51 protein-coding genes and 5 pseudogenes (1 of these 56 cut by a window edge) are annotated in these 56,338 nt (G+C 66.9%); 17 read left to right on the forward strand and 39 right to left on the reverse strand.

Features of this window, described 5'->3' with window-relative positions:
* The first annotated feature begins 827 nt into the window (after window positions 1-827).
* Window positions 828-1,781, forward strand: coding sequence for a hypothetical protein (locus tag OG844_RS00005; protein WP_406387236.1), 954 nt, complete (start codon window positions 828-830; stop codon window positions 1,779-1,781).
* Window positions 1,782-2,041: 260 nt separating this feature from the next.
* On the opposite strand, the gene OG844_RS00010 is transcribed toward OG844_RS00005, so the two are convergent.
* From OG844_RS00010 to OG844_RS00040, 7 genes are all read right to left on the reverse strand, one after another.
* Window positions 2,042-2,446 carry a DUF6527 family protein gene (locus OG844_RS00010; protein ID WP_406387237.1) on the reverse strand — a complete coding sequence of 135 codons (405 nt, stop codon included), beginning with the start codon at window positions 2,444-2,446 and terminating at the stop codon, window positions 2,042-2,044.
* On the reverse strand, window positions 2,443-3,606 hold the full coding sequence (locus OG844_RS00015; RefSeq protein ID WP_406387239.1) for a ThiF family adenylyltransferase: 1,164 nt from the start codon (window positions 3,604-3,606) through the stop codon (window positions 2,443-2,445). Before OG844_RS00015 ends, OG844_RS00010 begins: the two co-directional genes overlap by 4 nt.
* Window positions 3,581-3,841 carry a multiubiquitin domain-containing protein gene (locus OG844_RS00020; protein WP_406387241.1) on the reverse strand — a complete coding sequence of 87 codons (261 nt, stop codon included), beginning with the start codon at window positions 3,839-3,841 and terminating at the stop codon, window positions 3,581-3,583. Before OG844_RS00020 ends, OG844_RS00015 begins: the two co-directional genes overlap by 26 nt.
* 107 nt (window positions 3,842-3,948) lie before the next feature.
* Complete coding sequence (locus OG844_RS00025; RefSeq protein ID WP_406387242.1) at window positions 3,949-4,233, reverse strand: DUF3892 domain-containing protein; 285 nt, start codon at window positions 4,231-4,233, stop codon at window positions 3,949-3,951.
* 156 nt (window positions 4,234-4,389) lie between these two features.
* Window positions 4,390-5,415 (reverse strand): ImmA/IrrE family metallo-endopeptidase, encoded by a 1,026-nt coding sequence (locus tag OG844_RS00030; protein WP_406387244.1) that lies wholly within the window; start codon window positions 5,413-5,415, stop codon window positions 4,390-4,392.
* Between the two features lie 20 nt (window positions 5,416-5,435).
* The gene (locus tag OG844_RS00035; RefSeq protein WP_406387245.1) at window positions 5,436-6,344 is read right to left on the reverse strand and encodes a hypothetical protein; all 909 of its coding nucleotides are present in this window, start codon (window positions 6,342-6,344) and stop codon (window positions 5,436-5,438) included.
* A gap of 80 nt (window positions 6,345-6,424) precedes the next feature.
* Window positions 6,425-7,375: a hypothetical protein gene (locus tag OG844_RS00040; RefSeq protein WP_406387246.1), complete on the reverse strand. Its 951-nt coding sequence runs from the start codon at window positions 7,373-7,375 to the stop codon at window positions 6,425-6,427.
* Window positions 7,376-7,809: 434 nt separating this feature from the next.
* Here OG844_RS00040 and OG844_RS00045 point away from each other — a divergent pair, with 434 nt between their 5' ends.
* The 3 genes and pseudogenes from OG844_RS00045 to OG844_RS00055 all read left to right on the forward strand — a co-directional run.
* Window positions 7,810-12,366, forward strand: a complete 4,557-nt coding sequence (locus OG844_RS00045) for a hypothetical protein (RefSeq protein ID WP_406387247.1) — start codon at window positions 7,810-7,812, stop codon at window positions 12,364-12,366.
* Entirely contained in the window at window positions 12,366-13,220 is an 855-nt protein-coding gene (locus OG844_RS00050; RefSeq protein WP_406387248.1) for a serine peptidase, read from the forward strand. The genes OG844_RS00045 and OG844_RS00050 overlap by 1 nt, the downstream gene beginning before the upstream one ends.
* Window positions 13,221-13,263: 43 nt before the next feature.
* Window positions 13,264-13,712, forward strand: a pseudogene (locus OG844_RS00055) (transposase); the annotation flags it as partial.
* Window positions 13,713-13,754: 42 nt separating this feature from the next.
* Here the strand turns inward: OG844_RS00055 and OG844_RS00060 are convergent.
* The 6 genes from OG844_RS00060 to OG844_RS00085 form a co-directional block, all read right to left on the reverse strand.
* Window positions 13,755-14,273 carry a hypothetical protein gene (locus OG844_RS00060; RefSeq protein WP_406387249.1) on the reverse strand — a complete coding sequence of 173 codons (519 nt, stop codon included), beginning with the start codon at window positions 14,271-14,273 and terminating at the stop codon, window positions 13,755-13,757.
* 348 nt (window positions 14,274-14,621) lie between these two features.
* Window positions 14,622-14,825, reverse strand: coding sequence for a cold-shock protein (locus OG844_RS00065; protein ID WP_406387250.1), 204 nt, complete (start codon window positions 14,823-14,825; stop codon window positions 14,622-14,624).
* Window positions 14,826-15,101: 276 nt separating this feature from the next.
* On the reverse strand, window positions 15,102-15,905 hold the full coding sequence (locus OG844_RS00070; RefSeq protein WP_406395931.1) for an aminoglycoside phosphotransferase: 804 nt from the start codon (window positions 15,903-15,905) through the stop codon (window positions 15,102-15,104).
* Window positions 15,906-16,012: 107 nt separating this feature from the next.
* A complete protein-coding gene (locus tag OG844_RS00075; RefSeq protein ID WP_406387251.1) occupies window positions 16,013-16,222 on the reverse strand; it encodes a hypothetical protein in 210 nt (69 codons plus the stop codon).
* Window positions 16,219-17,364: a radical SAM protein gene (locus OG844_RS00080; protein WP_406395933.1), complete on the reverse strand. Its 1,146-nt coding sequence runs from the start codon at window positions 17,362-17,364 to the stop codon at window positions 16,219-16,221. The genes OG844_RS00075 and OG844_RS00080 overlap by 4 nt, the downstream gene beginning before the upstream one ends.
* A 136-nt stretch (window positions 17,365-17,500) precedes the next feature.
* Complete coding sequence (locus tag OG844_RS00085; RefSeq protein WP_406387252.1) at window positions 17,501-18,112, reverse strand: hypothetical protein; 612 nt, start codon at window positions 18,110-18,112, stop codon at window positions 17,501-17,503.
* A 175-nt stretch (window positions 18,113-18,287) separates the two neighbouring features.
* Here OG844_RS00085 and OG844_RS00090 point away from each other — a divergent pair, with 175 nt between their 5' ends.
* Window positions 18,288-19,598 carry a helix-turn-helix domain-containing protein gene (locus OG844_RS00090; protein WP_406387253.1) on the forward strand — a complete coding sequence of 437 codons (1,311 nt, stop codon included), beginning with the start codon at window positions 18,288-18,290 and terminating at the stop codon, window positions 19,596-19,598.
* Here the strand turns inward: OG844_RS00090 and cutA are convergent.
* Entirely contained in the window at window positions 19,595-19,918 is a 324-nt protein-coding gene (cutA, locus tag OG844_RS00095; protein ID WP_406387254.1) for a divalent-cation tolerance protein CutA, read from the reverse strand. The genes OG844_RS00090 and cutA overlap by 4 nt on opposite strands.
* Window positions 19,919-20,359: 441 nt before the next feature.
* On the opposite strand from cutA, the gene OG844_RS00100 reads away from it, so the two are divergent.
* A complete protein-coding gene (locus OG844_RS00100; protein ID WP_406387255.1) occupies window positions 20,360-22,363 on the forward strand; it encodes a tetratricopeptide repeat protein in 2,004 nt (667 codons plus the stop codon).
* A gap of 119 nt (window positions 22,364-22,482) precedes the next feature.
* Here OG844_RS00100 and OG844_RS00105 read toward each other — a convergent pair whose 3' ends face one another.
* From OG844_RS00105 to OG844_RS00115, 3 genes are all read right to left on the reverse strand, one after another.
* On the reverse strand, window positions 22,483-22,695 hold the full coding sequence (locus tag OG844_RS00105; protein WP_406387256.1) for a hypothetical protein: 213 nt from the start codon (window positions 22,693-22,695) through the stop codon (window positions 22,483-22,485).
* Between the two features lie 215 nt (window positions 22,696-22,910).
* Window positions 22,911-23,642, reverse strand: a complete 732-nt coding sequence (locus OG844_RS00110) for a restriction endonuclease (protein WP_406387257.1) — start codon at window positions 23,640-23,642, stop codon at window positions 22,911-22,913.
* Window positions 23,639-23,848, reverse strand: coding sequence for a hypothetical protein (locus OG844_RS00115; RefSeq protein WP_406395934.1), 210 nt, complete (start codon window positions 23,846-23,848; stop codon window positions 23,639-23,641). The genes OG844_RS00110 and OG844_RS00115 overlap by 4 nt, the downstream gene beginning before the upstream one ends.
* Window positions 23,849-24,266: 418 nt before the next feature.
* Here OG844_RS00115 and OG844_RS00120 point away from each other — a divergent pair, with 418 nt between their 5' ends.
* On the forward strand, window positions 24,267-24,482 hold the full coding sequence (locus tag OG844_RS00120; RefSeq protein WP_406387258.1) for a DUF6207 family protein: 216 nt from the start codon (window positions 24,267-24,269) through the stop codon (window positions 24,480-24,482).
* A 154-nt stretch (window positions 24,483-24,636) separates the two neighbouring features.
* On the opposite strand, the pseudogene OG844_RS00125 reads toward OG844_RS00120, so the two are convergent.
* The 5 genes and pseudogenes from OG844_RS00125 to OG844_RS00145 all read right to left on the reverse strand — a co-directional run.
* Window positions 24,637-24,926 (reverse strand): annotated as a pseudogene (locus OG844_RS00125) (HNH endonuclease); the annotation flags it as partial.
* A 72-nt stretch (window positions 24,927-24,998) separates the two neighbouring features.
* Window positions 24,999-26,261, reverse strand: a complete 1,263-nt coding sequence (locus OG844_RS00130; protein ID WP_406387259.1) for a HEAT repeat domain-containing protein — start codon at window positions 26,259-26,261, stop codon at window positions 24,999-25,001.
* A gap of 116 nt (window positions 26,262-26,377) precedes the next feature.
* Entirely contained in the window at window positions 26,378-26,668 is a 291-nt protein-coding gene (locus OG844_RS00135) for a hypothetical protein (RefSeq protein ID WP_406387260.1), read from the reverse strand.
* A 116-nt stretch (window positions 26,669-26,784) separates the two neighbouring features.
* Window positions 26,785-27,099 carry a hypothetical protein gene (locus OG844_RS00140; protein ID WP_406387261.1) on the reverse strand — a complete coding sequence of 105 codons (315 nt, stop codon included), beginning with the start codon at window positions 27,097-27,099 and terminating at the stop codon, window positions 26,785-26,787.
* Between the two features lie 220 nt (window positions 27,100-27,319).
* Window positions 27,320-27,637, reverse strand: a pseudogene (locus OG844_RS00145) (hypothetical protein); the annotation flags it as partial.
* 270 nt (window positions 27,638-27,907) lie between these two features.
* On the opposite strand from OG844_RS00145, the gene OG844_RS00150 reads away from it, so the two are divergent.
* Both OG844_RS00150 and OG844_RS00155 read left to right on the forward strand, forming a co-directional pair.
* Entirely contained in the window at window positions 27,908-28,762 is an 855-nt protein-coding gene (locus tag OG844_RS00150) for a hypothetical protein (RefSeq protein ID WP_406387262.1), read from the forward strand.
* Window positions 28,759-30,561, forward strand: a complete 1,803-nt coding sequence (locus OG844_RS00155) for a sacsin N-terminal ATP-binding-like domain-containing protein (RefSeq protein WP_406387264.1) — start codon at window positions 28,759-28,761, stop codon at window positions 30,559-30,561. Before OG844_RS00150 ends, OG844_RS00155 begins: the two co-directional genes overlap by 4 nt.
* A 323-nt stretch (window positions 30,562-30,884) precedes the next feature.
* Here the strand turns inward: OG844_RS00155 and OG844_RS00160 are convergent, their stop codons facing one another.
* The 4 genes and pseudogenes from OG844_RS00160 to OG844_RS00175 form a co-directional block, all read right to left on the reverse strand.
* Window positions 30,885-31,133 (reverse strand): hypothetical protein, encoded by a 249-nt coding sequence (locus tag OG844_RS00160; protein ID WP_406387266.1) that lies wholly within the window; start codon window positions 31,131-31,133, stop codon window positions 30,885-30,887.
* 31 nt (window positions 31,134-31,164) lie between these two features.
* Window positions 31,165-32,190 (reverse strand): helicase associated domain-containing protein, encoded by a 1,026-nt coding sequence (locus OG844_RS00165; protein ID WP_406395935.1) that lies wholly within the window; start codon window positions 32,188-32,190, stop codon window positions 31,165-31,167.
* A 161-nt stretch (window positions 32,191-32,351) separates the two neighbouring features.
* Window positions 32,352-33,431, reverse strand: a pseudogene (locus OG844_RS00170) (DEAD/DEAH box helicase family protein); the annotation flags it as partial.
* A gap of 66 nt (window positions 33,432-33,497) precedes the next feature.
* Window positions 33,498-33,995, reverse strand: coding sequence for an SbcC/MukB-like Walker B domain-containing protein (locus OG844_RS00175; protein ID WP_406387268.1), 498 nt, complete (start codon window positions 33,993-33,995; stop codon window positions 33,498-33,500).
* A gap of 39 nt (window positions 33,996-34,034) precedes the next feature.
* Between OG844_RS00175 and OG844_RS00180 the strand changes: the two genes are divergently transcribed.
* Window positions 34,035-34,343: a hypothetical protein gene (locus OG844_RS00180; RefSeq protein WP_406387270.1), complete on the forward strand. Its 309-nt coding sequence runs from the start codon at window positions 34,035-34,037 to the stop codon at window positions 34,341-34,343.
* Here OG844_RS00180 and OG844_RS00185 read toward each other — a convergent pair.
* The 4 genes from OG844_RS00185 to OG844_RS00200 form a co-directional block, all read right to left on the reverse strand.
* Window positions 34,337-36,508, reverse strand: a complete 2,172-nt coding sequence (locus tag OG844_RS00185) for an AAA family ATPase (protein WP_406387271.1) — start codon at window positions 36,506-36,508, stop codon at window positions 34,337-34,339. The two genes, OG844_RS00180 and OG844_RS00185, sit on opposite strands and share 7 nt — an antisense overlap.
* Entirely contained in the window at window positions 36,508-37,680 is a 1,173-nt protein-coding gene (locus OG844_RS00190; RefSeq protein WP_406387273.1) for an exonuclease SbcCD subunit D, read from the reverse strand. Before OG844_RS00190 ends, OG844_RS00185 begins: the two co-directional genes overlap by 1 nt.
* A 599-nt stretch (window positions 37,681-38,279) precedes the next feature.
* Complete coding sequence (locus tag OG844_RS00195; protein ID WP_406387275.1) at window positions 38,280-38,933, reverse strand: hypothetical protein; 654 nt, start codon at window positions 38,931-38,933, stop codon at window positions 38,280-38,282.
* Between the two features lie 15 nt (window positions 38,934-38,948).
* Entirely contained in the window at window positions 38,949-39,926 is a 978-nt protein-coding gene (locus OG844_RS00200) for a hypothetical protein (RefSeq protein WP_406387276.1), read from the reverse strand.
* Window positions 39,927-40,816: 890 nt separating this feature from the next.
* Between OG844_RS00200 and OG844_RS00205 the strand changes: the two are divergent.
* A pseudogene (locus tag OG844_RS00205) lies at window positions 40,817-40,864 on the forward strand (hypothetical protein); the annotation flags it as partial.
* Window positions 40,865-41,013: 149 nt separating this feature from the next.
* Here OG844_RS00205 and OG844_RS00210 read toward each other — a convergent pair.
* From OG844_RS00210 to OG844_RS00225, 4 genes are all read right to left on the reverse strand, one after another.
* Complete coding sequence (locus OG844_RS00210; protein ID WP_406387277.1) at window positions 41,014-41,724, reverse strand: helix-turn-helix domain containing protein; 711 nt, start codon at window positions 41,722-41,724, stop codon at window positions 41,014-41,016.
* Complete coding sequence (locus OG844_RS00215) at window positions 41,724-43,955, reverse strand: hypothetical protein (RefSeq protein WP_406387278.1); 2,232 nt, start codon at window positions 43,953-43,955, stop codon at window positions 41,724-41,726. The genes OG844_RS00210 and OG844_RS00215 overlap by 1 nt, the downstream gene beginning before the upstream one ends.
* A 22-nt stretch (window positions 43,956-43,977) precedes the next feature.
* Window positions 43,978-44,580: a DNA-binding protein gene (locus OG844_RS00220; protein ID WP_406387279.1), complete on the reverse strand. Its 603-nt coding sequence runs from the start codon at window positions 44,578-44,580 to the stop codon at window positions 43,978-43,980.
* A gap of 389 nt (window positions 44,581-44,969) precedes the next feature.
* A complete protein-coding gene (locus OG844_RS00225) occupies window positions 44,970-45,452 on the reverse strand; it encodes an ATP-binding protein (RefSeq protein ID WP_406387280.1) in 483 nt (160 codons plus the stop codon).
* 259 nt (window positions 45,453-45,711) lie between these two features.
* Between OG844_RS00225 and OG844_RS00230 the strand changes: the two genes are divergently transcribed.
* Both OG844_RS00230 and OG844_RS00235 read left to right on the forward strand, forming a co-directional pair.
* Window positions 45,712-45,948, forward strand: coding sequence for a DUF397 domain-containing protein (locus OG844_RS00230; RefSeq protein ID WP_406387281.1), 237 nt, complete (start codon window positions 45,712-45,714; stop codon window positions 45,946-45,948).
* Between the two features lie 86 nt (window positions 45,949-46,034).
* Window positions 46,035-46,934, forward strand: coding sequence for a helix-turn-helix domain-containing protein (locus tag OG844_RS00235; protein ID WP_406387282.1), 900 nt, complete (start codon window positions 46,035-46,037; stop codon window positions 46,932-46,934).
* Here the strand turns inward: OG844_RS00235 and OG844_RS00240 are convergent.
* The 4 genes from OG844_RS00240 to OG844_RS00255 all read right to left on the reverse strand — a co-directional run bounded on the left by OG844_RS00240 (window position 46,931) and on the right by OG844_RS00255 (window position 49,933).
* On the reverse strand, window positions 46,931-47,743 hold the full coding sequence (locus OG844_RS00240) for an SAM-dependent methyltransferase (RefSeq protein ID WP_406387283.1): 813 nt from the start codon (window positions 47,741-47,743) through the stop codon (window positions 46,931-46,933). The genes OG844_RS00235 and OG844_RS00240 overlap by 4 nt on opposite strands.
* 147 nt (window positions 47,744-47,890) lie before the next feature.
* Window positions 47,891-48,334, reverse strand: a complete 444-nt coding sequence (locus tag OG844_RS00245) for a sigma factor-like helix-turn-helix DNA-binding protein (RefSeq protein WP_406387285.1) — start codon at window positions 48,332-48,334, stop codon at window positions 47,891-47,893.
* An 80-nt stretch (window positions 48,335-48,414) separates the two neighbouring features.
* Entirely contained in the window at window positions 48,415-49,512 is a 1,098-nt protein-coding gene (locus OG844_RS00250) for a helix-turn-helix domain-containing protein (protein ID WP_406387286.1), read from the reverse strand.
* A 148-nt stretch (window positions 49,513-49,660) separates the two neighbouring features.
* Window positions 49,661-49,933: a hypothetical protein gene (locus OG844_RS00255; protein WP_406387287.1), complete on the reverse strand. Its 273-nt coding sequence runs from the start codon at window positions 49,931-49,933 to the stop codon at window positions 49,661-49,663.
* Window positions 49,934-50,606: 673 nt separating this feature from the next.
* On the opposite strand from OG844_RS00255, the gene OG844_RS00260 reads away from it, so the two are divergent.
* Entirely contained in the window at window positions 50,607-50,867 is a 261-nt protein-coding gene (locus OG844_RS00260) for a hypothetical protein (protein ID WP_406387288.1), read from the forward strand.
* A gap of 550 nt (window positions 50,868-51,417) precedes the next feature.
* Here the strand turns inward: OG844_RS00260 and OG844_RS00265 are convergent.
* Complete coding sequence (locus OG844_RS00265; protein ID WP_406387289.1) at window positions 51,418-52,491, reverse strand: hypothetical protein; 1,074 nt, start codon at window positions 52,489-52,491, stop codon at window positions 51,418-51,420.
* A 161-nt stretch (window positions 52,492-52,652) separates the two neighbouring features.
* Between OG844_RS00265 and OG844_RS00270 the strand changes: the two genes are divergently transcribed.
* From OG844_RS00270 to OG844_RS00280, 3 genes are all read left to right on the forward strand, one after another.
* Window positions 52,653-53,054, forward strand: coding sequence for a hypothetical protein (locus OG844_RS00270; protein WP_406387290.1), 402 nt, complete (start codon window positions 52,653-52,655; stop codon window positions 53,052-53,054).
* A gap of 442 nt (window positions 53,055-53,496) precedes the next feature.
* A complete protein-coding gene (locus tag OG844_RS00275) occupies window positions 53,497-53,676 on the forward strand; it encodes a hypothetical protein (protein WP_406387291.1) in 180 nt (59 codons plus the stop codon).
* Between the two features lie 853 nt (window positions 53,677-54,529).
* Window positions 54,530-56,338: the 5' portion of a hypothetical protein gene (locus tag OG844_RS00280; RefSeq protein ID WP_406387292.1), read on the forward strand. It continues 66 nt past the right edge of the window; 1,809 of the gene's 1,875 nt are visible here — the first part of the coding sequence; its start codon is at window positions 54,530-54,532; the stop codon falls past the right edge of the window.

Raw genomic sequence — 56,338 nt, forward strand, 5'->3', positions numbered from 1 at the left:
CTGGCGGCTCTTGAGTTGGGCCTGGCGGCCTAACTTCGTCCTGACGGACGGACCGGTTAGGGCGTCAGGCCTGACGGCCTGACTGTGAGTGTGTGCTGGGCCTGACGGCCCGTTGGTTGGTGAGGTGTCAGGCCTGACGGCCTGACTGTGTTTTGGGTGGCGTGGGTTAGGGGTTTGCCCCGTGGCGGGGAAAACTGTCTGCATGTTTAGGCCTGTTCTGGCCTGGTGTTTGTAGGTGGCGGGGTGTCAGGCCTGATGGCCTGACTGGCGGTTGGGTTGGTGGGCTTCATGTTGGCGCCTGCCAGCGCTGCTGATGTCATTTTTGTTTTTGGGCAGGGATTTGATTTGCTCTCCCCTGCCCGGAGGGGGCCTGACGGCCTAATCTTGGTGTGGTGGGGTTGCGGGCGCCACGAGTACCACGGTGTTCCGCGGGGTGTCGTGTCGGGGGGGGGTTCTCTCTTTTTGGGTGGGGTGAGTTGAGCCTGAGGGGGCTACGCCCCCACAGTCCTGGAACGGCCTGTCTGTTGAGCAGTCCTGACGAATGTTCATGAGGATTGAGGAGTTGCATCCAGTCTCCTTGCCCTTCGTTGCTCGTTTCGGCGTGTACTCAGCCGACGAACTCGGTCCGAGAAGGCGGCAGTTGCATGACGGGAAGCCGGCGAACCAAACCAAACAGCCTCTCGCAGGCTCCCTCTTCCCGACCCCCGCGCCGGCTGACGCCAGCGCATGCAGGGCGGCCCACACTCGTTTCTCTACGGCACGTCACAACACAACGAAACAGGCTGATTCGGCACTAAGATCTCCGAACCGAGTACTAGGGGGACAACATGGCCATCGACGTAGTCGACGCTGTCAGGCTCGCAAGGACGAACCGGCGGAGGGACAAACGTCTGCTTGCCTGCGAGGAGGAGCTCGATCAGCGGACCGCGGAGGAGAACGCTGCCCTGCAGAAGGCAAGGCAGCTACTCCACGACGAGGCCATCGTCCCCTTCCGTGATGTTTTTCAGTGTCTCAAGCACGTCGATCTGGTCGAGCTGACCGCAATCGAGAGACCAACTATCGGCGGTGAGGCGGTCATCGAGCCTCGGCAGCCGCTCAGCATTGCCTGGCCGTCTGCTGTCGGCGCGCTGGCAGGCGCCGCGCTCCTAGTGGTTGGCCCGCTTGTCGTTGGTCACGTTGCCAAAGCAGGCCCTTATCACGCGGTGCGAAACCTCGGCTCCGCCTCCACCGGCAGGGCGATAAAGAGGCTGAACGGAGCGGCGGCCCGCAACGCCACGGAAGCCTGGTTTGGCCGTGGCTCTCTCGCCGCGGGCGGTGGCGGGAGGGCGGCCGGGAAGGAGTTGCTGTTCAAGATCGAAACGGCTTCAGCCAGCCTCACGCAGAAAGCCATCGCTCAGGGGCAGATCCAGGCGCTCAGAGACGGCCAGCTGAAAAAAGCCCGGGACCTGGAGCGGTGTGAGAGGAGGATCAGCGAGGTGCAGGACGCTGCGCCCGCCTTGCACGAGCGCAGCAAGGACATGCAGCGCGTCCTGCAGGACCTCCGGTTCATGCTGGTAGGACGGCTGCCGTCATTCACCGCGCTGGTCGAGGCGTGCGACGACTTTGCCCGATACGATCCCCGTCGGCGCGCAGAAGTGGCGGCGATGGTGGAACTCGACGGCCTCGCCCTCATGGTCATGGGCTGCCCGCTCACTGACGCGGAGGAACAGATGACCGAGGAATCGGGGCGGGTCGTCGCCGAAGTCGAGGCTCGACTGTGGGCGATGAAAACCGGGTCGTGAGTTCCGTACCTCGGCTTCGGGACTGGTGAGCTGGCATGTTCAGGTGCCGCCTATTCGGGGCCGATTCCACATGGGTTTCGCGCTGAGTGGTCAGCGTGAGCATCGGCGAACTGCGCAAGCTTGAGCGCGGACCGGCGGCTCCGGCGCCACGCCCTGGAAGACCTCCCACAGCCCATCCGGGACCAAGCGCACAACTATGTCCATGCTCAGAACAACGAGGGATAGCCAATCAAGACACCGTCTAAGGCGCATGGGTCGGCCTACGGGCGCCAGAACCTGAGGAGTCGGCGGAGACTGGCTGCTCGTCCCGGCTGCCGCTCGCCGCTGTCATGGGCGGCCAGCAGGCGGCGGTCCCGGTCCTGGTTCTGATCGATTTCCGACGGCGAGTAGCGGCGGCTCCAGCGGACACGGCCGTCGCGGATCCAGTAGTGCGAACGGCACGGGAGGGACCAGTTGCCGATCGAGGGGGTGAAGGAGACGTTCTCGCCGTTGTAGGTGAGGGACCACTGGGCCGGGGAGAGTGGTGTGACGACTTCGTGGCCGCATCCGCAGCAGCACAGGTGGCCGCAGGTGCGGTAGGGAATCGAGATGTAGAGGACCCCTGCGTCCATGGTCGGGGGGAAGGTCTCGGTGAAAACCGGGCGCAGGGTCTCTTGTGGGGTCACGGGAGGTCCTCGTTGGCGATCTCGTTGGTGATCAGTGAGTACGTGGTGTGGCTTTCGTCGGTGACGTCGGCGTAGATGCCGAGGGAGCGTTTCCAGCGGATGACGGCCAGGATGGCGTTGAGCGCGTTGAGGTCGGCGGTCTGGATGTTGCTTGCGTAGGCGTCGCGTTCAGGTGCTGGCCGGGGGATGCGGTGGCGTGCGGTGTCTCGGCGGCCCGGAAGGCTGGTGGTAACACGGAGCAGTCCGCTGAGGTGGCCGTCGATCTGATCGATGCCCATGCCGACGTCGATGAAGGGCACATCGTGGGCTTCGAGCCAGTCCATGATGGCTGGCTTGGTGGCGGCGTCGTCGGAGGCTAGGAACACGAACGTCGTCCCGTCGAGAAGGTCGAGGCTGTCTTCGTCGAGGTACTGCGTGCAGCTGGCCACTCCGCGGTGCATGTTGGCGTAGATAGAGGCGAAGTAGGCGGCCTTGGGCGGGCGTTCGCGGAGGGCGTCGAGGGTGGGTGCGCCGGGTGCGCGGAAGGCGTTGTGGTTGTCGAAGGTGTCGCCGTCGATCAGGAGGATTGAGTCGACCTCGGTCTTGGCGACCTGGTCGAGGATGTAACTTCCGCTGCCGCCGAGGCCGACGATCACGATGCGCTGCCCGCGGAAGCGGCGGTTGATGGTCGTGATGCCGGCGCGGGAGGTGGCGGTGTCGCGGTAGGCGAAGGGCGTATCCTCCTCGATTTCCTGGTACGCCGCGCCGGGGGTGGGTGTGGCCGAGGGGTCAAGGGCGTGGGCGTGGTCGGCGACGATCCGCACGTACGCGGTGATCTTCGTGTACTGGTCGGGGTAGCCGTCCGGGGGCTTGCTGGAGAGCATGAAGTTCGCCTGCATGTCGTCGGCAATCGCCCTGGGATCAGAGGTGGCAAGAGTCAGGGGGCAACCGTGCTCGTTGCAGGGGGTGGAGCCGCTGAACCAGATGCGGTGGTCGGTGCCGGAGACGAGGCGGTCTCCGGCGACGGTGACGGGGTGGGCGAGGAAGCCGTTGGTGACGGTGCGGTTCTCGGTGACGTACGGGATGCGGATGATGACGTGGCCGGCGACGAAGGTGACGTCGTGGCCGTCGTCGAGGAGGCGGGAGAGGTCGGGGTCACGAGCGAGAAGTGCGGTAGACATCGAAGACCATCTCCTTCTTCACTCGGACGCTGTGGCTGGCGGTGAGGCTGCCGGTGCCGTGGCCGTCGTGGCCGCGGCTGTAGCGGACCGTGTAGGTGTCCTGGTCATTCGGCTGCTGGCCCGGGTAGGCGAGGTCGACAACCTGTTCGTAGGTGATCTCCTTCGCCTCCCAGGTGTGGGGGCGGGCGTTGACGATGATCGTGACGGGCTTCGGCTTGTGGCTGTCCTGGGACATGAGGTTCTCCTGAAGTGGGGAGCGCGTGCTCGGACCGGTGTGCGCCGGGAACGCCTGGCGCGCCGCCGCGTGGGCGGCGCGTTCAACGGCCGGTTGATGGCGGCGGGTCAGCGCCGCGGGAGGGCGAGGAGGTTGTTGGTCCACACGCCGTCGGCGTGGGTCCGCAAGTACTTCTCGCCCCTGGAGGGCGTGACGACGCCGACTTCCGTGCGGTGTCCGGCCGCGTCGCTGGTGTAGGCCTTGCCGGACTTGTTCTCGATCCAGTCGACGATCTGTGCCCGGGTGCTGTTGCCGGTGTCGCCGGAGGTCTGGTTGGTCCACCACAGGTGCGTGATGTGCTCGTGCGTGGTGCCGCCGGCCGTCAGGCGCACCGCGGTGATCTGGATAGCCATGTTGTTGTTCCTGCTGTTCCTGCCGGCAGCGTTCCGATGAGTTCCCGCGGCCGGCGCCCGGGTCCCTTGAGCACCCTGGGTGGGGTGCTTCGCCTGGGACGGACGACGTAACTCGCGGGTAGGCAGGAGTGTGTGGCGGACGGGCCTTACGGGGTGTCAGGAGCAGTCGAGGCAGCGGTCGCTGTCCGCGGGGAACATGGCGGGCGGGTGCACGATGAAGCAGCCGGGGCAGGTGCGGCCGGGGTTGCGGGGCGGGCAGGCGCAGCGGCCGCAGTCGGGGCATACGGGGGTGCGGCAGCGCTGGCAGGCAGGATCGAAGGAGCGGTAGTGCTCGTCGCAGTTCGCGCAGATGTAGCTGCGTGAGCGGGGGCCGGTGTCGGCGGTGGGCGGGGTGAAGGGGCGCCAGGGGGCGGAGTCGGCGACGAGGACGGCGACGAGGTAGCCGTCCATGGGGGCGGTGTCGGTGTGCAGTTCGCGTCCGAGGATGCCGTCGCGGTAGCGGACCTGGGTTCGTCCTTGCGCACGGCCGGGGCCGGTCAGGGCACGTTCGATGACGGGGATGTCGCCTTGGAAGCCGCCGCGCCGCAGGGGTGGCAGGCCGTGGGAGGCGGCGAAGGCGAGGTGTCCGGTGGTCTTGAGGAGGAGGACGTGGCCGGGCGCGGGAAGGTGCTGGGCTGCTCGCACACAGACGGCCATCCGGGAGGCGTTGCTCGCCGCCCACAGGCGGGTGATCGCGGAGGCGGTGGGCCCTTTGGCGTCCAGGTGCTGGTCGACGAGATGTGCAGGAAGCAGGATCTCGGCGGCGAATGCGTCGCAGGCGGCGTCTTCAAGGAGGAGTCCACCGTCCGGTTCCCGGCTGAAGGGCTCTATGAGGTCGAAGCTGGTCCTCTGCAGGTGGTGACCGAGTTCGTGCAGGGCGGTGAAGTCCCGCCGTGCGTGGCTTGCGGATGCTGCGACGGACAGCCGGGGCGGGGGGCCGTAGTCGTACGCTCCGGCGACGCTGCATCCTTGACCCGTCTCGTTCTCGGGAACGTCTTTGACGGTGAGCTCGGGCCAGGTCCGCAGTTCCGCGAGGGCGCCCTGCGTGAGGCGTTCGACGGCGCCGGAACGTATCGCCTCGAGCTCTGTGATCATGGCGACAGCCTGGGTGCGGGCGGCGCCGGCGAGCACGTAGTTGACCACCTCAGGGTGCCCCCTTTTCTCTATGCGTCCAGGAGGAGTTCGAAGTAGCGGTCGGTGCGTGCGGTCCAGTTCGGCTGGGTCCGGTCGCGGTCGCGTGCGGCCAGGGTGTAGATGCCATAGACGGCACGTAGCCGCGCGTCGTGTTCCGTCTCGTCATGCTGGGCGGCGAGCTTCTTTACCTGGCTGCGGCGCAAGGGGCGGTTGAGCTCGTGCACGACGGCGGGCGGCACTGCGGGGTTGGCATCCAGGAGGCGTCCGGCCGGCTGTCCGAGGAGTGCGGCGAGCCTGGCGGCCTGTTCGGCGGTGAGAGGCTGCTGTCCCCTCCACACGTCCAGCGCCAAGGGCACCGGAAGTTTCAGCTCGGCCGCGATCTGCTGGGTGGTGATGCCGTGGTCACGAAACATCTGGGAGAGGCCTCCCGACCCTTGCGGCGCCCACCGTGCCGAGGCGAGGACCTCCACGTGGTCGGTGAGGACGGCACGGTATTCGCTGACCGCCGCGGACAAGACGGTACCGCTCCCCCATCGGGCGCCGGTCACAGTGTCGGCGATCGTCTGGGAAGTGAGGGTGTCAGGGCGGCTGGTCAGCTCGCTGACCTGCCGGTCCAACACACACCACGGCACGGTGGTCTCCAGGCCCCACCACAGTCCAAGCGGCTGCTCCAGCGTGGTCGCTTGGGCGGGCAGGAGCAACGTGTCGGCGTCGGCGTACCGTTCGAAGGAAGCAGGAACGGCTCGCACGGTGTCGTCGTCACCGGTCAGGGTGATCAGGAGCAGCTGGATGGTGTCTTCCCACACCGCGCGCCAGATCTGGCCGGGGCGGGGGTCCTGGGGTGGTGTGGTGGCCACGCGGTGGACGGCGTCGGGCACCTTCAGGCCCGCCGCGGCGGCTACCAACCTCTGGTAGGCAGTGGTGTGGACAGAGCTCATGCCGTCTCCCCCGTCTCCTCGGCTGCGGTCCATCAGCGCATTCTCTTCTCACTGGGTCCAGACGACGTAACTGGGGCCGTTCACGACGCAGCCTCACCGCAGCGCCGCAGCAGCGCGGCCATCACTGCCTCCGGGTCACTGTCCAACGACAGGGCATCGCGGAGCATGATCTTGAGGTTGGACAGGACAAGAACTGCGTGGCCCTGCCGGATCTCCAGCAGCTGCGCCGCGTGATGCGCGTCCTTGTCGAGGTAGGGAAGCAGCAGGCGCTCGTTGAGTGAGAGGCGCCGCCAAATATCCTCGGCCACCCCCTCCGTCCCGGTCGGGTCCGGCGCGGTAGTGGCCGCATGCTGCTCGACAATGGCGGCGACGGTCCCCTCATCGGCGAACAGCCTGGTCACTCGGGCCGGTGCCAGGAGCTCGAAGCGGGCCTCGAGAACCTTGGCGAGGTCTTCCTCCCGTACCGCTCCCTGGGCGTGCTGCAGCACGCCCAGCAGGATGGTTTTGAGGGCGTGGACGGTCTGCTTGGGCGTTGGGCCGGAATGGTTCCAGCGGGTGATGCCGACGCCTCTGACGCGCGCGGCATGGCCAATGAGATCATCGAGGTCCCCCTGCCACAGAGCTTCTTCGGAGTGGTCGGCCAGCGCCCAGCGCGGCGGGGAGCCGTTGCTCTTGCGGTAGTCCGCGTCCCCGCCCATCAGCCGGGCGATACGGCGCCGGAGTTTGCCTCGCGGTGTCTTCTTCGCCTCGTCGATGAGGAAGTTCTTGATCGACGTCAGAAACAGTCTTTCCAAGGAGGCTTCGTCGGCGGCCTGGGTGAAACAGACGGTCACGAACCGTTGTCCCGCTCCTTCCTGGGACAACATCGCGCTGATCACGTCGTAAGCCGCGTCATCGCTCCACACCGTGTGCCCCTCGGGGGGTGGAAAACCGGTGCCACGGCGCACCTGGTGAACCAGCCTCCGCAGCAGTTCGAACGTGGCCGGCCCCAACCCGCCGGTCTGCAGCTCCTCGTACGCGCTTTCTGTCACGAGCCCCACCCCGATCCCTGCTCCCCACCAGACGTCTGCGGCCGTGGGGTTTCGAGCCTGCTTACATCAGCATCCGTCTCCGGTGCATGCGACACGCGCATATTTCCCTACCGTGACGAGGGACCCGATCTGAGCAGGGAGCGGGGTTGATCCCACTACTCAACCCGGGATGGGTGCGTGACGCTCAGGCCCATCGCCTCGACCGCCAGCAGCTCGCACCACGCACCGGTGTCACCCGGATCCGGCGCGTCAAGCACGCCAACCTCTTCTGAAGGTATCCACGTACGCATGCCTTTGATTCGGAGACGTGGGGCCGCACTCACAGCTTCGATTGCCATAGCGAGAGGTGCACGGTACTCATCGTCTGGTTCGGCTGAGGGACGTGCGCCTCGACCCTAGGATGAGACTGGGGTTTGAGAAGGCGGAGGTAGCAAGTGACGCAGGTCCTTGTTGTCGGAGTGGGTGACTTCAACGAGGATGACGAGCTCGACGACGAAGATCCTCTGGCTCCCCCCAGCACACTGGAGGCACTGCCCTCCGTGGCACCGGCCGTCGGCGCCCTGACCGCGCAACTGGCCAAGACTCCCGGACTGAACGTGCTGGGCGGCACGGCCTCGCTCGATCCCGACTACAAGACGCTCACGCGTCTGTGGCGGGAGGCGCTGCGGCAGGCGCAGGCCAGCGCTGGTGCCGAAGCCCTCATCGTGCACTTTGCGGGGCACGGGGTCGCCGGTCCTGGGAAGGGGCTCTTCCTGGCATCACGGGAGACGACCCGGAAGGATCTGTCGTGGACGGCTGCCCAGGTCGGTACCTGGCTGGGTGAAGCTGAGGCGATGGTGGGCGGGCCGCCGGTGCTGCTGCTGCTGGACGTATGCGGGGCCGGCAGAGCCGTGGTGGAGCAGCTCCTGGACGGCATCAGGGCGGAGGACCGGCGGGTCTGGGTCATCGCGGCGTGCGCTGCGGACGAGAAGACGTACCAGGCCCGGTTCACCGTGGCGACCGGAAGAATCCTGGAGCGGCTGCGTGAGGGGCAGCTCGACATCTCCCCCGCGGTCGCGCACGTGCCGGTGGACACGCTTGCACGGGAGATCGACCGTGAGCTCGCCCGGTCAGCGGCGGATGAAAACCGGCCGTCGCAGAGTGTGCTGCGGACGACTCATCCGGAAGCCCGCGCCCTGGTGCCGTCGTTCCTGCTCAACCCTTCCTACCGGGAGACAGCCGGCGGCCAGTTCCGGCAGACGATCGACGTGGGGCTGTGGCAGTTCGCGACCGCAGTGGATCCCGCGCTCGACCCGTTGCACTTCATCTCGCGCGCTTCGGGAACGCCGCAGCAGCAGGACATCGGCCAGGGCTGCTTCTTCACCGGGCGCAGCGAACAGCTGGAGGTGATCAAGCGGTGGCTGGAAGGCCCTGGCGAGCAGACGATGATGATCGTGACCGGCAGCCCCGGTTCGGGAAAGTCCGCACTGCTCGGGGTGGTGGTCTGTCTGGCTCATTCGCAGCTGCGGGAGGTGTCCCGGCAGGTCGCCAACGCAGTCCACAGGGATGTGCGACCTGAGCCGGACCCCTATCTGGTGGCGGTTCACGCCCGGCAGCGGGGCCCCGCCGAGGTTCTGGCATCGATTGCCGCGCAGCTCAGCCTGGATGCCGAGCCAGGCCGCGGCTGGAGCACTACGGTTCTGCTGAACCGGATCGGTGAGAAGTGCGACCGCCCGGTGACCATCGTGGTCGACGCCCTGGACGAGGCGTCTTTGGACATGGCGCTGATCAATGTGCTGAGGCAGCTGGCTCAGGGACGGCGTCGGTTCGATGCAAAGGCTGCTGACAGGGACCTCGTGCTGTGCCGGGTGCTGGTGGGGACACGGCCGTGGTGGGACAGGTACGCGGCACTTCTCGAAGACTTGGCTGACGGGGCACAAATCACCCGCCCGACCGACAGCCGCCCGTGGTGGACGAAGTATGCGTCTTTGCTCAAGGAGTTGGAGGACCGCGGGCTGCTCGTCAATCTGGACGGCATCTCGGCGGATCAGCGGACGACGGAGCTGACCGACTACCTCTGTGACGTTCTGGAGACGTCTCGGGCATACAGCGGGCGGGGAACTGCCGAGGTCCGCAAGACCACCGCTCGTGCCGTGGCACAGCAGCTGGGGTTGCGCCACAAGTCCGGCGCGTTCCTGCTCGCTTCCCTGTTCGCGCACTATCTCGTCCACCGGGAAACTCCACCGAGCGTTGAGGAGGTGGTCGAGAAGGTTCCGGCAGATCTGCCGACCATGCTTGACCTGCATCTGGACGTGCTGCAGCGGGAGCACCCGGCCATGTCCGCCGTGCTGGCGGCAGTGGCCCACGGATACGGGCAGGGCATGCCGCTCGAGGTCGTGCACAGCGTCGCGCAGGCATTCGTCGTGGCATCCGGCGGCAAGGCGCCGGATCTGGATGATGTGCGCAAGGCTCTGTCGGCGGCATCGTTCTACCTGCGGTTCAGCACCGACACCGACGGGCAGCAGCTGTACCGCTTCTACCACCAGAGTCTTGTCGACCATCTGCGCGCCACGTACGCCCGGGTCAGACGGGTGGAGATCTTCAGGCGTGTTCTAGATACGGTTCCCGGTCCTGCCGAGTTGACTGCGCGCCGGTTCGGGCTGGCCCTCCCTTACGTGCTGCGGCATGCCGCTCAGCATGCCGCTGATGCCCGGACCGTCGATGAACTGCTGTTGTCCGCTTCCTTCCTCGTGTACTGCGATCCACTGCTGCTCCACGAGCACACCCGCGGCCGCACGGTGCGAGGGCGGATCGCAGCGCTGATGAGCCATGCCGCGCTGTCGGCTGCACACGAACCGTGGCAGCGCCGTGAGTGGCTGAGGAACACGGCTGCGGTGTGGGACGAGTTGTGGCTCGTGGAAGCGCTTGACGCGCTAGAGGAACCCACTGCGCAGCGTCCCCGGCAGGCGATGCTCGACTTCGTCTGGGGCACGTCGGCAACACTCGTCGAGGACGGGCCAGTTTCTTGGGGAGACTTCAACCTCATCCTTGTGCAGTGCTCGCAGCGCTGGCTGGCAGTCGGTGAGGCCTTCACCGGACAGCTACAGGTGTGGGACGTCCATCTGCATCGCCTGCTCTTCCCTCTCGAGACGCCCGACACGGCTCCTCCGGAACTGTTGTGCGCCAGGTACGGGGCTTTCGGCACGCTCATCGCAGGGGGGATGTCCGACGGCCAGGTCGTGGTGTGGAACGCTGACACGGGCCTGGTCAAGACCACGGTTCAGACGGATGCGATTCCCTTGACCGCCCTCGGCCTTGTCGAGCAGCACGGCCAGGCGTTCGTCGTGGCCTGCGGTGGTGGGGAGGTCATCGCATACGACCTGAGGGGGAACAGAGTCGCTTCCCTGAATGTGATCGACGCCTGGCTGTCGCGGATGGAGGCCGACGGGGACGTGGAAGACCTCCTCGAACCCGACATGGACATCGAAGGCTACGACTGCACCGCAGTCGATATCACCGAGCTGGACGGGAACGCGGTATACGTGGCCGGCGCTGTCGACGGCGCCGTGCACGTATGGAATGCGAACGGCAGGGACCACGTGGTGTGGCCAGGGGGCCAGAAGCCCATCTTCAGCCTGCAGATCCTTCGCGGTCCCCGGGGACCGATCGCGGTGACGGACGCTATGGACGGCACCCGGGCGTGGGATCTGAAGACTGGGGCGTCACGGCTGCTGAGCAGCATCAGGAGGGCCGATGCTGGAGCAGTCGTACTGCACAACGGCGTACCGTGCTTCGCGTACTTCGAGCCGGGCACCGGCATCTGTGCGCAGCCGCTGGACGGTGGCCCGGTGGTGCGCGGTGGTGTGTGTGAGCTGCCGCAGCGGCTTGCAAGCGTCAGCGTTTTGGCGACGGATGGAACACGGTGGGCGGCGATAGGCCAGATGGTGAGCGAGACGTCCACATGGAACCAGCCGATGGCGTTGCTCGCCCAGAGCGCGCGCGACGGCAAAGCATCGCTGAGGGTGGCAACCGGACACGACTCCCTGTTGGAATACGTCGCTGTGGCCAAGGTGGTCAGTAATGGGCGGCTTCCCGCTGTCAGCGTGGACGAAGAGGGATCGTTCCTCGTCTGGGACGCCCTGACGAGCGCGGCGCTGTGGGGCGGCATGAGAGGCGCCATCAACGCCGTGAAGGTGGGGGGCCTGGCTGGGAAGAACGTCGTATTCCTGAGCCACGGCTTTGGCGGCAGCAGCAGGATCGAGTTCCTGGATGCCGGCAGCGGGCGGGCGGTCCGCGCGCCCTATACGCCGCCGGACACCGTCGAGGAGCTGTCCGTCGACGACTCAGGTGAAGTCACCAGAGTCTTCGTACGTACGAGTTCTGGTGTCTGCATGTTCGCGCTCCATGAAGGCAAGCCGAAACTGACGCTTTATGAGGAATACGAGGAAGATGACCTTGAGTCGCCAGTAGCGGACTGCTTTGCCTGGCAGCGGTACGGCGCCGACGACACGATGGTCATCGCTCACACGACACACACGTTCGTTGACTCGAGGTGGAAGGCGGCCCGGAGCCTGACTGTGCGTCACGCGTCTGGTGTCAGCCGCCTACTGGACACGGAGACACCAGCGGTGGATGCCTTGGCGATCGGCCGGTGGGACGAGCACGACGCTGTCGTTTGCGGTGAGGAAGCCGGCTTCATCAGGGTGCTGAGTCTGAAAACCGGCCTGGAGCTGTCGCGCTTTCCTGCTCATACGGGGGGCGTATGGTCTGTGGCGTTTGTCAGAGTCGCCATGGAAGAGTTGTTGGTGACCTCGGGGCAGGACCATCGTGTCCGTGTCTGGGATCCTCGTGATCCGGGCGTAGCGCGGGAAGAGGTCGTCTTTCCCGACAGCCTGGGCAACATCGCTGTCAGTGACGCGGGCATCTTCGTAGGGTTCGGCACCCGGGTGGCGTTCTTCGCCTGGTCGAACCGCGCCGACGAGACGGACACAACACGGGAATCGGGGAGCTGATGGGGCGCATTGTGGTGGTCCATGGGGTGGGCAACTTCCAGAAGAGGCTGGAGCCTGGGGCTGCGGCGCGTAAGCTCGCCGACGGCTGGCAGGGCTATCTGGCGCATGGATACAAGGAGGCCGGCCTGGACCACCTCACGGTTCCCGGCATCACGGTCGCTTATTACGCATATCTCCTGCGTGACGCCGAGGGGCAGGGAGCAGGCGACGAGCTCGACCAGCTCTCTCCGGCCCAACAGCAGGCGGTTCTGGGGTGGCTGCGTGTGGTGGGCATGCCGGATGAGCCTGCGGAGAGCCAGTCGTGGGGCGGGATGCCGGTACGGCAGGCTATCGATCTCGTCGCGCGCAGGCGGGGTCTGACCGCACGGGTGCTGGGACGGATCGTGGTGGCGTTCATGCCGGAGGTCTACAGCTACCTCGCCTCCCCCGAGCGCAGGCGCCGGGCGCGGGACGAGGTTGCCAGGACGATCGAGCACAGTGGGGCGAAGGTCGTCGTCGCGCACTCTCTCGGGTCGATCGTCACCTACGAAGCCCTGCACGCTTATCCCGATCTCGGTGTGGAGGTCTTGATCACGGTCGGTTCCCCGCTGGGGGTACCCGGGGCTGTGTTCGACATGCTGGATCCGGCGCCCGATGCGTCCGGCCGCGGCACGCGACCCCCGGGTCTCCGCCACTGGGCCAACATCGCCGAGGCCGGTGACCTGGTAGCGCTCCCCCGCCGCCTGGGCGACCGCTTCCCTGTCGACTCACACCACGAGGCCCACATGTCGCCTGTCGACTTTCATACCCTTAACACCTATTTCGCCAGCGGTCTGACAGCGTCCGCGCTCGCCCCCTATTGCGTGGCGCCGTAAATGGTCCTAACAGAAGCCTCTGATGATGTGACTGTCGGCTTGATTGTTCGTGGGGAAGAGAGAGTCGCGTCCGTGGATCGTCTCGGATGAACTGTGGTCGCTGAGCGAGCCGTTGTTGCCTGTTCCAGTCCCAAAGCTGGTGGCCGGTCGGCTGAGGGTGCCTGACCGGCAGGCGCTGTGCGGGATCTTGTTTATGCTGCGTGGTCCCAGCCCGGTTATCCGCGCACGGCCGGGCAGCAAGCACCACATCCTTGTGGACCGTCAGGGCATCCCGCTCGCGGTGCCCCTGACCGGAGGAAACCGTAACGACGTCACCCAGCTGATGTCCCGGGACTCGTCGGACGACCACGTCGACGGCCTGACATCCTCCTCGGCGACTGCGGCTATGACCACGACAAGTACCGCCGCCTGGTCTGGGCTCGGGGCATCAAACCGGTCATCGCTCGCCGCGGAGTACCGCACGGTTCCGGCCTCGGTGTTCACCGATGGGTTCGAGCGCACGAGGCGCGTAGCCCCCTGGTCTGTTGAAGTCGGTCAGGGGCCTGGGCGGCGACGAAAGCGGAAGTAGGCGTGGGAACGGCCTACGAGCAGCGGCTGACCGAGTTTCGGCCGCACCCCGTCCCGGCGGGGGCGCAGCCGGGTCGCGGTGAGGATCAGTCGCAGCGAGCGGGCGGGGCGCCAGCCGGGGTCGGGGGGCTGTGCGAGGTGGTCATCGAGTGCGGCGCGCAGCTGGCCGTAGAACACCTTGTCGCCCCGCATCAGGGAGCTGGGCGGCGTGTGGAAGGGGGTCGAGTGGTTGAGTAGCCGTTCGAGGTCGCCGAGCTCCAGCCACAGCCGGCGTACATCGGGGCCGAAGGGCATGCCGTAGACGAGGTGGCAGGCGAGCAGCACTCCGTTGAGGCCGCTGGCGCTGGTCCCGGGGACGTCGATGTCGACGTCCTCGTACTTGCACTGTTCGAGGACGGCGCGGTAGACGGCGGTGGTGGTGTCGGGCGGCCGGTCCTCCTGGGGCTGCCGGGGGACGCAGCGCGTAGGCGGGCTAGTTCGCAGCATGCTCCGCCCATTCAGACGGCCAGGCTGACCCCGCCGCGCATGGCGACGGCCAGCCGCAGTTCCTTGTTGCGGCGGCCTTCCGAGGGAGTGCTCATGCCTCATCGTGAATCGGCTCTCCGTCCTCCGCACTTCGGTCGCAACGGAGGGCGAGGTCGGTAGGCAACGGCTCGGACAGCTTCATCACCTGCACAGGCTTCACCTCGCACTGACAACGAGGCTGCGGCTGCTGTGCGTGAATCGGCCTTCGCTGTCCGAGGTCGCTGGCGTAGCACGAGTGGTCACGACATGCCGACGGCGCCCGTGCACGGTGCGGGCGCCGAGGGAATGGGGATGAGCGGGGCTGGGGGCTCAGCTGCGGACGATGTTCTCCGCTTGCGGCCCCTTCTGGCCCTGCGTGATGTCGAACGTCACGGCTTCGCCCTCGGTCAGCTCGCGGTATCCGTTGCCGGAGATGTTGGAGTAGTGCGCGAAGACGTCCGGTCCGCCTCCGTCCTGGGCGATGAAGCCAAAGCCCTTTTCGGAGTTGAACCACTTCACGGTGCCGCTGGCCATGCTGGTCCCCCTGGTCAAATTCAGCAGCGGCCCTGGGACGGGCCGTTGCGGCGCCCTTTCTTCGGGCGGCCACTCCCGTCCTCCCCCAGCCCGTCCACACCTACACTCACCAGTCCGATCTTGTTACCCAGAACGCGACGATGGCCATGCCATCCGTCTCAGGCCAGCCGGGCGACGCCACCGAGCGATGGGCCCGATCGGAGAGTGAAAAGGACTGATCGTCCGTCGTGGAGACGAAAGCACTGCTTGACCAGGCTGCCTGCCCAGAGCATGTGCCTACAGGTCCGCGCCGAGCGCTCGCTCCAGCTCCACCGCGTGCTCAGCCATGCCCTGTTTCCATTCGTCGCTGTCCTGCTCGGCGATCTCCCGCCACAGCGTCGCTGTCGCGGCGCCGAACGCGGCCAGCACTTCAGGCGCAGCGTTACACCACGACGGAAAGCGGTCGGCGAAGGCGATGGCCTGCTCGGCTGAGTGGCCTGCGTCCATGAGGCGCAGCACCAGGGCGCCGGGGTCGATCCACGCGGCTCCCCGGGTGGGCCACGCCCAGTCGACGAGTCGAGCTCGTCCCTGCGTGATCAGGACGTTGTCCGGAGCGAAGTCGGTGTGCAGCAACGTTTTGCCCTCGAAGTGGTGGAGTGTGCCCGGTGGTGCGTAGTCGGCCCATCGGTCGGCTGCATCCTTGATGTCGACGTCTGCCGGGGCGGCGATCCCTTGCAGCTCCGCCAGGGCTGCCGCGACGAGCGACAGGTCGGCCGAGCCCGGCGAGTAGTCGGCGTGCCGGCCGTCGATTACCTCGTAGCCGAGGATGCTCCAGCCGTCGACCGCCAGGTGCCAGTACAGGTGCGGGCAGGACGGTGGCAGGTGTGGTGCCACGGCGGCCTCACGGCGCTGGGCAGCGGCCTGCGGGTGGTCGGCGGGGATGCCTTTGACGAAGATGCTGCCGTTTTCGGTACGGAGGACGGAAGCGATGCCGGAATTCATGCCACCGCTCACGGTCGTCGCTTGGTGCACTGCGCCGGTCTTGTCGGCGACGGCCTGGCGGACGTCGGCGGGAAGCTGATCGAAGGGGATGCGGGACATGGACACGCGCACTGTTCCTTGGCTGCCGGGATGAGGGATGCCGCCCCAGCCAGGGTACGGCTTGGGGCGGCATCCGAGGGGAGAAGGCGGGGTGGGCCCGAAAAGGGTTAGTAGGGCTGGTCGTCGCCGGCGGAGCAGCTGCACTCAGCCGCTTCGGCTGCCTCGTCGAGGTCGGCGATGATCCGGATCTCGTCGTCCCCGATCGGGGAGACGTTCAGCGGCACAGGGAGGGCGCCGGCCGCCCCTGCGCGCGGGCGCAGACCGATAATGACCGGCACTGGTCCCGGGCGGGTGAGCAGCGTGGTGGGTGGTGTCATGATCCGTAACCTCCGTGTTGGCAGTAGAGCTCTCGTTGGTCTCCCGCCTCCTGGTAGAGCTTGGCCAGTGGTCGGCATGTGCGGCATGTGCCGACCTTCGTGCAGCCGGAGCATCCACCGGTGCGGAGTTGTAGGGACTCGGCGATCGCGCCGAGTCGGGTGAGGCCTTCGACGCCTTCGGCGATGAGGTTCACGCTGGGGTCGCGGCCGACTTTGCAGATCGAGGCGATGCCGTGCGGGTTGGCATGGAAGAACGTGTGGCCCGCGTTGCAGCCGGTGAAGACGCTGCGGGGCGTGAGGTGGCTCTGGGACTGCGTGGCCAGAGGGTTCGCCTCGCCGTCGATCGTCGGGGACATGTTCGTGAACACCTGGTGCGGGAAGCCGTACCTCTCGCACATGGCCACCATCGCGTCGACCTCATGCGCGTTGTCGTCGGACACGATCACGTTGAGCCGGACCGGGAGTCGGTCCTCGCGGGCGGCGTCCAGGCCCTGTGTGAACCGGTCGAAGGCGCCGCGATTCCTCGTGACCTTGTCGTACGTGTCGGCGGTTGCTCCGTAGACGCTCAGTGTCAGCCGGTAGGGGCGGTGCCGGGCGAACAGGTCCCGGATCGGACGCTTGCGCAAGCTGGAGCCGTTCGAGGAGACCTGCACCATCATCCCGAGCTGGTGCGCGTACTCGTATGCCGCGCCGAACTCTCGGTCGATCAGCGCCTCGCCGCCGGTGATCTGTAACCACAGCACCCCTGCATCCCGCATCACCTCCAGGAGCCGCCGCTTGCCATCCCAGTCCAGGCCCTCGAACCGCTTCTCGCCGAGGTAGCAGAACTCGCAGTCGTAGTCACAGCCGAGGTTGATCTCCCACGACGCTTTGGCATACCCGTACTGCGACCGCTCGCGAACGAGGACGACGTCACCGAGGGCGGCTTCAGGGAGCTCAGCACTCCAGGCCCTGGCTGCCGCGTCGGCCAACCAGGCTGGAACGGGCCGGTCACTGCCTGCCAACAGTTCCTCGTAGCGGGCTTCGGGGATGCGGACGCCTGCCGCCTGGCCCGGCTGGACGAGCAGGTACTGCCCGAGGAAGGGGCTGGCGACGAGCCGCGGTGGAGCACTGCGGGGCGCGGGCTCTGCTTCGCTGACAATCACGCGGGCAGTCACATGAGCCTCCACGGGTAGCAGGGTCTGTCCTGGATTTGGCCCACCCAGTGGCGAGGTGTGCGGGGCACGTGCCAGCCGGGGTGGGGGTCGTTGGTCGCTGGCTCGTTTCCAGGCCGGGCGTTCATTTATGTCGCTGGGCCCGCGTTCCCTTGGTCAGTCCAGTTGGCCGAGGACCGGGTTGGGCGAGACTCCAACGGCTGGCCGCGACCAGCTGGGCGACCGCCTGCGGCAAGCACAGCATCGCGGGCGAGTCCATGGGCACCGACCAGTACACCCGGACGCCGTCGGCCCCGGTACGGCCCGGACGGGGCACCCCGAGGCTGGACTGACGCCCCAGGCACACCGTGCTTGAGACATCCCACCGCGCAGCCGTGCTCGCCGGCACGAGAGCGTAGTACCAGTCGGCGTACCGGTCGCAGATGACCGGGCCCTCCAACAGGGCAGCGACGAGGTAGGCGTCGATGACCACAGGTTCGGTGCTCCGGGCTGCGGCCTGGACCACGGAAGCCGGGATGCGTACGGCGGAGAAGATCGTGCCGCAGGACAGCAGGGCAACATGCCGGTCGTCCCACTCCGTGCGCGCCTGGACGCGGTTGGGTGCCGCCGCCAGCAACCAGTGCTCGACAGCGAGTTGCCGCTCCGCCGCAGTGGTCACATGGGGACAGGCGCGGGCGGCAACCCGAATCCCTCTGGGCGCCACCGTCACGGATGGGGTCCGGGTACGCTCGTGCACGATGACTCCTCGTCAGTCGTCACCCCGGGCAAACGGTCAGCACCGCCCCCGGGGGCTAGGCGTTTGAGAGTGGACTTCCTGCGAAGCCGCCGCTTCCCAGCCCGGGGTATCCCCATGATGGGTAGACGCCGTGGACGACCGGCGCGCAGACTCGCGTCAGCAGGAAGAGTGCCGCATGACCTACCAACCACCCACGGCCTTACCGCGTGACCTCCTCCACGAAGACGACGTGCAACGCGCCCTGGCCGACCATGACTTCGGTGTGATCTTCCGGATTGCGCGGGACCGGGCCGGCATCAGCTACTCGAAGATCGCAGCCGAGTGCGACATCAAGCCAGAGCGGGTCGGAACGCTCGCCCGGGGCCGGGGGCGCATCACAAGCTTCGAGAAGGTCATGCAGATCGCGGACGCCTTACGCATCCCCGGGCACCTGGTCGGTCTCGCGCCCCGCCCATGGGAGGCGGACGGCGCTCCTGCTGGAACGTCCCGCGCAGAGAACGGACCGCACGTGCGCCGCCGAACCATCCTCCAAGCAGCAACCAGCACCAGCCTGGCCGCCGCCCTGCCCGCCCTCCACCGGCCTGACACGCCCCGCCGCATCACGCACGCCTACGTCGACCGGCTCCGCGAACGCACGGCCCGCCTCCGACGCCTGGACGATGTCCTGGGCGGCGGCGACACCTACCGCGTATACCTCGGCGAAGTGCAGTTCACAAAGGGCCTCCTACGGCAGGGCTCGTTCACCGACGACGCACGCCGCCGACTCACCGCGCTCCTCGCCGAACAGGCGCAGCAAGCCGGATGGGCAGCGTTCGACGCAGGCCGCACACGCGACGCCACCACGCTCTACGAGGAGAGCCGCAGCTACGCGAAAGACGCACGCGACCAGAACCTCTACGGCAACAGCCTGGCCTTCCTCGCCTACCGCACTATCCCTGACGACCGGAGCACCGCCGTTACGTTCGCCCAGGACTCTTGCGCCACCATCACCGCCCACACGCCGTCCACCGTCCGTGCCCTCCTGTACGAACGCCTCGCGTGGGCCTGCGCCGTTGACGGTCAGCCGACAGGAACGCAGAGCGCCCTCGACGCCGCACGCGAGGCCCTGGACAACGGGCAGGACAGCGAGCCTCAACCCGATTGGTCCGTCTGGGTCGACCGCACGGAGCTGGACATCATGACCGGCCGCTGCTGGACCGAACTTGGCCGCCCCTTGCGTGCTGTCCCCGTCCTGACCGATGCCCTGGGCCGGTACTCCGACGACCACGCGCGCGACAAGGCCTTGTACCTCTCCTGGCTCGCTGACGCCTACCTCAGCGCCGGTGAGGTCGAGCAGGCAGCCGAGACCGTAGGCCGCGCGCTCGAACTCGCCACCGGCGTGGCCTCCATCCGGCCTCGGCAGCGCATTACTCCCCTGCTCGACCGGCTACGGCCTCACGCGGACATCGGCCCGGTCCGGGACGTCCTGGAGCACGCTGCCGGTTAGGCCCCGTCCACGGAGTCACTGATCCACTTCAAACACCGGTCGGCACCTGCAGCGATCGGCACGGCACACACCTCCGGATTGTCCCAGGGATGGTGCTCCAAGAGGTAGGACTCCAGCTCTGGATACCGGTCGACCGTCGTCTTGAGGAGGAGTTGCCACTCTTCACCGGTGCCGTACTCCCCCAGGTGCCAGAACACGCTCGTGACCGGCCCGATGATCTGAGCACCAGCAGCAAGCCGCTGCTGAACTGCCGGGCCCGCAAGCGCTACCGCCTGATCTTTCGTCTCCGTGGCCGTGGACACCTGCACGTAGTCAGTCATGCCGAGGAGCCTAACCAGCCAGGCACGAGGCAATGCCTCCGCTCGAACGCCGATGCACTACGCCCGCAGCGGTACAGCAGCGCACGCCGACACTTGCCCCGGACGGGCCCATGGACAAGGGCGTTGCGGTGTATTCAGGGTTTCTGGACAGGGTCGTGAGGTGCCGGTGGGCTTGCTTACACGGGTCTTCCGCGAGGGTTGGCTGGTGCGGTCGTGCTGGTTGTTGCCTCGCGTTGGTGGGGCCGCGATCGCGGCGGTTGGGCGGTGCGGGATCCCGGTGCAGCTGTGTCTGGACGTTCCCTCGACAGGGGCGGCGTGGTGGTGAGAATGGAAGACCACGTCACGCAAGGGGGCAGCGTGTCTACGTATCTGCGGCATGGTCGCGGGCGGTCGCGAGGCTGGCTGGGGTACCTGACGGCGGTGGGGGCTGGTGGGGCTGCTGTGGCGCTGTCGGCGATGTGGGCGTCCGGTCCGCTGGCCGCGGGTATCGGGGCTGCTGTTACGGCTGTCTACACCCTTGTCACCGATCGTGTGCGGCCGCAGCGTAGCGAGCCGAGTGAGGCTGCACTCTTGCTGACTGCGTCGGGCCGGATTCCTCGATTCGATCAGGTGGACCGTCCTGGGCTGGCCGGTGTTCATCCCGCTGACAGGCACCCTGATCACCAGCTGGCGCCGTCCTACGTGGAACGTGATGTCGGGCCTGAGCTGCGGCAAGCTTTGCTGGAGGGCGGCTTTGTCCTCATCGTGGGTGAGTCGACCGCGGGCAAGACCCGGCTCGCGTATGAGGTTGCGCGCTTATGTTTCCCTCGTCATGCCTTTGTGTGCCCCCTGACCAGGCCGGCGCTCGCGCATGCCCTCAAGGTCGCTCGGCGTCGTCGCCGGACTGTTCTATGGCTGGACAATCTCGAGAACTATCTGGGTGCTGACGGGGTGACCGCATCCGCGCTCACCGGACTGCTTCAGGGCCGGCCCGGGCGGGTGGTGGTCCTGGCGACAATACGGTCGCAGGAGTTCCGACGTTACGACGCCCGGGAAGAGAGCCGGCTCACGGGGTCGGACCGGGACGCTTGGCGGGCGCAGCGCGAGGTGCTCCACATGGCCGTGAAGGTCCGGTTGGAACGCCGCTGGTCCACGGCAGAGCAGGAGCGTGCTGCCGCACACCGAGATCCACGGATCCAACTGGCTCTGGGCAGTTGCGACCGTTTCGGGCTCGCGGAAGTCCTGGCGGCAGGGCCGGAGTTGTTGGCGGCGTGGGAGAACGCCTGGGCGCCGGAAGCCAATCCGCGGGGCGCGGCGATCGTCGCCGCAGCGGTCGACTGTCGGCGGTCGGGATTACGGCGGCCGGCGAGCAGGCAGTGGCTTCAGGACTTTCATCTGCCCTATCTCGCCGAGCGTGGTGGGCCGGACCTGCAGCCCGAGCCGTTTGCCGAGGCGATGCAGTGGGCGTGCAAGCCCGCGTACGCCACCAGCGGACTCCTGGTCGGGAATTACAGCCAGGGCTACACCGCCTTCGACTACCTGCTGAGCGCCCCACGGCTGTCTCCGGTGCCGGATCATCTGTGGGAGGCGCTCTTATCCCGTGTGGAGGCGGCGGACGCGTACGACATGGGGCTTCTCGCCCATCAGGCAAGTCAGCTGTCGCGGGCGACCGCAGCCCTGGAGCGGGCTCGGGCGGGAGGTGTGGCGGGAGCAGATTTCCTGCTGGCGATAGCGGTCGGCGACCGTGGGCGACCGCGCGAGGCGGTCAGAAGTCTTGAGGGCATCGTGCGGCACAGGCGGGCCCAGCTGGGCCCGCGTCACCCCGACACGCTTGCTTTCTTACACCAGTGGGCGTTCTTCACCGGGGAGGCCGGCGAGGGGCAGGCAGCCGCAGATGCGTTCGGGGAACTGGTCGCCGAGACGACCGCGGCTCTGGGCCCCGAGCACACCGATACGCTCGCCGCACGGCACCAACGGGCCTACTTCACCGGGGAAGCCGGGGACACGCAATCCGCTGTTCAGCAGCTCAGGGACCTCTTGGAGGACAGGACACGGCTGGAGGGGCCCGGCCACCCGCAAGTTCTTGCGGGTCGGCGCAGTCTTATCTGGTTCTCCGGCCTGAACGGAAACCTCGTGGACGCCGAACAGCAGTTGCGGCAGTTGATGGAGGACGCCCTGCGAACGCTCGGCCCGGATGACCCTCACATGCTTGCCATACGCAGTACCCAGGCGGACTTCGCCGCCCGGGCAGGCAGGGTCCGCGAAGCAACCTCAATCTTCACGCAGCTGATTGCCGAACGCAGCAGGGTCCTCGGCCACGACCACCCCCATGCCCTCCATACCCGCCTGCAACGAGCTCAAGGGCTGATGAGCTCGGGCCACAGCGAGCAGGCGCAGCAGGAGCTGATGCAGATCGTCGACGACGCGCAGCGCGTCCTGGAGCCGGGCACCGCCATCTCGCCCTAGCGCACCGCATGCTCAACCAGCTGCAGCTGCCCTGATTCGCTGGATGTCCCGGTTGATCCGCGGCCGGTGCGGCCGGAGCAGAAGCTGCTGCCGCATGTGGCGCAGGGCTGGGGGCGGTGTCAGGGCAGGTCGTCGTCGGTGAGGCAACCACTGCGCAGAAGGTCTTGTGCGTTGATGCCGCGCCGCTCAGCAAGCCTGGTGAACGCGTCGTGTTCTCGCTGCCAGGACAGCGCTCGTTCGGCCGCCGCCTGCCGGACGTATTCGTCGTGGCCGATGCCCAGGCTGGCGGCGTGCGCCGTGATCGCAGTTTGCTCAGCCTGAGTGAACTGCATCCTGCTACCTCTCGAAAGGTGGCCTGCTCCAGCAGCAGGCGAGGCTCTTCCATCATCGCGCAGACGACCATCTGGGCAAGCGGTGTCCGGGCTGGGATCCGCCCGGCACGTCTTCGAAGGCCGACGTGAATCCTGATCCTGTGGCGCCGGGCATTTACCAAGCGCCGCTTGGAGCGGTATGGGTCCGTTGCTGAGGCAGCCCCCTACCGCGTCCGTCAGGGGTGGGCGGTCGGTTTCCGGGGTGGCGGCACGGCCTGCAGCAGTTCCCACAGCGGACGCGAGCCGGACGCCCATGCTGCAAGCGTGTGGCGGTCAGTGACGTGGAGGCGCTGCTGCTTGGCGAAGGCCACGGCGGGCGCGGTGACCCGCCCGTTCGTGACGATCACAGCGATGTCGGCGCCGTGGACCGGGCGGGCTGTGCCGTTGAGGACCTGGAGGTCCGGTGTGCCTACCGCGGAGCCGGCCAGGCCGTTGCGGCGGTGTTTGCACTGGATCACCCAGCGGCGTCCGTAGGGGTCAGTGGCCTTCACGTCAGCACCCAGGTCCCCACCGCCGCCCACCCGGACGGCGTCCCAGCATCCGTCACGGCGCATCAGGTCCCGCACCGCGTCTTCGAACTGGGAGTGGTGCAGGGCGTCCAGATGAGACAGCCCGTACCGCAGGCCCTGTGCGCGGACCGTCTCCCACCGCGCCCTGTGCTGCTTCTGGTAGAGCCAGCCTCCGCTGGCCAGCACCGCGAGTACGCCGATGACGATCAGCATCCACCAGTGGGCAAGCAGCCAGTTGACGACAGCCACCACCAGAGCCATGGCCAAGGCCGCACTCACGAGGAACCCGATCAGCCGGTCATCTGCTCGCTGCCGCCGTTTGCCCGGCCTCCGGGTCCGCCGTCGTGCTGGCGGCCGTCTGATCGCTGCTGCCCGGGCCTTGCGTGAGCGGGGACTCATCGGCTGGCCTGCGTGACACCGCTGGCGAGCTCGCCTAGGAAGTCCATAATTTCGTGACCCACCGGTGTCGGTGCGATGAGTACCCCCAGGGCCAGAACGATGACGACGGTGAACTTCTCATCCAGTCGGCTTCGGGCCTCCGTACGCCGTCGCAGCCGGAAGATGACGATGACCGCGAGCAGCACAGCCACATTGATCGTCAGCAACTGCAGGACCTCCCCCAGGACCACACGACGCCGCGGGGCAGCAGCCACCGCCCAGCACTCTTGTGTAGCCGCGCCACCGTGATGTTGGAGGCACGTTGCTGACGGATGGCACAAAAGCCATCGGACCTGGCTGGATCAGACTTGTACGTCACCGTGCACGGTCACGTGCATCGGGGTCACCGGGCGGTCGAGCCCGCCGGTACATCCCCGCCCCCTGATGCCGCGCGTGACGGTCAAACACTGGCAAGGGCCGGAAAGCGGTCCCCGTCCACAGCCGAGGAAGGAGGGTTCTGGGAAGGCCTGTCTGCTCTCCTCTTGAGAGGGCCCCTGGCCTGAGGGGCGGAGCCGCTGTCGCTCGTACGAACGACAGGGGCCTCTTCAGCAGAACTCCGTGGGTACCGCAGTCGTCGTTACGGGCATGGAACCGATCGACGCACAGCACATCAGTGAGCCCGGCCTCATCGTTGTCGACATCACCGCGGCCGATGAACCGACCGCCCGGGCGGCGATGGCCGCACTCGAACAGCACTGGGTCACCTCAGGGATTGGGCCCGTTCGGCGCGAACCCGGAGCACCTGGTGTCAAGGCACGGATCTACGCGGACACCCGACGCCGACCAGGGGCGTCCGCGTGATCCAAGCTCTCCTGGAGCCCGGGTCGTACCGGCCGGGGCTCCAGGAATATTGGCGCAGTGCGCACCGGCACAGACGGGGAGATGTCTGCTGGGGGCACGTGCTGCGGTCCGGGGATGCTGGCCGCTGGCGCCAGCACCATCCCGGGGCGGGTTGTTACGGGGCGGGGGTGTAGGAGAGGACGGTTTCCTCGCAGGGGCCGTCGGCGAATGCCTTCAGCGCCTCGAGTTCGGCTGCGTCCGCAGCCAACTGCCAGCGAAGCTTGGTGGCCACCCACTCCCCCACGTACCGGCACTGCACCTCCGGGGCCGGCGGCAGCCACTCGGCGGGTCCTGATCCGACTTCTGCCTGTTGGTACGAGCGGTCACCGCGACCAGCGACGTCGCGGCGCCCTGGTCGTTCGCGTAGGCCTCGCGCCGGGCGGCCGTCCAGGCGGAAGCACCAGCTGGCGGGGAGCGTCATTCGAACCGTGCGGTATTCCCGGCTCCGGAGCAGCTGACAGGCACAGACGGGGACGTTCAGCGGCCGTCGCGGCGCCATTGGTAACGCCACGCCGCGTCGAGGTAGCCCTCCTCTTCCAGGGAACCGCGCTGCGGCGGGCCGAGAAGGCGTGCTGCCTCCACGCACCTTTCGTCGTCGTGGAGGGCGAGCCCGTAGACGGCAGCCAGCTGGACCAGACGGTCCGTATCGTCCAGCACAGCTGCCATGGCGTCCGCGAACACGGGATCGTGGTCCCTCCCCTCGGCAACCACGCGGCAGGCGATCTTTCGTACCACCGCGTCCGGATCGGCCATCAGCCCCAGCAACGCCGTGCGAGCATCGCCGGAAAAGGCCGGCGGCGAGGACAAGGCACCCAGCCCTTGCGCCACCGCACGCCGTACCCGGGCATCGGGATGGCCGGCGTGGGGCAGAAGGGCCGCCTCCGCGCGGGGGTCGCTGTGTTCTCCAAGAGCGACCAGCACCTCGGTGAGGACGGCGACATCCGTCTCGGCGGCCGCCCAGCCGGTGAACAGGTCCAGAGCGGGACCAGCGAACGCGTCCTCGTCGCTGTCGTCGAACAGATGAATAAGGCGGAGTACCTCGGCACCGAACAATCGGTGGGATGGGTCCGGGCTCGTACGCAGTACCGCCGCAGCGGCCCAGGTCGCCTCCTCTCGCCGTCCACTCAACTGGAGGCTGGCACGGCACCACGTTGCATGGTCCTGCTGATCGACCTGGGCCAACGCGCGGTCCATCAGCTCCTCGAACGAGGTTCGTACCCCGAGCAGTTCCTCGACGTACGTGAGGATCGCCCCATGGCCGTCCCGCGCAGTCATGCCACCAAGGGTGAACTCGACGACGCTGGCGAACTCGCCGTCTTGAACCCGCTTACGGCCGACAGCGTCCCGGGATCCGGTACGGCGTCGCAGCTCGGCCTCGACCCCCGTCTCGTGCCAGCGGCGCGCGAGGTCCCGGGCCTTCAGGAGTTCGATTTCGGGATACCTGCCGCGGATCTCGTGGTCCAGGAGCGCCTCGAACAGAGCGGGCGAACCCGAGTCGACCGCCTCACTCAAGGGAATGAGGTCATCGGGGCGGCTCTGGCCCGAATCCGCACCGTACTGGAGCAGCAGTTGGGCGATGCGCCCGGCGTGCATCCGGACGGCCAGGCAGAACGCGGCGTCCAGGTAGTCGGAGTCGCTGTGCTCGTGGAGAAGGATCCTCACCAGATCCGTGTCTCCAGCCTGGACCGCGGAGATCAGGGAGGACTGGCCGTCCACCGCATTGCTCGTACCCGTACCCACGCCCATGATCCTGTTCCCCCGTAGCGTTCTCGCAGCTCAGTGTAGATCTGCCGAAATCGGCCCGACGGGGCGGATAACAGGCTGGCACGGCTTGGCGGACTTGCATGACGATCGAATCAGGGCCCGGGGTATGGAGGCCCGTCGGTAAGGGCACACTGGCGTGCTTGAAGGTAGGCGGTCCAGTCGGTGGCGGCGCGGCGACGCCACTGGACGGCTGTGATCGGGTGGAGGCCGAGCATCGGGCCGAGGACCGCGGGCGGCAGGTCGCAAGCGAGGGCCACCAGGGCGGTGGTCCGGGCGGGCCGGTTGGGGATGTGACAGGCGGCCAGGCGTCGACTGAGGGCCGCGGCGGAGATGTGGGCACCGGGCAGGTGGCCGGGGAACAGCCAGCCAGCACTCGTGTTCACGGCTCAGCCCTGGGGAGCGGGGCGGTCGGCGAGGGTGGTCAACAGGTCGGCCAGGGTGGTGGGGAGCGGGATCGGGGTCCTGCCCAAAGTGAGGAACGTCGTCCCGTCTCCGGCGGTCAGGGCGGTGGTGGGCAGTGCAGCGATCCGGGTGAGGTGTTGGCCGAACAGCAGGAGGATCGCGCCGGGTCGCCCTGCTGCCCCCGCACCGTCGACCACACCAGCTCGCCGCGTGAGAGCCTGGCGGAGAAGTACGCCTCAACGTCCTCGGGGGCCCAGTCCCAGGGGTAGGTGCCGGTGAACTCGGCGAACCGACGCACCAGACTGACCCGGTCGCTGATTGTCTTCTTTGTCAGCAGCCGACTGCGCTGCTGCTGTTCCCACCCGGTCAGCATCGCGGCGAACATCGCCGCCTCCGGATCCAACGCGGCCACATTCGCCGCCCGCACAAGCCGGACCGCCCCAGGCAAACTCGCCCTGCTCAATGCCGCCTCCGAGAGTTGCATCAGATGCAACATCGTGGCGTTGAACGCCCCTCCGCAGGTCAGAACGCACCTACCGTCACCTCTACGGGTGACAACCCCATCCCCGACCTACCCCTCGCCGTCAGCGTGCGGGAGCAGAATGATGCGTCGAGCCCAGCTCCGCCTACTTCGAGTCCCAGGCTTCGGCGAGAGGGACCATGTGGTCGATGTCCAGGGCACCGGGGTCAGTGACCTCCTGGCCGTCGTAGTACGACAGCCACACTCCCCCGGTCAGCTTGCAGCCGGCACCCACCACCGGGGCCGTGACCGCCTCGGCGAGCAGCACCTCGTTGCGGGTGTTGCAGCCGTCGGTGGCGATGTCGCCGGAATTCCAGTGCCGGAAGGACGAGCGGGCGTAGCCGGTGCGGTCCTCGTCATCGATCCGGACCAGACCGATGGCTTCAGCGAACGTCGTCCGACGGACGCCGCCTTGATGGCGGTGAGGCAGGTGTTCTCGCCAGTGCCCGACGGCTGGACGCTCGCGCGGATGTGTACTGCCCTGGTGGCCAGACCGGCGCGAAGGGATGGTCGCGCGGCAGACCCACGTGCCTGCGGGCGGGCCCACCATCACGGTCCAAGCCTCCGGAGGAACGTCGGGGAAGTCGCAGTCGCACCAAGGGGTATGGTCCGGTATCCGGCCAGGTCCGGTACAAACCGGCAGGCATCGCGGGGAGGGTAAGGAAGAACAGTGGGCGACAAGACTGTGCAGCCTCTTGATGTGGCGGTCGACGAACTGTCCCTGTCCCTTTTGGGGTGGCAGATCGATGGGATCGAGGCCCGTCTGGTAACTACGACCTTCGGGAAGAAGGAACACTTCCAGGAGATCGCGGTGTCCGGAACAGCTCGCTTCCTCGGCGAGGACTGGTCCGACCGTTTCGGCGCGGGCGACTACGCGCCTACGCTTCTTCTTGCTCTGAGCCGCACCGGCTCCCCCGCTGCCCCCAGCTACCAGCGGGTTGTCGTCGAGACGGTCAAGAAGGTGAGCAAGCGCCCTCAACGATTCTCGGAGAAGAGCGATTCATGGGAGTGCAAGAAGCCGCTCCTGCCCAACGAGATCACTCTTCGAGTCACTGCTCTCGATGTTGAGGAGATCGATTCCGGCTTCGTCCTCCCGCCCAAGAAGTCCTCCGCCCTCCCGGTCGAGGTCATCGACGAAACAACGCATAAGTCGGTACGCCTTCGTGTCGCTTCCAGCGACGCCCACATCCTTCGTACGGAGTACGACTCGGGATTGCGCGTGCATATGGCCGGCAGTGCGGAGTTCAGCACGGCAAACGCGCTGCTGGCCGACCATCTGACGTCCGATGACTGGTACGACCAGGACGCAACTCTCGAGGACACCTGCCCCTTCGAGGTCGCCTTGCCCGGACTGGTCGTCGAAGTCCTGGACGAAGGAGGCTTCCTTCTGCAGAAGAAGGAGATCAATCTTTTTGGTCATGTTCCCGTAGGAGAATCGGGCAAGCTGCCCGGCCGTCAGCCGCGCTGGATCGCGGATGCGGGCGACGATCTCGACGAGTACGCCGGGCAGCCGGCACGTGTCATCGTCCGCATCATGGATGCGGAAGACCTGTGAGCGATCTGGCCCGGCATCTTCTCGCTCTGCAGGACACGCTCGTTCGCGAACACGCCCAGGCACCTGGGCTCTTCGGTGAAATCGCTCGGATGGAAGACCTGCTCGCAGACACCTACCGCAACCGGGTGCCCTACGAGTTGCTCCAGAACTCCGACGACGCCGACTCGACCGCCGTCATCGTGGAAACGCTTGGCGATGGCCGCTTCTCGTGGAGCAACGACGGAAGAGTTCTCGATGAGCGTGATGTCGAAGCACTGTGCCGCAGCGCCAGCTCGACCAAGCTCCGCGGCGGCGACTCGATCGGCTACCGGGGAATCGGGTTCAAATCGCTGGCAGCGATAGCCTCACGCATCGAGGTGCGTTCGGCCGACGTCGTCTTCACTTTCGACAAGACGACGGCGGCGGCGCTGCTCGGCGAGCCGAGTGGCGCGTCTCTGCCTCTGATCCGCATCCCCGCCAATGTCCGTGTCGCAGAGCGGGTGGGTGGAACCAGTTTCACGATCAGCTGCCGGCCCAGCGTCAACGGCGGGCTGGACGCCATCGACCCCATCAGTGCCCTGTTCCTCAGGAACATCACCCACGTGGAAATCCGATCGAAGGGGAGCACCCGATCTATTCGGATCGACCGCGGACAGTCGGAAGTCAGTCTTTGCCTCGACGAGGGCGACGCACGGTTCGGTGTACTCAGATACGGCACCGCGACCGTGGCTGTGCCACTCAACGCACGCGCCTCGGCGCTGACGGGTGTTCGCGGCAGGCTTGCCTGCTTCCTCCCCCTCGACGACGAGGTCGGTCTGCCCATCGTGGTATCGGGCGATCTCCTTACAGACCCGTCGCGAACGCACGCCGTGGTGGCGGACGACTCCACACAGCGAGTCCTGGCCGACGCAGCCAAGGCTGTCGCCGACCGTCTCCGTGCGCCGGGCGACCCGGTGTCAGAGCGGCTGTGGCAACTGATCCTGGAAGGGGAAGACATTCGTAGCCTCCTGGTATCGATGGGCACATCGGCCAGCAAGGTCCTTCTGACGTCGCTGCGGGAGGAAATGACGGCAGTTCGTCCGTCCTTCGCGTACTCGAGCCTGCCCCTCGAAGCCGAAGACGTGGCCGCGGTGTTCCCCGATGGAGCGCCCGCCGCACTCTACGATCAGCGTAATCAGATGGCGGCCAGGTCCATGAAGGCCGTGCTCGGACTGAAGAGTCTCGACTTTTCCAGCGTGCTGAGCAAGCCCGAACCACCGAAGCTGTCCGGCACCCTGCAGAGCCGGCTGGGCCAGCACTTCCAGGAACTGGCACGCACCCATGGCCGCACCCTCACCGCTGCCGAGCGAAAGCTCGCACAAGCAGTGGAGGACTCCTCCTCACCCACACCAGCACCCTCAGCTGTTTCCGTGTCCCCGTCCCAACCGGCGGGTTCTCTCCCCGCGGTTATCGCCCGGTGGCGCACTGCAGAAGTCGCCACCATGGAATTCCTCAACGGTCGAGGCTGGAACCTGCGCGATGTCAGCGGTCAGAACGTCGGCTACGACCTGGAGGGAACGGACCCGGACGCGCGGCAAGTGCGGGTCGAGGTGAAAAAGGTCGATCATCCAGACGCCCGATTCGCCATGACGAACAATGAGATGTCACTGATGCTGACAGCTCCAGGCGGCTACCTGCTCGCTGTAATCGTGGGCGATGGACGTCACGTCAAACTCTTGCTCCTCGACCCCTCTAGCGAGGACCTGCCCCGCGAACGTGTGTGCCGTCGCTGGGACTGGGAATTCACGGACTGGGCCCGCTTCGCCAGGGCGATTGACTAAGGACAGTCCCTAACGATCTCTGCGATCAAGACTTCGTCCTTCGCCTGCGGGTCATGTCAGCTGAAACGAGGGGTACAGCCGAGGCACCACAGAACATGGCGCGCTGAAAGCCGTGTCCCTGCCAGCCGGTTCGTCGGCGCGCTCGCCACCACGCCCCGGCTCACTGCGGTGCTGGCGAAACGAAGTTGCCGTCACCGCCTGGCGTGCAGGTCGGTCAGGGCGGCGACGTACCTGTGGTCGTCGGGGCAGGCGTGTCTGGCGGAGCGCAGGCCCGCCTCTCCGCCCTCCGGCCGGCAAATCGGTCTGAGGTTGGCATGTGTTCCCTAGTCGGGCAGGGCGATGCGCCGCTCGTCGAGATACTGCGCTGCCTTGATCTGGGTCGTGAGCCAGTGACGGCAAACCCTCCTGTACCGCACGAGGGTGCCCGAAGGTTCACGTAGTACGGCTTCGGCAACCAGAGGTCGCTGGCATGCCTTCCAGCCGTGGGCGCTGCAGGCGGTGTCGGGCGTCGGTGCGAGGGCGGAGGAGAACGGCTGGATGGACTCGATGTCGGAAAGCATGGGTGCCGTCATGCCCCGCAGCCTGCGAAAGCATGGCCCAGGGTTACCAGCGCATCTTCAGAGCATCAAGCGCGCGAATCCGCTCTGCAGGAAGACGTTCCTTACGGCGACGAGCGTTACTGATCCACTGCCCGAGCCGTACGGGTTGACCGTTGAGGTGTTCGACGTGGCGCTGGGGAACATCGAGATGCCCCTCCCGGTCGTGGAAGGCGCGGGCGGCAGCAAGGCCTTGATCCCGCTTCCGGGCAGTCTGTTGCCGCTTCTGCGGGGATGGCTCGGTGTTCTGGATCAGGCCGAGATCGGCCAGGAGCTGCTGCTGGGCGGGGTGCAGGCGTTCGGGGTGGAGGCGCTGGTTGTACAGCCACTCCCCCAGGTGATGTCCGTCATCGGTGTTGTAGTCCCGGGGGACGTCGGTCAGGTGGTGGCCGGCCGTGTGGTGTCTGCGGGCAGCGTGATAGGCGCGGTGCCAGGTCAGGGGCCAGGGTGGATTCCAGTGCGGATCGAGGTCTTGGAGTGCCTGGGTGCGGGCGGGAGCGAGGTCATCGGCTCGTTTGCGTTGGGTGGCGAGCCAGCGGCCGAGGGCGAATCCGTCCTGGTGGTGGTCGACGGGAGCGGCGAGGTGGCCGTGCAGGGCTGCGTAGGCGGTGGCGTGGGTGAGGCCGCGGTCGAAGGCTTGCTGGCGGGGGTCCCAGATGATGCCGAGGCGTTCGAGGGCTTGGGTTCGGGCGGGGTCGAGGGCGCCGGTGGTGTGGAGGTGGCGTTGCCAGGTGAGCCAGCGGCCGAGGGGGTAGTCGTCGTTGTCTTCGTAGGTCTGGGGGGCGTCGAGGTGGTGGTGGGTGCGGTGGTAGCGGCGGGCGGCGGTGAGGCCGCGGCGCCATTCGGCGCTTTTGGGGTTGAGGACGCGCAGTGTGAGGGCGAGTGCGACTTCTTCTTGTTGGGTGGGGCGTGCGAAGTGGAGCCAGGCGCCTGGGTCTTCGGATCCGAGGGTGGGGCGGTGGGTGCGGGGGTCGGCGAGGCGTGCGGTGAGGCGTTCGTCGTGGGCGCGCAGGGCTTGGACGGTGCGCCACAGGGGGTGTAGGCGTCGGCGCCGAGGAGGTCGTCGGGGTCTTCGTCGGGGGTGAGGTAGACGGGGACGATGAGGGTGGCTCTTTTGCCGGCGCCGGGGGTTTGCCGCAGGGCGCGGCCGACGGCTTGGACGGTGTCGACGGGGCTGTTTTTGGGGTCTGCGAAGACGACGGCGTCGATGGTGGGGACGTCGATGCCTTCGCCGAGGACGCGGGCGTTGGACAGGACGGCGGGTTGTTCGGGGTGGGTGTGGGTGGCGAAGTCGAGGAGGATGCGGCGGCGGGTGCGGGGCGGATGGCTGCCGCTGATCCATTGCGACCAGAGGCCTTCTGGTTGCAGGTGTGTGGGGAGGGCGGCTGCGGTGTCGGGGAGGGTGGTGGCGAACGCTCTGGCGTCGGAGACGCGGTGGTGGAAGGTCAGGACGCGGCGGAGTTGGTGGTCGTGGATGGCTCTGAGGACGGCGACTTGGTGGCCGGCGAGGCGGAGGCCGTCGGCGCCTGCGCCGGGGCTGGTGGCGAGCCAGTCGCGCAGGTCGGTGTCCTGGATGACGGGGACGAGGATCTGGTAGTCGGCGAGGAGGCCGAGGTCGATGGCGTCGGAGAGGGTGAGGCGCCAGGCGACGGGGCCGAAGAGGGTTTCGTCGTCCATGGAAGCGACGGGGGTGTCGCTGTGGTCGGTGTCGGGGTCCCAGATACGGGGGGTCGCGGTGAGGTAGAGGCGGCGGGTGGCGGGGACCTGGTCGTCGTGGTGGATTCCGGCCCAGGCTTTGCCGAGGCGGCCGGCGGTGCGGTGGGCTTCGTCGACGATCACAAGGTCCCAGGGCGGCAGGTGGTGGTCGCGGTGGGCGTTGATGACGGTGGGCAGGGAGGCGTAGGTGGCGTAGACGGTCACCGGGCCGGTGGTCTGGGTGAGTTCGGACAGCTCGGCCGGCTTCGTCGTCATCGGGACGTTGCCTGCTGAGGGGTGTTCCATGGCCTGGCGGGCCGAGCAGACGGCTACCGCTGGGCCTGTGTGGCCGGCGGCGTGCCAGGAGCGCACGGTCTGGGAGAGCAGGTCGAGTGTCGGGACCAGGACTAGGACCCGTCCGCGCGGGGCGAGGCGGGCGGTGGTGCGGGCCGCGATCAGGGTTTTCCCGGTGCCGCACGCGGCGATCACGCTCGCCCGCGCATGGGTGCGCAGCGTTTTGACCGCGGCGGTGACGGCTTCCTTCTGGTGGGGCCTGAGCTCGATGCCGGCGATGGCCATGAGGGTGTACCGCTCCGGGGGTGGGTTGGTGGGGGCGGTGGCATTGTTTCACCGCCCCCCGTGGGGTTATTCGGCTGCTTCGGTGATGACGGCCAGGGTGGAGCCGGTGGCGGCTTTGCGGACGTGGAGGCGGTGGGTGATGCGTCGGCGTAGTTCGGGGACGTGGCTGATGACGCCGACGGTGCGGTCGTGGGCGCGTAGGGAGTCCAGGACGTCGAGGACGTTGTGGAGGGTGTCTTCGTCGAGGGTGCCGAAGCCTTCGTCGATGAAGAGGGTGTCGAGGGCTTGTCCGCCTGATTCGGCGGTGACGACGTCGGCGAGTCCGAGGGCGAGAGAGAGGGAGGCGAAGAAGGATTCGCCTCCGGAGAGGGTGTCGGTGTCGCGGTCTTTCCCGCTCCAGGCGTCGGTGATCTTGAGTCCTAGGCCGGAGCGGGCGCCGTGGGAGGCCCGGTCGTCGGAGTGGATGAGGGTGTAGCGGTTTTCTGACATGCGGGTGAGTCGGGTGTTGGCTGATGCGACGACTTCTTCGAGTCGGGCGGCCAGGACGTAGGCCTCCAGTTGCATGCGGAGCTGGTTGCTGGGTGAGGTGCCGTTGATGAGGCCGTGCAGGTGGTCGACGGTGCGGTAGGAGTGTTCGAGGGGTTCGAGGTGCTGGATGTGGGTGGTGAGTTGGGTGAGGAGGGCGGCGAGGGCGCGGGTGCGTTCGGTGGCGTGTGCGGCTTTGGTGGCGGCGTGGGTGTGGTGGGTGGTGGCGGCGTCGAGTTGTGCGGCAGCTTCGTTGAGGTTGGCGGGTGGCTGGGCTGCGGCGGCGGTGAGGGCGGGGTCCTGGAGGCGGGTGGTGGCGGCGGCGCGCTGTTCGCGCCATTCGTTGATTTCTTCTTCCAGGGCGTGCAGGGCGTCGTCGGTCAGTAGTGCTTGTGCCGCGGTGTCGAGCGAGTCGAATCCGGCGGTGCGGGCGGCTTGTTCTGCTTGTTCGGCTGCCAGCTGGTGATCCGCCGCTGTGCGGGCGGCGTCGTTCGCGCGGTCGGCTGCGGTGTTGAGGCGGTCGGCTGTCGTTGTGAGTTGGGTGATGCGCTGGGTGAGGGTGGGGGCGTCGGCGCGGGCGGTGGCGAGCTTCTGGTCGAGGTCCTGGATCTGGGTGGAGAGGCTCTCGCAGCTGGTGTCGATGGCGGCCAGACGGGTGGCGGTGTTGGTGCGGGTGCCTTCGGTCTGGGTGTGCTGCTGGTCGAGGTTGTCGAGCTCTTCGGTTGCGGACCCGGTGTCGGCTGCGGCTTCGAGGGCTTGTCCCAGGTGTTGCTGCAGGGTGGTGTGTTCGGCGATGAGCTCGGCCAGGGGGTGTCTCCTCCTGCTTCGCCTCGAGCGGTGGCAGCCTGCCCGGTCAGTTGTCGTAGCTCTTCCTGGAGCGTGTCCTGGGTGTCCTGGGCCTTGATGTGGCGGTTTTCGGCGTTCTGTTCATCGGCGGCTGTGGGCTGGTCGGGGTGGGGGGCAGCGGGGTTGGGGTGCGTGGGAGAGCCGCAGACCACGCAGGGTTCACCTTCGGTGAGCTGGAGGGCGAGTTCGGCGGCCATGCCGTCGGTGCGCCTGCGCCGGATATCGATATGGTCTTGGGCGGCCTTCTTCGTGGCGGCCTGGGCCGTGACGAGGGTCTGCTGCGTCTTGGTGATCTTCTTTTCGTAGTCGTCTCGGCGTTTCGCCGCGTCCAGGCGGTCGGCAAGCAGTGCCAGTCCCGCAGTGTGCCGTCGGCTGGCTTCCTCAGCGGTGCGGGCAGCTTCGAGACGGACCTTGAGGATGCTGCGGCGCTGCGGTTCGTCATTGAGCCAGGCTTCGGCGTCAAGAAGGTCCTGGGCCAGGTCCTGTCGTTCGTCATCCAGCTTCTGCAGCTCTGTCCGGTACTGCTGCAGGGTGGCCTCGTCGGGGAGCAGCGCGCGCAGCGCGCCGATATCGGCGCGCAGGTGCTGGCCGGCGGTGGTCAGCTCGGCGGGGCTGAGCGTGGCGTGCTCAGGGTTGAGAAGGGTACGGGCGTCGTGTTCGTCTTCCTGCGCACGGGTGTGCTGGGTGGCGGCTGAGGCGGCGGCCTTCAGCAGTGGGGCCACTTTCTGGCCTTGCAGGGCGCGTTGGCGTTGCCGGCTCAGTTCGGCCTGCTGCTCTGCTTGTTCTTCGAGAGCGTCGAGCCGCTGGCGTGCTGCGCGGTGTGCTTCCTGGTGGACGGCGAGATCGCGTACGGCGTGCTCCCTGTCCCGGAAGGCTCCTAGTTCCTTTTCCGCGATAGCGGCAGCGGTGGCTGCGTCCTTTTCGTGGGTGGTGGCTTTGGTGTGCAGGGCGGTTGACCAGGCGAGGGCAGGGCCTGTGAGGGTGGCGGGGTCGGAGGCCGCAGGTGCGCCCTGTTCGGGTTCGAGGTCGTCTCTGGCTTGCTGCTGGGTTCGTTCGGCCAGGCGCACAACGTCGTTGCGTGCCTCGTCTCGCTGTTTGGCGAGGGTGCTCTTGCGCGCTGCCAGCCAGTCCTCGATGGATCCGAAGCGGTGGGTGTGGAAGAGCTTGCCGAGCAGATTCTTGCGGTCGGAGGCGCTTGCACGCAGGAATTTGGTGAACTCGTTCTGGGGCAGGAGGACGACCTGGCAGAACTGTTGCCGGCTCATGCCCAGCAGGTCCTTGATCTCGTCCGCGGCTTCCCGGTGGGACTTGCTCAGCGCTTCCCAGCGTCCCTGTCCGAAGGAGTCGAGGGACCATTCGCTGAGGTAGGTCTCGGCTTTCTGCAGGGTGTCACCGTCGCCGCGGACCTTCGGCTTCATCTGCGCCGGGATCCGCCGGATCCGCAGGCGTTTCCCGGCGAGGGTGGCCTCTAGTGTCACCTCGGTCAGGAGACCGGGGGCAGCGTGGTCGCTGCGCAGTTGCAGGTTGCGGTCGACGGGGGGCTCGCCGTAGAGGGCGACGCAGATCGCGGCGAAGAGGGTGCTTTTGCCGGCGCCGGTGTCGCCGTACAGGAGGAAGAGGCCGTCGCCGGACAGCGTGTCGAAGTCGACGGTGTGGGTAGCGGCGAAGGGGCCGAAAGCCTGCAGTTGCAGGGTGTGCAGGCGCATTAGACGGTTTCCTTCTCCTGGGCGCTGACGCGGGAGTTGTCGATCGCTTCCTGGAGGAGGCTGCGCTCTTCGTCGGTGGGCTGGGTGCCCCGCACGGTGGAGATGAAGTCGTGGGTGATGTCGAGGTCACCGCGGCCGCGGAGCCGTTCGCTGTAGGTAGGGCTAGTGGTCGTCTGTGTGGGGATGGCGGTGGGCTTGTGCTCGAGGTCGAGTGTGTAAGGGAAGCGCTGTTGGAGGCGTGCCATCGGTTCGTAGGGGCGGGCGGTGTCGGTGAGGGTGACGTGCAGCCAGGACTTGGCCAGGGATTCGTGGGCGGGGTCTGACAGGAGGTCTTCCAGCCGGCCTGTGAGGCGCGCCAGCGGCAGCTGCAGGTCCGCGGGCAGGGCGGTTCGGGTCACGGTGGGTGCTGCACCGGCGGGCAGGTCGATCAGGGTCAGGGACTTGTCGTGTCCGGCTTCGGAGAAGGAGTAGGCCAGCGGGGAGCCGCTGTAGTGGATGCGGTTGTTGACCCGCTGGGCGCCGTGGAGGTGTCCGAGTGCGACGTAGTCGATGCCGTCGAAGACACTCGCGGCGGCGTGGTCGACGCCGCCGACGCTGATGTCGCGTTCGCTCTTGCAGCCGGTCGCGCCGGTGATGAAGGCGTGGGCCAGCACGATGGAGCGGGTGCCGGTGGGGCGGGTGGCGAGGTCGGCGCGGATCCGGTCCAGAGCCGAGGTGAGGACTGCTTGATGGGTGGCGGCTTCGGCTTCGAGATGTGTGCGAACCAGGGTGGGCTCGAGGTAGGGCACTCCGTAGATGGCGATGGTGCCGGTGGGGCTGTTCAGCAGGATGGGGGTGGCGGCATCGGCCGGGTCGGTCCTCAGGTGCACGTCGGCTCGGGCGAGGAGTGCGGAGCCGACTCCGAGGCGGTGTGCGGAGTCGTGATTCCCGCTGATCATGATGGTCGGTATGCCCAGGTCTGCCATCTGGTTCAGGCCATGGCTGAACAGGCGCACTGCGTCCAGGCTGGGGATGGCCCTGTCGTAGATGTCTCCTGCGACGAGCAGGGCGTCCACGTGTTCGTCGCGGGCGGTGTTGCAGATGTGATCAAGAACTTTGCGCTGGGCGTCGACCAGGTCATTCCCGTGGAACCGGCGGCCCAGATGCCAGTCCGAAGTGTGCAGAAACCTCATGTGACGTGACCGTAGTCATGCTGCCTCTGCTACGGGTGTGTTTTCAGATAAACATCGCTGCATATGTGGAGATAGGCGATTACGTGTCCCTGGGGCGGGGCGCAACACGGGGTCGCCCCTTCATTCAGCCAGGACTGAAGGCAGACGTAACTGTGTGACGGTGCGTTCGACTGCGAGCGTTCGCCGCCTTCCACGCCTCAGCGGTCAGCGGCAACACCTGGACGCAATCGGCGAGGTAACGACTCGACTGCCTGGACCGGAGTGGCGGCGGCAGGAGCACGAAGGCGAGAGCGGCGGATGCGAAGCCATGAGGTGAACTCGTCGGCGAGGCCGGGCGGGTTGGCGGCCTCGGTTTGCCGGGCGATCGCCTCGTAGTACTCCAGCTCGTGGACGATCACCGGCACGGTTCGGCCGACAGATCTTTCGATGACGCCGGTCGTACGGAGGGGTCAGGCGAGCTGGCAGCAGGGTGGCCGCGAAGGTGACAGGTGGCGCGCCCAAACGGCGGTGAGCGTGCCGGGTTGTCCTGCGTATGGCCGAGTCCGAGGCGACAGGTGTACGGATTCCCGCACGGGTGTTCCCGGTGACGTTTGTGCACCTCAACGGCTGTCTGCTGCTGTGCTTCCCATTCGTTCAGCCATGACCAGGAAGGCCATGGCTGACATCACGACGCCGAAGAGCAGCGATGCGGCGATGGTTGGGGATGGGTGCCATAGCCTCGCTCGCTCCAGGAACAAATTCGCAGTTACGTAGCTGACGACCCCGAACCTGAGGAAGAAGATTTGGTTGGTGACCATTCTCAGGGCGTAGTGGGCCACCAGGAAGAGCGTCGCGTAGACCCACAGCCAGCTCTCGTTGACGGCAAGCCAGACGGTTGCGACGAAGAGAGGCACCGTGACCAGTGCGAGCAGCGCGGTACGCCATGTCAACTCCGCGGTTACTCTGCGGCCGACGGCGGCTCTGGACTTGCCACGTCCTGATTTCCACGTGAGCAGCGTGGGTTTCGAGAAGCGGGCGAACAGGAGATTCTCGTCTGTGTCCTGCGCCCCGTTGTACCAAGTCATCGTCACCTGGCCATCGCGCGAGTGGAACACGGCACCGGCTGGTAGGCGAGGGATCGTGCGGCGGATGGATATGAGCGCGCGGATGACCTTGACGTGCCCGAACCCGATCAGAAACAGCAGCGTCGTCGAGACCGCCCACAGGGCGGCGGTGATCAGTATGGCGATCAGCAGATGCTTGAGAATTTCCATGGCGCACACCGCGTCTCAGTTGAGGAGATCGTCTAGGAATCCGTTGCCGTCAGCTTCAGTGCGAGTTCCATGGGCAATTCGGCTGGTCCCGCGGTGGGTCCCAATGTGGCCGTCATCGTCGAGGTCTGCATCGCCTGTCGGCTGCGGGCCCGCTGGTCCACGGCCCTGGCGGTGGATCCATGCCCACGATTCGTCCGCCAGCTCGGCAGCTGTGGTCGCTCCTGCGCCTCCCGCCGCGGCGGCACCGAGCAGCCAGGCCAGCATGGCTTTGGGCTCAGCTTTGCGCGGTGGCGCGGTAAATCCCTGGGCCAGCGCTATGGGGGTCAGGCATGCGCCACCGCCTCTCGGGTCGCCCAGGTCTTCCAGCAGCGCCAGGATGCCGTGGGCAAACGGCTTGGCGGCCAGAGCGCGGCCGAAAAGATCGGTGCCCACCGGACGTCCAGCCTCGCCGGCTTGGCGGGCTTGTGCCACCAGCAGGGCTAGACGGGGTGAGGTGAGTTGTGCGAGTTCGTCATGCCATCCCGAAGGCAGTGCCGGTGTCTGGATGACAGGCCACAGGGCAAAGACTGCGAGGTCGACCATGACGGACTCAGGGAGCGGTTCGGCGGGTAGCCGGGTGCATTTGTAGAGGTACTGTGCGGCCCCCGCGGCGAGCAGACGGCGGAGCTGACCGGAATCTTTTGGGGATTTCGCAAGGGTGGCTAGGTCATGCTGCAACGCGTCGAGTTCCTTGGCGTGACTCGCTGCGCGGCGTCGCCCGAGAGGCGCGTTGCTGGCTTTGGTCAGGGTGCGGTAGTCCGTTGTCATGCGGTCGATCCAGAGACGCAGGTCGGGCAGAGCGAGCGGAGCCTCGAGGCCCTCGTAGTGGTGATGGTGGACGATGCTCTGTGTGCCGTTCACGACCTGGTAGGCGTGTCCCTGGCCTTTCACGCGGGCTTGGAGCCGGATGTCCTCGGCTGATTCGAGCCCATCATCAGGGGCGTGTGGACTCATGCGCCACAGTGTGGCCCGAGGGCCTGATCAAGTGCAGCCGAATCGACACAAGAAGCCTGTCTGTGTGCCATGTTGGGCACATCCTGCGTTAGGCGGGCAGAGGGGAGGCTTCGCGATGTCGGGTCCTGCACGGTGGACGGTGGCAGGCGCCTCGTCGGTAGTGGCGTTCGCTCTGGTGCTGTGGATGGTGCGCGCGGCGTCGTGGGGTTGGTTGCCCAGCGACGACGGAGACCGGTGGGCAGTCGGCACGGCGAGCGGAGCGGTGGTCGCAGCAGCAGTACTGTCCGCGCTGACGTGGTGGACCTCACGCCCGGCATCTCCCTCTCCCCTGGCCACGTCAGGGCCGCGTGTCACGCAAGCAGCCGACGCCCGGGATGATGCCGTCATCGACCAGGCTGTTGGCCACCGAGTGCCGCACGGTACTACTTCGGCGTCCGCAACCCCGTCGGCGGGCCACCTCACCCAGCGAGCGAAGGGCCGAGGCCGGTCCCAAATCCGCCAGACCGGCGGCGACGATCATCCCTGATCGGCGTGCTCTTCGCACTCGCGCTGGAAAATGCCAGGCAGGCGCGCCGAAGAGCCGAACGGGTCCGGACCCTGTTCCCGGGGAGCCCAGTCCTCGCGGGGCTCACAAGATCGCCGCCGCAGGCTAACAAGCTCGTGCACGGTTAGCGGTGGGACGTCGAGCTCTGGATCTTCGATCATGGCTGCGTGGTGGGGAAAGCGACGCGCACAGCGATCATCAGCGACCGGAGAATCACGGGCCTGTCGGCCGCTGTGATCGCTGAACTCGTCGCCGAGTTCGACCCGTTGTGGCATGAACGGCACAAGGTCAGGCTTGTGTCCCGCTCGCGGAAGCGTGCGATGGGCGCCCCAGCGCGAAGCACCGCATGGCCTTCGTCGACCGGCTCCTGGCCACGCTGGTGCACCTTCGCCACGGGGTTACTCACGATGTGCCGGCCTGCTGGTTCGGCGTGGACGCTCGACCGTCACCCGGGCCATCGGCGAGGCTTGCGGCCCCTGCTCGCGGAGCGGGGAAGACCCGTTTGGGTATTCGACCAAGGAATCCGTCACCACCGGTCCTGCGTCAGCGCGGACGCCAGGTACGGATTTCCAGGTGCACGATATGGGCGTCTGGGCGGATGCGGCTGCTTTCCACGAGCCATTGGTGGACAGCCGCGGTCACATCTCCACGTGTTTGGTCGACGCGGTGGGCAAAGTCGGTGGCTGCGAACCCGCCGCTGGTCGCAGAGCCGTAGGAACGCTCTTCGGTGTGGTCGGCGCGTTGAATGACGTCGCGGCGGATTCCTGGCGAGTCGGTCCTGCTTCCGGAAGCGTGCAGGAAGCCGGTTCTGGCCAGGCGCACGGTGAACGCGAGGCGTAGGCCCTGGCGGGCGGCTTCGGCGATGAGGGGGCGTAGGCGTGCGGAGCCGGAGGCGATGGCTTGCGCTCCGGCTCGGCCGGTTCCGGTGCCCGTGGGGGTGATGAGGAGGGCTTTGGTGCGGACTCGGGCTTTGGTGCCTGCTGCGGTGGTGCGGCGGGTGATGTGCCTGGCTGCGATGGTGGCGAGTTCGGTGGTGTCGGTGATGCCCGCCGTCTGGACGGCGGCGAGTACTTGGGTAAGGGCTGGGACGAAGGCTGCACCTTTGTTCTTTGTGTAGAACTGGGAGACGAGGGAGGCGTCGCGGTTGATGATGCGGGCGATGTCGCGTTTGGTGTAGCCGGCTGCCTGGAGCTGGTCGGCGAGGCGGGCTGCTTCGTTCAGGTGCGGTCCGGGCGCGGGGCGGCGGGGCGGCATCAGGGTGCCTCAGGGGTGGTCGTGGGCTGCTGGGTGGAGCGGCCTCGGTCGCGCAGGGCGAGGAGTTCGTCTTCGCTGGCGGGTGCGATGACGGGACCGGTGAGGTGGCCTTTGTTCAGGTAGTCGCCGGGCTGGCCGTGGTAGGGCCATGGCTGGGGCTGGGTGAGGTAGACGGCGTCGGTGCGGAAGGCGACGACGGTGCCGGGCGGGGTGTGGAGGGCTCCGGCGTAGGTGTCGTCTTCGCGGTGGCGCTGGGAGAGGAGTGCGGCGCGGGCGGAGGACCAGATGTGGGCTGCCCATTCGGGGTGGGCGTTGGGGTCGCGGGTGAAGCCGGTGGGGCGCTGCCAGGTGATGGTCTCGTCGTTGAAGCCGATGATTTCGGCGTCGGTGGGGACGTCGCGCTCTGCGGTGCGGGGGGTGGTGCCGGTGACGGTGCGGGGGCGTTGGGCGAAGGCGCCGATGCCGTACAGGAGGATGGCGCGGACGGCCCGGGAGGCGAGGTGGGCGGCGGTGCGTTGTGCGGGGTCGCCGTTGAGGTCGGCCTGGGCGGTGAGGGAAGCCCAGGCTTCTTTCAGCTTCTTGGACCAGTCGTCGAGCGGTTTGCCGTCGTCGAAGAGGATGCCGTCGAGGATCTCGATCTTCCACGGGCCCAAGGGGTTGGACAGGGCGGTGTAGATCTCGGGTCCGCCTGCCCAGGTGGTGAACGTGTGGCCGGGGGCGGCAGGGTAGTGCCAGGCGCGGTCGCCGGGGGCGGGTGCGGGAAGGATTCCGACGTGGTTCCAGGTGTCGGGGACGGTGACGCGGACGTGCCAGTGCCCGCAGGCGAACAGGGCTTTGGTCTGTTCCTTCTGGGACCAGGAGGCAAACGTGGCGGCGGTGACGCGGCGGGGGGTGCCGACACCTGATTTCCAGGTGTGTTTGGCGTAGGCGAAGGTCCGGTCGTATTCGACCAGGGCGGGAAGCTGTTGAGGGACGCGGGGCGGGGTGATGAGTTCGGTGCGGCCCTGTCCGGCCGTCGCGTGGAAGAGGCCGCGGAGCTCTTCGGACAGGACGGGGTAGCCGTCGGCGTACTGGCCCTTGGTGGGGACGGTGCGGGTCCACAGGTCCCGGCCGGTCTGGGAGGGAGAGCCCATGAGGACGGCGTCGGGCCAGTGACGGCGCAGGGCTTTCCAGAGCAGAACGAACGCGTCGCGGATGATGGCGGGTTCGGTGCCCTCGGTGTCGAACCACTCCCCCGCCGAGCGGATCTCCACATGCTGCTCCCCGTTTTCGCGCTGGTAGCGGCCGACGGGATTGCGGGGGTGGACGAAGTGACCGGCCATGCGGTCCTTGCCGCGACCGGTGTCGGTACGCCAGCCCGGTGTGGAGGCATTCAGCCAGGCTCCGACAGCGTCCTTGAGGAAGGGGTGCTGGTCTGCCACGCGGTGCCAGGGAGCCCCGGCGGTGATGTAGATCCGCTCGACGCCGTCGGGCAGAACGTGGAAGACGGTGTTCAAAATCTCTGCGGCACTGGCGGTCGGCAGGTCCAGGCGGAACGTCTGGTCGCGGTGCACCAGCACACCCGTCTGCGTATCCAGGAAGACGGTGCTGCGGGCCTGCTGGGTGAAGTTGGGGTGTGTGGAGGTGAGGATTTCGGTGTGTGCGAACCACCGGTCGCCATCGGGGCCCTCAGGGACGCCGGGAAGGTCGCGCTGCTCTCCCGTCCGCACAGGCGGAGCAAGGGCAGTTGGTGGTGTTTGTGCCTGAGGGGCGACGGGATCGGTTGAGCATCGTCCGGGCGTCTGTGTAGCGGGCCCGGCTACTGAGGCAGGTTCGGGCGCCGTGTCGCTCGCGTTGGTTTCCGAGTGCCGGCTGGGTGCAGGTTCGGGAGTCGGTCGGGTCATGTCCGGTGCAACAGTGCCTGAGCGGCCGGGTGACTCCTCAGCAACACTGGTGGGTGCCGGACCTGCCCCGGGTTGAGGCGTCGGCTGGACGGGGATGGACTGTGCTGCCGGTGGGGCGGTGGTGAGCCGGTCGGGGGCGAGGATCGGGGCGATGGCCACCACGTCAGCAAGGCTGAGCCCGGCCGCAGGTGCGATCCGCTCGGCCTTCGCCTTCTCGTATCCGGCCAGCGCGGTGATCTGCCGTGCACGGTCCGTCTCCAGCTTCGCGAGCGCGGCCTGGGACTTCTTGATGTCATCACGCAGCACGCGCAGCTCGGCCAACTGTGCGTTATAGGTCTTTGCGTCCATCACGATCCCTCATGCCCGCAGGTCAGTTGGTGAGGCGGTTTCCGGTGGAGACGTAGGCGATCGCGCCGCCCGAATGCGAAGTGAGGCGCGTCCCCAGGAGAAGGTCAGCTACGTTCCGGTCCGTTTGACGTGGGGCCGTCACGTGCTTAACAGGAGTGGCCAGGTCGGTGAGGTATCCGGCAAGGACTGCGCCCGGAAACGTGTGCCGGCCGCCCTCACCTTTCTCCCAGGTGTCCAAGCCGGTCAGGACGGCCACGACGTAGCCTGACAGGGTCACCGGCAGTATTCCCCCGGCAGCCACACTGGCGGCGTCGCAGCGCCACCAGCCGCGCAGGCCTTTGAGGAGGTCGTCGGGCCCGAGGTTGGATCCGTATCCGATCCATTGTCGGTCGGTGTCTTCGACTTGGCGGGCCGCGTCGACACGTAGGACCCCAAGTTCCTTGGCCTCCAGGTGGTGCAGAGGTGCACGCTCTCGTTCCTGCAGGGCTTGAACGACCCAGAGGGGCGTCATCACCCGAACACCCCGCCGGGAGAGCCCTGGGAGTACGCCTGCCTCGACGAGGCGCCGGTAGGTGGTGATTGCGCAGCCCAGCTCCTCGGCGACTTGCCCCGTCGTGAGCAGCATGGCCTGCCTCCTGGCCCGTCGGGTCTTTTACTGCGCTGACGCTATCGTCAACTTCACCCCCGTTCAAGTCCGATCAGTTATCTGATTCGGCTTGTCAGGCGGCGGGGCTGATCTCGCGACGGCGCCTCTTCGCTCGCCGCTCTCTTCACACGGCACGGCAGCCTCATGCCTCGCAGACGCCCGGCGCAGCGGTGGGAACTTGTGGGATGTGCATGCGGGTGGGAGAGGACGGCCCGTTCGCTACGACAACGACCGCGGTGAGTGAAAGGCCGACGCTGGCGCGTCAGCGTCCGCGAGAGTTTGGGACGGAGGGTGCCCTGGCGGACGGACCTACCGCCTGCCTGGGCCGGCTTCTCGAGCGTGCGGCCACTGACGCAGCACTCGCCTCTTCAAGGCCGTGTGGGTACGCGCGCCCATACGGTCTTGGTGCCTGCGTGGCTGACCGACCATCCCCATGCCGTGCTGAGTCTTGTGACGAGGAACAGCCCGCGGCCGGTTTCGTCGAGCAGGCTGGATGGTCTGTGCTGTGGAAGAGAAGTGCTGGGGTCGGTTACGGCGCAGACGATGGCGCCGTCCTTGCGGACGAGTCCCAGCCAGGCCTTTGTCCGCGTGTGGGGGGCAGTGGTGCGCAGTGCATGCTGGATGGCGTTGGCTGCCAGTTCCCAGGCTACGGCGAGGATCTCGTCGGCCCCTTGCCGCCTGTTCACGTCCCATTCGGCCAGTGTCTCGTGGGTGAACTCCCGCACTTGGGACCGGGCGGCAAAGGTGTCGGTGAATGTGCTGGCGGCGAACCCTGCGGTGCTGATGCCGAGCGCCAGACCCCAGTCCGGGGGGTGGGAGACGGCGAGGTTACCGATTTCGAGTGGGATCATTTCGGCCAGACCGGACTGGATTCGGTCACTGCTGTCGCAGCAGTGTGTAATCGATGCTGGTGCCCGCACTGTTCATCCCCCGATGGGCGCTCAGTTGTCCGGAGCCCTCACGGCCTGCCGGTCGCTAGTATCCAGCCCACTCCCGTCTCGTGCAATTGCATCGACGATTACTACGCAAAAGAGGGGCGAGGGGCTCCCACTGTGAAGGCCACTGGGCTTCATCAGCGGGATGAAACTAACAGCAGACGGGATATCCGGCATGGACAATTTTCGCAATGGCATTTCTGCAGGTTCACTCGAAGGAGTGGACTGGGCGAAGAGTCGGCACAGTGGACCGCAGGGGAACTGCGTAGAGTTGGCCGCGTTGCCTGACGGGGATGTTGCGCTTCGTAATTCGCGCGACCCACAGGGACCGGCGTTGATCTACTCACGTGAGGAGATCAGCGCTTTCCTTCACGGGGTCAAGGAAGGCGAGTTCGACGCTCTCGGCATGTAACTTGCTTGTTCGGCAGGGGTGTTGTTCCCTGACGGAGGGCTTCTGCGTGGGATAATCCGAGTAAGCGACGTCCCGCAGGAGCCCACATGCAGGCTGTTCCCAGTGACCAGCGTCCGCACCCCCCGCTCGGAAGTTACCTTTCTCTGCCGGGATTCAGTCCGACCGCGCTGAGCATGGCGCTGGGGTCGAGGCTGCGGGCTCTGCGCATCGCGGCCGGGGTGAGCGCGAGAGAGGCGGCCGCGGAGATCGGCTGCTCCGAAGCGAAGATCAGCCGGCTCGAGCGGGGGCAGTCCCCTCCTCATGTGGGCGATGTGAGCTGCCTGATGCGGCGGTACGGTGCGGTCGCCGAGCTGGAGACTGCGTGTGAACTGGCCAGGAAGGCGAATGAGCCCGGCTGGTGGGAGGATTTCGGTCCAGCCGTTCCTCCGTGGTTCGACAAGTTCCTGGGGCTGCAAGAGGCCGCGGAGCTGATCCGAACCTATGAAGTACAGCTGGTTCCCGGCCTGTTGCAGACCGAGGAATACGCCCGCGCGGTAACCGTGAGCGGTGTTCCGCTGGCCACCCCGCAGGAGGTCAGCGCCAGGGTGGGTCTGCGTAAGCGCCGCCAGGAGTTGTTGCAGCGCAGTGTCAGCCCGACATTGTGGGCCGTTGTCGACTGGCCGGTGCTGCACAGGCCTCTGGGAAGTGCAGGACTGATGCGCAGGCAGCTGGAGCACCTCATCGAGATGTCAAGTTCTCCTAGTATCAAGCTTCAGGTGCTTCCGCCGGACTGTCTGGCTATCGGCACCCCGGTGACGTTGCTGCGGTTCGGCCTGCCGGACTTGCCGGATGTGGTCTATCTGGAGCACCCGACGGGAGCGAATTACATCGACAAGCCCGAGGACACCGCGCAGTATCGGTCCATGCTGGACCACCTGTCCATGACAGCGCTCTCGCCGGCTCAGACGGTCAGCGAGCTGAAGAAGACGGTCCGCAGCATCCGTTAGCGGGATTTCTGCCCGATGCCGCCTAGTTCCTGCAGCGGTCCGGGGACCGGTCTGCCCTGCATGTCGTCAGGCCGCCACAGTGACACGTCCGTCACTCCGGGATCGAGCAGTTCGAGCCCATTGAAGAGAATCGTGGCTTCGGGGACAGAGCGCACATGCCCCCACTGCCCGCCCGTCGCGTCGTGCATCACCGCGTCGATCCTGTTGGCCAGTTCCGTTTCACGGCTGATGAGTTGACTGGCCACCAAGAAGCTTCCGGTCGGCAGTGCATCGATGAGACGAGCGATGGCCGGCTGATCACCAGTCCGGTCGGGGAGAGTATGCAGATAGGAGACAGCGAGTACGGCTACGGGCCTGGTGAGATCGACCAGGTTGGCGATGTCGGGGTGGCTGAGGATGCCCGGCGCCTGCGACAGGTCACCCTGGACCACTGCCGTGCCGGCCTCCTCCATCAATGCCCGCCCGTGGGCGACCACCATGGGGTCCCGGTCCACATAGACGACTTTGCTCTCGGGCCGGGCACGGCGGGCGGTTGTATGCGTGTTCTCCCACCTGGGCAGTCCACAGCCGAACTCGACGAATTGGTCGATTCCATGGGCGAGAGCCAGGGTCCGGACGGCCCGAAGCCGGAAGTGGCGCTGCGCGCGGGCTAAAAGCCGGCTCTGGGGCGCCTGGTCCAGCAATCGGTGGCAGGCCTCGCGGTCAGCAGGGTAATGGTCCTTGCCGCCCAGGAAGTAGTCGTACATGCGAGGGACGCTTGCCCTGTTGAGGTCGATCGTTTCCGGCAGGAATTCGCGTCCTTGCACCATCAACACTCTCACCCGTAGCCATGCACTATCTACCCGGTAACAAGCATGTCACGAGCAACTAGGGTGGCGCGGGCCAAGTCGTGCGCTGACTTGACGAACTGGGCAACTTCCACATGCCTCTGACATATGCCCATACGCGGGGCGCGCTCAGCGGAAGACCGGTGTCGCGTCCAGGCGGTGACGATCCTGGCTCTGCAGGCTGTCGACGGCCTTCGCCAGGTCCAGGGCCACCTCACTCTCCTTCACGCCCATCAGCTCCGCCGTCTCCGCGCGACTCAAACAGAGCCGGTAGCGCAGGAGTACGGCATCGGCCTGCCTGGGGGGCAGTGCCAGATGCGCAGCATCTCCGGCATTGCCCCGGCGGGCCCGGTCGGCGTCAAGCAGTGCCCAGTCCACCTGAGCAGTGAGTACCTGCCAGGCCACGCGGGAGGGCATGTCGCTGCTGATGACGCTGGGCCAGACCACCACGAGCGCGCCGAGCACGGACTCGACGATCTGCCGGGCCTTGCCCGCATCGAGAGACCGGGCTCGGGCGTAGCGGATGTAGCGCTCCTGGTGGCGCAGGCAGAACGCGGTGAACTCGACAGGCAAGGTAAGTGCCAGGGGTGGGCGGGGCTGGGTGCCGAAGCCCTCGGCCGGGGCCGGAACAGGTGCGGGCCAGGAGACCGGATTCACTGCGGGCCCTGGCAGTCGAATCGCACGCCGTCTTTGCGGCTGCTCGGTTCGGGGTCGCAGGCGTTGAGGAAGGCGGTGTAGACCGCTTCCCACAACGGCCGGATGTCGGCGGGGCATCCGCCGATTGCGGTGACGAAGCGGCCTGTCTTCTCCCAGGTGGGGACGTGTCCGCCATCGAGAATGCGTTCAGCGGTCGCGACGTCGATCTCGCCGCCGGACAGTTCGCAGATCTTGACCGCATCAGGGCGGTCGGCCATCAGGTGCAGGCCCTGCAGTGCTGCGTACAGGCGGGCGTTGGACTCGACCAGGTCTTGTGGCGGGGCGGCCAGCCCGTTCGCGCTTTCCCACATGGCACGTAACGCCATGGGGTCTTCGCCGAAGACTTCGACCAGCTGGCAGACCACCGGCCATGAGGGGGTGCGCTGCACCGACAGGATGCGAGAGACGTAGGAGCGGGAGAGGTCGGTGGAGTCAGCGACTTCCTGGATGCTCAGACCGCTGGCGTGGTGCAGGTTGGCCAGGGCCTGGGCAAGCTGGCGGGCGGCCCTGCTGGCGGAGGCCACAACGGGCTCTGTCTCCCGAACTGCAGAGGTCGGTGAGGTATGCGCCTGACGGGCGCGCTGACGCTCAAGGGACCTCAGTGCGAGGCGGCGCATCACCTCGCTCTCGCCCCAGCGGGTGCGTGCGGTGCTCTCGCTCACGCACGCCGCACGTGCGATGTCCTCCCAGCTCGTCCCCCGGCGGCGTGCGTCACGGGCGGCGGCGCCCATGTAATACGCCACTTCCTTCATGACCACCGCAGCACGCGGCAACAGCTCGTCCACGCCCTGCCCTTCGTACTCTGCGTCGAGCAGGTCCGATGCGAGGGTAAGCAGCTCTTCTGCGATCACCCTCGCCAGTGGCCGTCCGGCGTGAGCGTTCGCCGTGCCGGCGCCGGCGCCCCGCCCGTCGCGGGCTTTTTGGGCCTGCCGCCTGCACGTAGCCGTGCAGTAGGTCTTCTTGCGTCCACGCCCGGTGCGCTGCTCGATCCTCTGCCCGCAGTGCCAGCACCGTGAACTCTGTTCGGTCGCCTCGTCCGTCATTTCCGTCACCATCTGATCGCTCCGTTTTCTTTACCGGTCGCGCAATCCGCGCACCCCAACAGAAAAGGAATAGAGGGTTCCGATTGATGGGGGTGCGGGCATCTCGCCCCTGTCCGGCGGCGCCGCGCCCCCACAGCGAGGGCGCGGCGCCGGGTAGAGGTCAGGTCAGGGAAACCCGCTGGTAGCGGAGGTAGGAGTGGCGCGTTCCCATGAAGAGAGCACCGACGAGAGCCGCCGCGGCGGGCTGCTCCCAGGACTCAGTGATCAGGATGACGGCGAGGACCGGAACAGCCAGGAAAGCGCCCAGCTGGACCGTGACATCCCAGGCGACACCCGTGAGGGTTTCGCCCGCCGTGAAGCGCGGAATGTTAGCGTCGTGACCTGCCGCGAGCTGGTAATCCCTCACGGCAGCGATGAAGCGGTCGAGATACATGGTCTTCCTTCTGTGGAGCTATGTATTCGGTCGTGGAACACGAGGGGGCCCTGGAGTTGCTGGGAAGGCCGCCTGGGGCCCCACTCGCGACACGGACGCTACCGCCCCGCACCAGCCGTTATCCATTTGATCGGCTAAAACTTGCAAACCCCCGGCACGGCGGTACAGAAAATCCATCCACCAAGCGGCTGGCACTCCACTCAAACTGATCAGTTATCAGTCAGGATCGCGCACGGTCGCCCATTTTTGATTACTTCAAAAATGCTTTCGGCACACCATGCAATTGTGCGAGCATCAGGCCCACTTATCGAGGCGAGTGACCAAGATCTCTTACGGCACTCAGTGCCCATTCGAGATCACGTGACGCCAATGCCACTGCCTGCACATTCGCCACTCGCGCGGCACTCCGTGCCTCGGCTGATCTCCGTTCGGAGAACGGGATTTCAACCTGTTGAGCGCCTAGCACACGCGCTCCTGAGGGGCGGGGCAGCCGTGACGGGACGGTCACGGCGCCACCGGGCGGGGCGCGCGCCCGGGCACACGATCGATCGGTCTGGTTCGGCATGACTCTGCGTCAGGCACTGTCGGCCCGCCTCTGCCAGCACTGACGAACCGGCGCCGGCGGCGTAACCGCGCGCTTCGGCCGACTGGCTGCAAGAGAACATGGGCGCTGATGGCGCTGATCGATGCTGAGGACTTCACCGCGCTGGTGGACGGCAACGTTTTCCAGGACATCTCGGTCGCCGACGGGCCGAAGACGGCTGTGTGCGCAGCCCCGCCAATCAGCGACAGCCCTGCGCCGGCTCCTGCCACGCCAACTGAGCCGAGCTTCACCGCACTGACCGCTCACTGGGCGGCAGCGGGGCGTGTCGTGCCCGGCCGGACGGACCGGGAGTGGGCCATAGTGGCAGGCAGCTGCCCGTGGCCCCAGTGATAGAGGCCAGCGTGGTGCGGTGTTCGCCTCACCCCCCAAGGCCGCACTCGCTGCACCGGCTGGCAGCCTCGGAGCCTGCCCGGCCACCGAGGCTGCCAGCCCGGCGGTTCACCTGAGCCCCCTTCGGTCAGGCAGCGGACTGCAACCGCGCAGGTACACGTGCGTGCCCCGACGATGAACCTTTGGACCGACGGGGGTCGGCTGGGCGCCATGGACCACTGAGCGTGGGCCCGACGATGCGGGCTGGACTGCCCGCCCGGCGGGCGAGGTGCAATCTCACTCCCATGAATGATCTTCCAAATCCCGACTGCGGTGGACACCACGACCGGCAGCCGCCGGTACAAACGGCTGACCTAACGGTCAAGACGCCCTGCGCGATTCCCCGCCGCACCCGCCGTTGCGGTGTCTCCACGCAACGGGCTCGGGGAACGGGCTGGTCGCAAGGGCCGCTGCCCAGCCGCAAGCGACGGTGGTCAGTCCTCGGGCTTGGTAGGTCGGGCGGTTCGGCCGTGCTGGGCCGCGTTGACCCGAACCAGCACGGCGGGTGGCGTCAGCCAAGTTCTACGGTGCACTTCTCGGTATACGGCTCGTCGCGCCAGAGACAGATCTTGACGGTGACGTCCCGACCGCCGATGACGGTCGGGACCGCAGGGGTGCGGACGTAGTCACGCTGGTCGACTGGCAGTGGAGTGCGGCACTCGTGCCAGTCGTCACCGCCGTTGTCCGTCCAACGCAGTCGGATGCCGCCCGAGTGAGGGTCATTGTCGTCCGATCCAGCCCTGCCCCAGTAGTACTTGGGGCCCTTGTGGCTGAGGTAGCGGGCGGAGCCATTCATGATGTCAAAGTCCAGAGTTGGTGTGATCATCGTGGCTTGGTCATCGGTGAAGACCTTGGCTGGCTCTCTGATGATCTCACCCTTCTTAGTGCCGTCCAGGCAGCTGAGAATGCGGTTCTTGCTGACAGTCTGAGGGTTCTTCCCGTCGGCCTCGTCGCTGGAGGTAAACCACGCTGTTGCGGCCGCCACAGCGACAAGGGCGCCTGCGGTCATGGTGAGGAATCGTCGGCCGGGCCACCAGTTGCGCAGCTTGGGGTCTGGGACGGGCGGATCCTCATCCACTTCCGCGACCGCGACCGTGTCCGCGTCCGCGTCCGTGACAGCCTTGACGGCCTGCAGGAGTTCCCGCTTCTGCTCGTCACCGAAATCGATGTCAGCAATCTGGTAACAGGCAGTGGCGACAGCAAGGACCCAGGCTGCGTCTTTGACCCGGGGCAGGTCGCCCTTGAACGCCTTGGCCACGTAGTTGTGCGGGGATGCTCCTTCAAGCGAGATGGTCAGCAGTTGCGGGTTTTCGGATGTGGTGTCTGGATACAGCCGGTGCCTCTTGATGACCTGCAGGATGTGGCGCGTGGATTCGGCGCGCCCGCGAAGAGTGGGGGCGGTGCCATGGTCCTTGGCGAGCGCCTGGGCTCCACGGAGAAGTCGCGCGACGTGCTGTGCTGCCTCTTGCTGCTGCGGGGTGGGTCTCGTGCCCATACTCACCCTTCCGAGGTTGATGGCCAGTTGAGGGTCCGCCGATTCTGCCGCATCAGCTGTCGTGGTGTCTGTCAGCTGTCTCGCCGACACAGAGCTGCAGGTAACAGTTGTCTTTCGTGGACGAACTGCAGTGCCGACTGCTCTAGTTGGATTCGTTCCCGCTCACGCTGGGCGCTTCCGAGGAGCGCCTGTTTCTGCTGCGTCCGTAGCGGGAGTCTGAACCGTCACGGTTGACTGAAAGAGGAAAAGACGTGAAGCACCCCAAGGCCGGAGTCTTCTTGGCCAAGAACGCTTTGAGGGCCCTTGCAGTCGGAGCATCCGCCGTTGGCCTGATCCTCACGCTGGCGGGCCCGGCCAGCGCACAACAGCGGGTATGGACGTGGTCCGGGAACAGGATCGCAATCGACAACAGCCCTGGAACTGGCGCCTCGTGGGCCTGGGTCAATGACGAGATGGCCGACCAACGCGGCGTTTGCCTGCTGCTCAACTTCCAGAAGGTCAACGACATCGCCATCTGTGACGGGAACGGCGCACACAACGAAGCGACCTCCGAGTCCTACTCGGAAAATGTCTTCGGGGACGTTGTGGAGTTCCGGGCATGCGAATACGTCGGTGACACGTGGACGTCCTGCTCGTCCTGGACGTCCGTGTAGTGACGGCCGCTCCTGAAGGGCTCTCTCCCTGAGCCCTTCAGGAGCGCAGCCATCGACCACTGCTGACGGTGGCCTGTGGGCGGCGTCAGCTCCTTCTCCAGCCGGGTGACCGTGGCCCGCGCTGACATCAGTGCCACCGTCCTTGCCGCCCGTTCCTGCATAGGTGTCCCCGGTCCCGCCGGAGACACCCATCGCCTGGCCCACGGGCTCCGTCCCCGTGCCCGCCGCTGCCAGAGCCGTCGCCGTCCGAGTACAGGAACGGGGGAAGGCTGTGGCCGTAAGGGGGACCAGCCAGCGCACGCAGCGAGGCCGCGGCGGGCAAGGGGCTTCGCATTCATGGGTGCGCTCCAGGGCTTGTGAGTGATCCGCTCCTGGCGGGCATAAAAGACTGAGCGCGCTGCCCCAGCAGGCGCCGCTGACCGGCGCGGCCTACCGTTCATTCATGAACGCCACAAGCAGCCGCGAACCGCCCGCCTGCACCAGGTGCGGCGAAGCCCTCAGCTACTCGGGTCATGTGGACAAGACGGCAATGGGACATCAGAACCGCGAGCAGGAGCGCGGAATCTTCAAGTGCCGTAACGAGGCGTGCGAGAACTTCGAGACCGTCGTGGAGCCCAGCTAGCGCGCCGTCGCCAGCTGCTCGCGGGGCGCGGACGGTCGGACTCGGCGAAGAGCTCGCACATGTGGCCCGGGAAGTTGCGCACCTACGCGTTCTTGGTCCTCTTCCTGTCGTCGTCCATCGCCCGGCCGCGCGAGGCTTCCACACGCGGGCCTGCCGCTCGAGGTGGCACTGCTTCTGGGTCTCCTTGCGCACGAGACGGTGCCGGCTGGGAGTGGCCGTTGTGCTGCATGGCCGGGCCGCACATCTACCGCTCGCCACGGTCGCCTCGCGACGGTGTTCTGCAGCTCGCATCGTGAGCACGGTCAGGAGCCGCTTGCCGGTGCCTCACCACTGCGGCGAGGCCACCGCCGCCAGGTCGCGGGCCTCTTCGTCTGGCACCGGCCCGTGGAAATGATCATCAGCCAGGCGCTCAAAGGTCCTCGTCGCGCAGGAACGCAGCGTTCGGCAAAGGGAGTCGGCCGAAGTAGAAACAGTGCGGCGCGCCTTGGCGGGCCAGCGAAGCTCGATCCCGCAGTGCGGGCAGAAAACGAAGTGCTCGGTGATGTCTCCGCCACAGCCATACAGCAACTCGCGGACCTCTCCACGTAGGTGTCAGATCACATGCAAGGCTACGGCAGGCAGTGATCTCAGGTACCCGGATGTACCGGCAACCCGCCCGCAGCGCTGGCCTTACCGCATCGCCGGTTGGCCAGGCACGGCCGTCACACTGCCCACGAAGCAGGGGCAGGCAGAGGTAGGCGGGGCGTGGGAGCAGGTCGACGCCTCGGCGGTGCCTGGCCAAGCGTCTCCAAGGGCGCTAGCTGCCAGAGACGGCGGTGGCCGTCTGGTGAACAGCGGTGGCAGACTGCAGTCCATGGGTGAGGGTGAGGTGCGTGCTGCACTGACGTGGACTGATGAGGTGGCGCAGGCCCTGCGGGGCAACAGAATTGACTCGGCGGAGGGGGAGCTGACCTGGCCGGAGGCGCTGGAGCAGTTGCGTGCACGGGCTGGCGACGGACCCTACACAGGGCGTCAGCGGCAGCCTTGGGAAGCAACGATTTCCGATCTCACGCATGGTGCCGGCCGATTGGGTCCAGCGGTACGCCACCAGCTGGAGCCTCGTCTCACCGATCTCCTTGCCGCACTATCGCCGCCGCCGAACGCCAGCGCCGCGGACCGTATCGCCACGGCGGCGCGGCTGGCCGATGAGCTGCTCAGGCAGGCTAGTAGTGGGCAGTTGCTGCCCGCGGCGTGGCAGGACTTGTTGGGCTCGGCGCGCGACGGTGTCGGCTTCGACGCACTCGACGGGTGCCGGAAACTGCTGTACGTGTTGTTGCGGCGCTCACAGCATCAGGCCGAGCGGTTGTGCCACCAGTTGTCCGCGGTGATGCGCGATGACGCAGTGTCCGTGCAGCGGGCCCAGGTGCGGCTGGGTGATCTCGATGTCATTGCACCATCGAGAGACATAGTGGGTTCTGCGGCCGGGTGGAGCCCGCAGGCGCGCGCCGATCTGTGCGAGCGGCTGGTGGTGGCTCAGCCCCTCACGGCCCATCATGTGGTGTGGCACGCATTCAGACGGGCGGCGACCACCAAGATGGTCGAGGAGTATGGGCCCGTCACGTTATACGACAGCGAGTGGTTGCGCGGGAACCTGCTCAATGACGGGCCGTTCAAGAGGGATCTGCCTGCCGAGGCAACGGCCGACGACGGCTTCTTTCCCGCTGAGATGCTGCCCGAGGGGAAGGATGTGGTGATAGCCAGAGTCGATTTGGGTTCCAAAGCCCGGGCCGATGCGCCGGCCGACTCCCGTGTCCTGGTGCAGTCCTTGATTCTGGCGGCCACATTCCCCGCGGACCGGCATGGCTGGGAGCTCTACGAGGGCTACATCCATGCCGCCAATGGTGACTGCGGCTGGAAGGTGTTCAGTCTGCTCGACGAGGACATCGACGCCCGGATGCCTTACGGGCCGATGGACATCACTGCGAGACGCCTGTCGGAGATGGCACCGCGTGTAGCTCCGCACTTGGCATCCGGGCTTGCTGACCTGTCTGGTGTGGTCGACGCCATCGGCTGGTGGAAGGCCTCGGGAGTGCAGCCCCCGCACGCCTCAGTACTGCTGGATGTGCGCATCCTGGAGACCGTGGCAGGGATGGTGTGCGGGCATGGACAGACCTGGTACGGGTATCTCGACGCCTATCACAAGAACGCATGGATCCGGCGCTCCATGACATCCGAGCTGTTCCATGTGGTGTGGCATGCGCGCGATGACCTTCACCGGTGGAGCGCGCAGGAACAGGAAGCGGTCACTACGATCCATGACAAGCTGCTGCGTCATCGACGCTGGGAATCCCACGCTGACATGGCCCAGGTGGTTGCCGAACTTCCCGCCTTGGCAGCAGCTCTCCCGGAACACACGCTGCAGCATCGCCGGACCGCTGCCGCGGCCCACCGGATCTCGACCCCTGAAGGCGTACGCGCCTGGTACACGGACCTGGAGAACAGGTGGATGCGAACCCTGGGCCGGCTGCGGCTGGTCCGCAACGCCCTCGCCCACGGCGGCCCAGTCACCGCCGCCGCCGCCGCAGCCAGCGTCGCCCCGGTCGTGCACCAACTAGCCGGAGGAGCACTCCTGTCCAGCCTCACCGCACTCGCAGAAGGAACAGCTGCGGCTGATCGGCACGAG

Source organism: Streptomyces sp. NBC_00887 (genome assembly GCF_045207585.1).

Excerpts from the sequence above, each read along its gene's own strand:
- OG844_RS00255 (WP_406387287.1), bottom strand. The coding sequence starts at position 49,933 with ATGTATCTCGACCGCTTCATCGCTGCCGTGAGGGATTACCAGCTCGCG.
- OG844_RS00250 (WP_406387286.1), bottom strand. The coding sequence starts at position 49,512 with ATGGTGACGGAAATGACGGACGAGGCGACCGAACAGAGTTCACGGTGC.
- OG844_RS00035 (WP_406387245.1), bottom strand. The coding sequence starts at position 6,344 with ATGAGCTCTGTCCACACCACTGCCTACCAGAGGTTGGTAGCCGCCGCG.
- OG844_RS00175 (WP_406387268.1), bottom strand. The coding sequence starts at position 33,995 with ATGCAACTGGAGGCCTACGTCCTGGCCGCCCGACTCGAAGAAGTCGTC.
- OG844_RS00240 (WP_406387283.1), bottom strand. The coding sequence starts at position 47,743 with ATGGTGCAAGGACGCGAATTCCTGCCGGAAACGATCGACCTCAACAGG.
- OG844_RS00120 (WP_406387258.1), top strand. The coding sequence starts at position 24,267 with ATGGAACCGATCGACGCACAGCACATCAGTGAGCCCGGCCTCATCGTT.
- OG844_RS00070 (WP_406395931.1), bottom strand. The coding sequence starts at position 15,905 with ATGTCCCGCATCCCCTTCGATCAGCTTCCCGCCGACGTCCGCCAGGCC.
- OG844_RS00185 (WP_406387271.1), bottom strand. The coding sequence starts at position 36,508 with ATGCGCCTGCACACCCTGCAACTGCAGGCTTTCGGCCCCTTCGCCGCT.
- OG844_RS00050 (WP_406387248.1), top strand. The coding sequence starts at position 12,366 with ATGGGGCGCATTGTGGTGGTCCATGGGGTGGGCAACTTCCAGAAGAGG.
- OG844_RS00235 (WP_406387282.1), top strand. The coding sequence starts at position 46,035 with ATGCAGGCTGTTCCCAGTGACCAGCGTCCGCACCCCCCGCTCGGAAGT.
- OG844_RS00260 (WP_406387288.1), top strand. The coding sequence starts at position 50,607 with ATGGCGCTGATCGATGCTGAGGACTTCACCGCGCTGGTGGACGGCAAC.
- OG844_RS00200 (WP_406387276.1), bottom strand. The coding sequence starts at position 39,926 with ATGAGTCCACACGCCCCTGATGATGGGCTCGAATCAGCCGAGGACATC.
- OG844_RS00160 (WP_406387266.1), bottom strand. The coding sequence starts at position 31,133 with ATGACGGCACCCATGCTTTCCGACATCGAGTCCATCCAGCCGTTCTCC.
- OG844_RS00075 (WP_406387251.1), bottom strand. The coding sequence starts at position 16,222 with ATGACACCACCCACCACGCTGCTCACCCGCCCGGGACCAGTGCCGGTC.
- OG844_RS00220 (WP_406387279.1), bottom strand. The coding sequence starts at position 44,580 with ATGCTGCTCACGACGGGGCAAGTCGCCGAGGAGCTGGGCTGCGCAATC.
- OG844_RS00110 (WP_406387257.1), bottom strand. The coding sequence starts at position 23,642 with ATGAGTCCCCGCTCACGCAAGGCCCGGGCAGCAGCGATCAGACGGCCG.
- OG844_RS00065 (WP_406387250.1), bottom strand. The coding sequence starts at position 14,825 with ATGGCCAGCGGCACCGTGAAGTGGTTCAACTCCGAAAAGGGCTTTGGC.
- OG844_RS00225 (WP_406387280.1), bottom strand. The coding sequence starts at position 45,452 with ATGATCCCACTCGAAATCGGTAACCTCGCCGTCTCCCACCCCCCGGAC.
- OG844_RS00195 (WP_406387275.1), bottom strand. The coding sequence starts at position 38,933 with ATGGAAATTCTCAAGCATCTGCTGATCGCCATACTGATCACCGCCGCC.
- OG844_RS00090 (WP_406387253.1), top strand. The coding sequence starts at position 18,288 with ATGACCTACCAACCACCCACGGCCTTACCGCGTGACCTCCTCCACGAA.
- OG844_RS00020 (WP_406387241.1), bottom strand. The coding sequence starts at position 3,841 with ATGTCCCAGGACAGCCACAAGCCGAAGCCCGTCACGATCATCGTCAAC.
- OG844_RS00190 (WP_406387273.1), bottom strand. The coding sequence starts at position 37,680 with ATGAGGTTTCTGCACACTTCGGACTGGCATCTGGGCCGCCGGTTCCAC.
- OG844_RS00215 (WP_406387278.1), bottom strand. The coding sequence starts at position 43,955 with ATGGACGCAAAGACCTATAACGCACAGTTGGCCGAGCTGCGCGTGCTG.
- cutA (WP_406387254.1), bottom strand. The coding sequence starts at position 19,918 with ATGACTGACTACGTGCAGGTGTCCACGGCCACGGAGACGAAAGATCAG.
- OG844_RS00275 (WP_406387291.1), top strand. The coding sequence starts at position 53,497 with ATGAACGCCACAAGCAGCCGCGAACCGCCCGCCTGCACCAGGTGCGGC.
- OG844_RS00015 (WP_406387239.1), bottom strand. The coding sequence starts at position 3,606 with ATGTCTACCGCACTTCTCGCTCGTGACCCCGACCTCTCCCGCCTCCTC.
- OG844_RS00230 (WP_406387281.1), top strand. The coding sequence starts at position 45,712 with ATGGACAATTTTCGCAATGGCATTTCTGCAGGTTCACTCGAAGGAGTG.
- OG844_RS00210 (WP_406387277.1), bottom strand. The coding sequence starts at position 41,724 with ATGCCGCCCCGCCGCCCCGCGCCCGGACCGCACCTGAACGAAGCAGCC.
- OG844_RS00060 (WP_406387249.1), bottom strand. The coding sequence starts at position 14,273 with ATGCTGCGAACTAGCCCGCCTACGCGCTGCGTCCCCCGGCAGCCCCAG.
- OG844_RS00105 (WP_406387256.1), bottom strand. The coding sequence starts at position 22,695 with ATGCAGTTCACTCAGGCTGAGCAAACTGCGATCACGGCGCACGCCGCC.
- OG844_RS00025 (WP_406387242.1), bottom strand. The coding sequence starts at position 4,233 with ATGGCTATCCAGATCACCGCGGTGCGCCTGACGGCCGGCGGCACCACG.
- OG844_RS00005 (WP_406387236.1), top strand. The coding sequence starts at position 828 with ATGGCCATCGACGTAGTCGACGCTGTCAGGCTCGCAAGGACGAACCGG.